Source organism: Enterobacter sp. QK-SA4 (genome assembly GCF_056856775.1).
In genome coordinates this window covers 1,312,898-1,369,490 of sequence record NZ_JBXFXH010000007.1, presented here as the reverse complement: position 1 = coordinate 1,369,490, position 56,593 = coordinate 1,312,898, and the positions used below count along the sequence as shown (strand labels likewise).

The 56,593-nt window shown below is 56.0% G+C and carries 52 protein-coding genes and 6 tRNA genes (2 of these 58 cut by a window edge); 28 read left to right on the top strand and 30 right to left on the bottom strand.

The genetic code is table 11. The features are described from left to right. Positions 1-359, bottom strand: partial view of an alanine transaminase gene (gene alaC, locus AC1VYI_RS08170; protein WP_023308710.1) — the start only. The gene continues 880 nt to the left of window position 1, outside the view; 359 of the gene's 1,239 nt are visible here — the first part of the coding sequence; it begins with the start codon at positions 357-359; the stop codon falls past the left edge of the window. 18 nt (positions 360-377) lie between these two features. Continuing rightward, positions 378-626, bottom strand: coding sequence for a hypothetical protein (locus tag AC1VYI_RS08165; RefSeq protein WP_100245663.1), 249 nt, complete (start codon positions 624-626; stop codon positions 378-380). Between the two features lie 119 nt (positions 627-745). Between AC1VYI_RS08165 and AC1VYI_RS08160 the strand changes: the two genes are divergently transcribed. Together AC1VYI_RS08160 and AC1VYI_RS08155 are read left to right on the top strand one after the other, a co-directional pair. Then, positions 746-2,452, top strand: a complete 1,707-nt coding sequence (locus AC1VYI_RS08160) for a sensor histidine kinase (RefSeq protein WP_023308711.1) — start codon at positions 746-748, stop codon at positions 2,450-2,452. 3 nt (positions 2,453-2,455) lie between these two features. Next, positions 2,456-3,181 carry a LytR/AlgR family response regulator transcription factor gene (locus tag AC1VYI_RS08155; RefSeq protein ID WP_023308712.1) on the top strand — a complete coding sequence of 242 codons (726 nt, stop codon included), beginning with the start codon at positions 2,456-2,458 and terminating at the stop codon, positions 3,179-3,181. Between the two features lie 35 nt (positions 3,182-3,216). Here AC1VYI_RS08155 and glk read toward each other — a convergent pair whose 3' ends face one another. Beyond that, entirely contained in the window at positions 3,217-4,182 is a 966-nt protein-coding gene (glk, locus tag AC1VYI_RS08150) for a glucokinase (RefSeq protein WP_226484147.1), read from the bottom strand. Positions 4,183-4,387: 205 nt separating this feature from the next. Here glk and AC1VYI_RS08145 point away from each other — a divergent pair, with 205 nt between their 5' ends. Beyond that, positions 4,388-5,623: an ion channel protein gene (locus tag AC1VYI_RS08145; RefSeq protein ID WP_059446255.1), complete on the top strand. Its 1,236-nt coding sequence runs from the start codon at positions 4,388-4,390 to the stop codon at positions 5,621-5,623. Here the strand turns inward: AC1VYI_RS08145 and ipdC are convergent, their stop codons facing one another. Further along, the gene (gene ipdC, locus AC1VYI_RS08140) at positions 5,624-7,282 is read right to left on the bottom strand and encodes an indolepyruvate decarboxylase (protein ID WP_134867301.1); all 1,659 of its coding nucleotides are present in this window, start codon (positions 7,280-7,282) and stop codon (positions 5,624-5,626) included. 184 nt (positions 7,283-7,466) lie between these two features. On the opposite strand from ipdC, the gene mgrA reads away from it, so the two are divergent. Both mgrA and AC1VYI_RS08130 read left to right on the top strand, forming a co-directional pair. After that, positions 7,467-8,465 carry an L-glyceraldehyde 3-phosphate reductase gene (gene mgrA, locus AC1VYI_RS08135; protein ID WP_134867300.1) on the top strand — a complete coding sequence of 333 codons (999 nt, stop codon included), beginning with the start codon at positions 7,467-7,469 and terminating at the stop codon, positions 8,463-8,465. Between the two features lie 127 nt (positions 8,466-8,592). Then, positions 8,593-8,946, top strand: a complete 354-nt coding sequence (locus AC1VYI_RS08130; RefSeq protein ID WP_023308717.1) for a DUF2502 domain-containing protein — start codon at positions 8,593-8,595, stop codon at positions 8,944-8,946. A 32-nt stretch (positions 8,947-8,978) separates the two neighbouring features. On the opposite strand, the gene AC1VYI_RS08125 is transcribed toward AC1VYI_RS08130, so the two are convergent. Further along, complete coding sequence (locus AC1VYI_RS08125) at positions 8,979-10,217, bottom strand: Nramp family divalent metal transporter (protein ID WP_023308718.1); 1,239 nt, start codon at positions 10,215-10,217, stop codon at positions 8,979-8,981. A gap of 348 nt (positions 10,218-10,565) precedes the next feature. On the opposite strand from AC1VYI_RS08125, the gene AC1VYI_RS08120 reads away from it, so the two are divergent. Then, positions 10,566-11,753 (top strand): NupC/NupG family nucleoside CNT transporter, encoded by a 1,188-nt coding sequence (locus AC1VYI_RS08120; RefSeq protein ID WP_008501591.1) that lies wholly within the window; start codon positions 10,566-10,568, stop codon positions 11,751-11,753. 44 nt (positions 11,754-11,797) lie between these two features. On the opposite strand, the gene AC1VYI_RS08115 is transcribed toward AC1VYI_RS08120, so the two are convergent. From AC1VYI_RS08115 to AC1VYI_RS08105, 3 genes are all read right to left on the bottom strand, one after another. Continuing rightward, a complete protein-coding gene (locus AC1VYI_RS08115; RefSeq protein WP_226484151.1) occupies positions 11,798-13,990 on the bottom strand; it encodes a sensor domain-containing phosphodiesterase in 2,193 nt (730 codons plus the stop codon). Between the two features lie 213 nt (positions 13,991-14,203). Next, positions 14,204-14,279: transfer RNA gene (locus tag AC1VYI_RS08110), tRNA-Ala, on the bottom strand. A 41-nt stretch (positions 14,280-14,320) separates the two neighbouring features. Next, positions 14,321-14,396: transfer RNA gene (locus AC1VYI_RS08105), tRNA-Ala, on the bottom strand. A 217-nt stretch (positions 14,397-14,613) separates the two neighbouring features. Between AC1VYI_RS08105 and AC1VYI_RS08100 the strand changes: the two genes are divergently transcribed. After that, complete coding sequence (locus AC1VYI_RS08100; protein WP_023308720.1) at positions 14,614-14,976, top strand: YfeC-like transcriptional regulator; 363 nt, start codon at positions 14,614-14,616, stop codon at positions 14,974-14,976. A 1-nt stretch (position 14,977) separates the two neighbouring features. Beyond that, positions 14,978-15,370 carry a YfeC-like transcriptional regulator gene (locus tag AC1VYI_RS08095; RefSeq protein ID WP_134867299.1) on the top strand — a complete coding sequence of 131 codons (393 nt, stop codon included), beginning with the start codon at positions 14,978-14,980 and terminating at the stop codon, positions 15,368-15,370. Positions 15,371-15,413: 43 nt separating this feature from the next. On the opposite strand, the gene gltX is transcribed toward AC1VYI_RS08095, so the two are convergent. Continuing rightward, positions 15,414-16,829, bottom strand: a complete 1,416-nt coding sequence (gltX, locus tag AC1VYI_RS08090) for a glutamate--tRNA ligase (protein WP_045354381.1) — start codon at positions 16,827-16,829, stop codon at positions 15,414-15,416. A gap of 258 nt (positions 16,830-17,087) precedes the next feature. On the opposite strand from gltX, the gene AC1VYI_RS08085 reads away from it, so the two are divergent. From AC1VYI_RS08085 to AC1VYI_RS08065, 5 genes are all read left to right on the top strand, one after another. Next, positions 17,088-17,163 (top strand) — tRNA-Val (locus AC1VYI_RS08085). Positions 17,164-17,204: 41 nt separating this feature from the next. Then, positions 17,205-17,280: transfer RNA gene (locus AC1VYI_RS08080), tRNA-Val, on the top strand. A gap of 29 nt (positions 17,281-17,309) precedes the next feature. Further along, positions 17,310-17,385: transfer RNA gene (locus AC1VYI_RS08075), tRNA-Val, on the top strand. Positions 17,386-17,389: 4 nt separating this feature from the next. Then, positions 17,390-17,465: transfer RNA gene (locus AC1VYI_RS08070), tRNA-Lys, on the top strand. A 188-nt stretch (positions 17,466-17,653) separates the two neighbouring features. Next, a complete protein-coding gene (locus tag AC1VYI_RS08065; RefSeq protein ID WP_023308723.1) occupies positions 17,654-17,992 on the top strand; it encodes a FlxA-like family protein in 339 nt (112 codons plus the stop codon). Here the strand turns inward: AC1VYI_RS08065 and AC1VYI_RS08060 are convergent. Then, complete coding sequence (locus AC1VYI_RS08060; protein WP_032668258.1) at positions 17,989-18,924, bottom strand: LysR family transcriptional regulator; 936 nt, start codon at positions 18,922-18,924, stop codon at positions 17,989-17,991. The genes AC1VYI_RS08065 and AC1VYI_RS08060 overlap by 4 nt on opposite strands. Positions 18,925-19,013: 89 nt before the next feature. Here AC1VYI_RS08060 and AC1VYI_RS08055 point away from each other — a divergent pair, with 89 nt between their 5' ends. Then, on the top strand, positions 19,014-20,009 hold the full coding sequence (locus AC1VYI_RS08055; protein WP_023308725.1) for a bile acid:sodium symporter family protein: 996 nt from the start codon (positions 19,014-19,016) through the stop codon (positions 20,007-20,009). Here AC1VYI_RS08055 and AC1VYI_RS08050 read toward each other — a convergent pair. From AC1VYI_RS08050 to zipA, 3 genes are all read right to left on the bottom strand, one after another. After that, complete coding sequence (locus AC1VYI_RS08050; RefSeq protein ID WP_003861328.1) at positions 20,006-20,221, bottom strand: DUF3820 family protein; 216 nt, start codon at positions 20,219-20,221, stop codon at positions 20,006-20,008. The genes AC1VYI_RS08055 and AC1VYI_RS08050 overlap by 4 nt on opposite strands. 1 nt (position 20,222) lies before the next feature. Next, on the bottom strand, positions 20,223-22,238 hold the full coding sequence (gene ligA / locus AC1VYI_RS08045; RefSeq protein ID WP_045399767.1) for an NAD-dependent DNA ligase LigA: 2,016 nt from the start codon (positions 22,236-22,238) through the stop codon (positions 20,223-20,225). A gap of 69 nt (positions 22,239-22,307) precedes the next feature. Next, positions 22,308-23,240: a cell division protein ZipA gene (gene zipA / locus AC1VYI_RS08040; RefSeq protein ID WP_134867298.1), complete on the bottom strand. Its 933-nt coding sequence runs from the start codon at positions 23,238-23,240 to the stop codon at positions 22,308-22,310. 230 nt (positions 23,241-23,470) lie between these two features. On the opposite strand from zipA, the gene cysZ reads away from it, so the two are divergent. The 5 genes from cysZ (at position 23,471) to crr (ending at position 28,264) form a co-directional block, all read left to right on the top strand. Further along, positions 23,471-24,232, top strand: a complete 762-nt coding sequence (gene cysZ / locus AC1VYI_RS08035) for a sulfate transporter CysZ (protein ID WP_023308728.1) — start codon at positions 23,471-23,473, stop codon at positions 24,230-24,232. Positions 24,233-24,395: 163 nt separating this feature from the next. Continuing rightward, on the top strand, positions 24,396-25,367 hold the full coding sequence (gene cysK, locus AC1VYI_RS08030; RefSeq protein ID WP_008501603.1) for a cysteine synthase A: 972 nt from the start codon (positions 24,396-24,398) through the stop codon (positions 25,365-25,367). A gap of 317 nt (positions 25,368-25,684) precedes the next feature. Continuing rightward, the gene (gene ptsH / locus AC1VYI_RS08025) at positions 25,685-25,942 is read left to right on the top strand and encodes a phosphocarrier protein Hpr (RefSeq protein ID WP_000487600.1); all 258 of its coding nucleotides are present in this window, start codon (positions 25,685-25,687) and stop codon (positions 25,940-25,942) included. Positions 25,943-25,986: 44 nt separating this feature from the next. Continuing rightward, a complete protein-coding gene (gene ptsI, locus AC1VYI_RS08020; RefSeq protein WP_023308729.1) occupies positions 25,987-27,714 on the top strand; it encodes a phosphoenolpyruvate-protein phosphotransferase PtsI in 1,728 nt (575 codons plus the stop codon). 40 nt (positions 27,715-27,754) lie between these two features. Next, positions 27,755-28,264 (top strand): PTS glucose transporter subunit IIA, encoded by a 510-nt coding sequence (crr, locus tag AC1VYI_RS08015; protein ID WP_003861316.1) that lies wholly within the window; start codon positions 27,755-27,757, stop codon positions 28,262-28,264. Between the two features lie 44 nt (positions 28,265-28,308). Here crr and pdxK read toward each other — a convergent pair whose 3' ends face one another. The 10 genes from pdxK to AC1VYI_RS07965 form a co-directional block, all read right to left on the bottom strand. Beyond that, entirely contained in the window at positions 28,309-29,145 is an 837-nt protein-coding gene (gene pdxK / locus AC1VYI_RS08010; protein ID WP_063408676.1) for a pyridoxine/pyridoxal/pyridoxamine kinase, read from the bottom strand. A 5-nt stretch (positions 29,146-29,150) separates the two neighbouring features. After that, the gene (gene cysM, locus AC1VYI_RS08005; protein ID WP_032643539.1) at positions 29,151-30,062 is read right to left on the bottom strand and encodes a cysteine synthase CysM; all 912 of its coding nucleotides are present in this window, start codon (positions 30,060-30,062) and stop codon (positions 29,151-29,153) included. Between the two features lie 118 nt (positions 30,063-30,180). Further along, complete coding sequence (gene cysA / locus AC1VYI_RS08000) at positions 30,181-31,275, bottom strand: sulfate/thiosulfate ABC transporter ATP-binding protein CysA (RefSeq protein ID WP_134867297.1); 1,095 nt, start codon at positions 31,273-31,275, stop codon at positions 30,181-30,183. After that, positions 31,265-32,140 carry a sulfate/thiosulfate ABC transporter permease CysW gene (cysW, locus tag AC1VYI_RS07995; protein ID WP_023308733.1) on the bottom strand — a complete coding sequence of 292 codons (876 nt, stop codon included), beginning with the start codon at positions 32,138-32,140 and terminating at the stop codon, positions 31,265-31,267. The genes cysA and cysW overlap by 11 nt, the downstream gene beginning before the upstream one ends. Then, the gene (gene cysT / locus AC1VYI_RS07990) at positions 32,140-32,973 is read right to left on the bottom strand and encodes a sulfate/thiosulfate ABC transporter permease CysT (RefSeq protein WP_004123378.1); all 834 of its coding nucleotides are present in this window, start codon (positions 32,971-32,973) and stop codon (positions 32,140-32,142) included. The genes cysW and cysT overlap by 1 nt, the downstream gene beginning before the upstream one ends. Continuing rightward, on the bottom strand, positions 32,973-33,986 hold the full coding sequence (locus AC1VYI_RS07985; protein ID WP_087823076.1) for a sulfate ABC transporter substrate-binding protein: 1,014 nt from the start codon (positions 33,984-33,986) through the stop codon (positions 32,973-32,975). The genes cysT and AC1VYI_RS07985 overlap by 1 nt, the downstream gene beginning before the upstream one ends. 172 nt (positions 33,987-34,158) lie before the next feature. Then, positions 34,159-35,058 carry a Dyp-type peroxidase gene (locus AC1VYI_RS07980; RefSeq protein ID WP_045355354.1) on the bottom strand — a complete coding sequence of 300 codons (900 nt, stop codon included), beginning with the start codon at positions 35,056-35,058 and terminating at the stop codon, positions 34,159-34,161. Between the two features lie 92 nt (positions 35,059-35,150). Beyond that, positions 35,151-35,726: an RpoE-regulated lipoprotein gene (locus AC1VYI_RS07975; protein ID WP_023308736.1), complete on the bottom strand. Its 576-nt coding sequence runs from the start codon at positions 35,724-35,726 to the stop codon at positions 35,151-35,153. 63 nt (positions 35,727-35,789) lie between these two features. Further along, complete coding sequence (locus AC1VYI_RS07970; RefSeq protein ID WP_226484153.1) at positions 35,790-36,239, bottom strand: DUF2919 domain-containing protein; 450 nt, start codon at positions 36,237-36,239, stop codon at positions 35,790-35,792. Next, a complete protein-coding gene (locus AC1VYI_RS07965; RefSeq protein WP_023308738.1) occupies positions 36,226-36,651 on the bottom strand; it encodes a GNAT family acetyltransferase in 426 nt (141 codons plus the stop codon). Before AC1VYI_RS07965 ends, AC1VYI_RS07970 begins: the two co-directional genes overlap by 14 nt. Before the next feature lie 212 nt (positions 36,652-36,863). Here AC1VYI_RS07965 and amiA point away from each other — a divergent pair, with 212 nt between their 5' ends. After that, the gene (gene amiA, locus AC1VYI_RS07960) at positions 36,864-37,739 is read left to right on the top strand and encodes an N-acetylmuramoyl-L-alanine amidase AmiA (RefSeq protein WP_023308739.1); all 876 of its coding nucleotides are present in this window, start codon (positions 36,864-36,866) and stop codon (positions 37,737-37,739) included. Next, positions 37,739-38,638, top strand: a complete 900-nt coding sequence (gene hemF / locus AC1VYI_RS07955; protein ID WP_023308740.1) for an oxygen-dependent coproporphyrinogen oxidase — start codon at positions 37,739-37,741, stop codon at positions 38,636-38,638. The genes amiA and hemF overlap by 1 nt, the downstream gene beginning before the upstream one ends. Positions 38,639-38,694: 56 nt before the next feature. Here hemF and maeB read toward each other — a convergent pair whose 3' ends face one another. After that, positions 38,695-40,974, bottom strand: a complete 2,280-nt coding sequence (maeB, locus tag AC1VYI_RS07950; protein ID WP_045355350.1) for an NADP-dependent oxaloacetate-decarboxylating malate dehydrogenase — start codon at positions 40,972-40,974, stop codon at positions 38,695-38,697. A gap of 289 nt (positions 40,975-41,263) precedes the next feature. On the opposite strand from maeB, the gene tal reads away from it, so the two are divergent. Together tal and tkt are read left to right on the top strand one after the other, a co-directional pair. Next, positions 41,264-42,214, top strand: coding sequence for a transaldolase (tal, locus tag AC1VYI_RS07945; protein WP_134867296.1), 951 nt, complete (start codon positions 41,264-41,266; stop codon positions 42,212-42,214). 19 nt (positions 42,215-42,233) lie between these two features. Continuing rightward, positions 42,234-44,222, top strand: a complete 1,989-nt coding sequence (tkt, locus tag AC1VYI_RS07940) for a transketolase (protein WP_045355349.1) — start codon at positions 42,234-42,236, stop codon at positions 44,220-44,222. 96 nt (positions 44,223-44,318) lie between these two features. On the opposite strand, the gene AC1VYI_RS07935 is transcribed toward tkt, so the two are convergent. The 3 genes from AC1VYI_RS07935 to aegA all read right to left on the bottom strand — a co-directional run bounded on the left by AC1VYI_RS07935 (position 44,319) and on the right by aegA (position 48,100). Then, complete coding sequence (locus tag AC1VYI_RS07935) at positions 44,319-45,362, bottom strand: DUF1176 domain-containing protein (RefSeq protein ID WP_134867295.1); 1,044 nt, start codon at positions 45,360-45,362, stop codon at positions 44,319-44,321. A 101-nt stretch (positions 45,363-45,463) separates the two neighbouring features. Further along, a complete protein-coding gene (gene nudK, locus AC1VYI_RS07930; RefSeq protein ID WP_023308745.1) occupies positions 45,464-46,057 on the bottom strand; it encodes a GDP-mannose pyrophosphatase NudK in 594 nt (197 codons plus the stop codon). Positions 46,058-46,123: 66 nt separating this feature from the next. Then, on the bottom strand, positions 46,124-48,100 hold the full coding sequence (gene aegA / locus AC1VYI_RS07925) for a formate-dependent uric acid utilization protein AegA (RefSeq protein WP_134867294.1): 1,977 nt from the start codon (positions 48,098-48,100) through the stop codon (positions 46,124-46,126). Between the two features lie 152 nt (positions 48,101-48,252). Between aegA and narQ the strand changes: the two genes are divergently transcribed. Beyond that, complete coding sequence (gene narQ / locus AC1VYI_RS07920; protein ID WP_134867433.1) at positions 48,253-49,947, top strand: nitrate/nitrite two-component system sensor histidine kinase NarQ; 1,695 nt, start codon at positions 48,253-48,255, stop codon at positions 49,945-49,947. A 142-nt stretch (positions 49,948-50,089) separates the two neighbouring features. Next, positions 50,090-53,203: a multidrug efflux RND transporter permease AcrD gene (acrD, locus tag AC1VYI_RS07915; RefSeq protein WP_023308748.1), complete on the top strand. Its 3,114-nt coding sequence runs from the start codon at positions 50,090-50,092 to the stop codon at positions 53,201-53,203. A gap of 109 nt (positions 53,204-53,312) precedes the next feature. Here acrD and ypfM read toward each other — a convergent pair whose 3' ends face one another. Then, a complete protein-coding gene (gene ypfM, locus AC1VYI_RS07910) occupies positions 53,313-53,372 on the bottom strand; it encodes a protein YpfM (protein ID WP_015572204.1) in 60 nt (19 codons plus the stop codon). Positions 53,373-53,759: 387 nt separating this feature from the next. Here ypfM and AC1VYI_RS07905 point away from each other — a divergent pair, with 387 nt between their 5' ends. The 3 genes from AC1VYI_RS07905 to AC1VYI_RS07895 are packed head-to-tail and all read left to right on the top strand — an operon-like array spanning position 53,760 to position 55,470. After that, positions 53,760-54,110 carry an ArsC family reductase gene (locus AC1VYI_RS07905; RefSeq protein WP_045355344.1) on the top strand — a complete coding sequence of 117 codons (351 nt, stop codon included), beginning with the start codon at positions 53,760-53,762 and terminating at the stop codon, positions 54,108-54,110. 10 nt (positions 54,111-54,120) lie between these two features. Beyond that, positions 54,121-55,248 (top strand): succinyl-diaminopimelate desuccinylase, encoded by a 1,128-nt coding sequence (dapE, locus tag AC1VYI_RS07900; protein WP_045355343.1) that lies wholly within the window; start codon positions 54,121-54,123, stop codon positions 55,246-55,248. 24 nt (positions 55,249-55,272) lie between these two features. Continuing rightward, positions 55,273-55,470, top strand: a complete 198-nt coding sequence (locus AC1VYI_RS07895) for a hypothetical protein (RefSeq protein WP_023308751.1) — start codon at positions 55,273-55,275, stop codon at positions 55,468-55,470. 38 nt (positions 55,471-55,508) lie between these two features. On the opposite strand, the gene ypfH is transcribed toward AC1VYI_RS07895, so the two are convergent. Further along, positions 55,509-56,204: an esterase gene (gene ypfH / locus AC1VYI_RS07890; RefSeq protein ID WP_023308752.1), complete on the bottom strand. Its 696-nt coding sequence runs from the start codon at positions 56,202-56,204 to the stop codon at positions 55,509-55,511. Between the two features lie 73 nt (positions 56,205-56,277). Then, positions 56,278-56,593, bottom strand: partial view of a tRNA(Met) cytidine acetyltransferase TmcA gene (locus tag AC1VYI_RS07885; protein WP_226484166.1) — the final stretch only. It continues 1,631 nt past the right edge of the window; the window shows 316 of its 1,947 coding nt (coding positions 1,632-1,947); its start codon lies beyond the right edge, outside the window; its stop codon occupies positions 56,278-56,280.

Below are 56,593 nucleotides of genomic sequence, written 5' to 3'. Positions count from 1 at the left end.
TCCAGCGTGGCCAGCATCAGGTGCGCCAGCCCCTCTTTCGAGCCGATGGTGACAATCGCTTCACTTTCAGGATCGATATCAACCTGATAGCGATCCTGATACCAGCGCGAGATCGCGCGACGTAACCTGGGAATACCGCGAGAGGTTGAGTAGCCGTGCGTATCCGGGCGCTGGGCAACCGTGCAGAGCTTTTCAACGATATGCGGTGGCGTTGGGCCATCTGGGTTACCCATGCTGAAATCGATAATATCTTCGCCACGCCGACGCGCAGCCATTTTCAGTTCAGCAGTGATATTGAAAACATAAGGGGGGAGACGATCGATACGCGTAAAACGGCGTTCAGGACTGAATTCAGCCATAGATTCCTCAGATTAACGTTAGCGCCCGGACCGTCCGAGCGACGCTGCCACCGATGTGGCATGTTTAGAAAATAACCTGAAAAAAATCATGCTGTCGAGAGGGAAATGAAAAAAAAGCGCTCGACTAAAAACCGGAACCCGGCTGCGCCTAAAAGCGGAAGCCCCTGTTTCGGGATCGGCTGTCTGATAGCTGTTATTTAACAGGATGATATCAAACCAGTTACCTGATGATGCGCCGTTCAGAAAAAAACAGGACGCCTCGGTCATCGCCAGATAATCCCCTTTGTAAATTATGGTTTTTCCTCATTTGATAAACCTGACGGATAGCTGGTCAATACGCGCCAGGTTTTTTATCATGGTTCTTTCCCGTTTTCCCAGGTCTACTCGTGCACGAAATATTCACTATGCTGCTGGCGGTTTTTGATCGTGCGGCATTAATGCTGATTTGCCTGTTCTTCCTGATTCGCATTCGCCTGTTTCGCGAGCTGTTGCACAAATCGGCCCACTCGCCAAAAGAGCTGCTGGCCGTTACCGCCATCTTTTCGCTGTTCGCCCTGTTCAGCACCTGGTCAGGCGTGCCGGTAGAGGGTTCGCTGGTAAACGTGCGCATTATCGCCGTCATGTCCGGCGGAATTTTGTTTGGTCCGTGGGTCGGCGTCATCACCGGCCTGATTGCCGGGACGCACCGCTACCTGATTGATATCGGTGGCGTAACGGCGGTGCCGTGCTTTATCACCAGCATTATCGCCGGGGTGCTTTCCGGCTGGATCAGCCGCAAAATACCGAAAAAACAGCGCTGGCGCGCCGGGATCGTCGCCGGCATGGTGTGCGAAACGCTGACCATGATCCTTGTCGTCGTCTGGGCTCCCACCACCGCGCTGGGGCTGGATATCGTATCGAAAATCGGTATTCCGATGATCCTGGGCAGCGTGTGCATCGGTTTTATCGTGCTGCTGGTGCAAAGCGTTGAAGGGGAAAAAGAGGCCAGTGCCGCCCGTCAGGCCAAGCTGGCGCTGGATATCGCCAACAAAACGCTGCCGCTTTTCCGCCACGTGAACGCGGAATCGTTGCGTCAGGTCTGCGAGATCATTCGCCACGACATCCACGCTGACGCCGTCGCCATCACCAATATTGATCACGTGCTGGCCTACGTTGGCGTCGGGGAGCACAACTATCGCGACAACGATGACACCATAAGCCCGACCACCAGACAGGCGATTAACTACGGTAAAATCATTATTAAAAACAATGATGAAGCCCACCGAACGCCGGAAATTCACTCGATGCTGGTCATCCCGCTGTGGGAGAAAGGCGTCGTGACGGGCACGCTGAAAATTTATTACTGCCACGCGCATCAGATCACCTCAACGCTGCAGGAGATGGCCATCGGCCTGTCGCAGATTATCTCCACCCAGCTTGAGGTTTCGCGGGCGGAACAGCTGCGCGAGATGGCAAATAAGGCAGAACTGCGCGCGCTGCAGAGTAAAATCAATCCCCATTTCCTGTTTAACGCGCTGAACGCTATCTCCTCGTCCATTCGCCTAAATCCGGACACCGCGCGCCAGCTGATTTTTAACCTGTCGCGCTATCTGCGCTACAACATCGAACTGAAAGATGACGAGCAGATCGACATCAAAAAAGAGCTTTATCAGATCAAGGACTACATCGCGATTGAGCAGGCCCGCTTTGGCGACAAGCTCACGGTCATTTACGATATTGATGAAGAGGTCAACTGCGTGATCCCAAGCCTGCTTATCCAGCCGCTGGTCGAAAACGCAATTGTTCACGGTATTCAGCCCTGTAAAGGCAAAGGCGTCGTCACCATCAGCGTTACCGAAAGCGGCAACCGGGTGCGGATTGCCGTGCGCGATACCGGCCACGGGATTGATCCAAAAGTCATTGAGCGCGTGGAGTCTAACGAGATGCCGGGGAATAAAATCGGTCTGCTGAACGTGCACCACCGGGTCAAGCTGCTTTACGGCGACGGGCTGCATATTCAACGTCTTGAGCCGGGCACCGAAATTGCTTTTTACGTCCCGAATGAGCGCTCTCGCGCGCATACGACGACATCACTATTGCCCCAGGTGGAGTAACCCATGAAAGTTATCATCGTAGAAGATGAATTCCTGGCTCAGCAGGAGCTCACCTGGCTTATCAAAACCCACAGCCAGATGGAGATTGTGGGTACGTTTGATGATGGTCTGGACGTGCTGAAATTTTTGCAGCATAACCGGGTAGACGCCATTTTCCTGGATATCAATATCCCGTCGCTGGATGGCGTATTGCTGGCGCAAAACATCAATCAGTTTGCCCATAAGCCATTTATCGTTTTCGTTACCGCCTGGAAAGAGCACGCCGTAGAGGCCTTCGAGCTGGAGGCTTTTGACTATATTCTTAAGCCTTATCAGGAGTCGCGGATTGTCAGCATGCTGCAAAAGCTGGAGGCCGCCTGGCAGCAGCAAACCGCCCCCGCCAGCCCGACGGTACGCGAAAACGACACCATAAATCTGGTCAAAGACGAGCGCATCATCGTGACCCCGGTCAACGATATCTACTACGCCGAAGCGCACGAAAAGATGACGTTTGTCTATACCCGGCGGGAATCGTACGTGATGGCGATGAACATTACCGAATTCTGCAGCAAGCTCCCGGCTGCCCACTTTTTCCGCTGCCACCGGTCGTTTTGCGTAAATTTAAATAAGATCCGCGAGATCGAACCTTGGTTTAACAACACCTACATTTTGCGTCTGAAAGATCTGGATTTTCAGGTGCCGGTAAGCCGCAGCAAGGTGAAAGAGTTTCGTCAGCTGATGCACCTGTAAAGAAAAGGCCCTCTCCTGCGGGAGAGGGCTCTACGTCAGAGGATTTGACCGAGAACCTGACGCAGGTGAGCACCCGAGCCCAGCAGACCAGGGTTATCATGCACGATCAGATAAACCGGAATGTCCTGCACGTAGCTTCTGAAGCGCCCTTTATCTTCAAACCCGCCGCGGAAGCCCGAGGCTTTAAAGAAGTCGAGGAAGCGCGGTACGATCCCGCCCGCGATATAGACCCCACCGAAGGTGCCCAGAGTCAGTGCCAGGTTGCCGCCGAAACGTCCCATGATCACGCAAAACAGCGACAGGGCACGACGACAGTCAATGCAGCTGTCCGCCAGCGCGCGTTCGGTGACGTCTTTTGGCTGCAGGTTTTCCGGCTGACGACCGTCTGATTTCACAATCGCGCGGTACAGATTCACCAGCCCCGGACCTGAAAGAACGCGCTCGGCGGAGACATGGCCGATCTCAGCACGTAACTCTTCGAGGATAATGCCCTCTTCTTCGCTGTTAGGCGCAAAGTCAACGTGGCCGCCTTCACCCGGCAGGCTTACCCAGCGCTGAGCAACATGCACAAGATGCGACACGCCGAGGCCGGTACCGGCTCCGTAAACCGCAATCGGCTTACCCTCGACCGGTTCAGCGCCGCCAAACTGGATCAGATGCTCTGGCTTCAGCATCGGGATCGCCATAGACACCGCGGTGAAGTCATTAATGATTTCAAGATGTGAAAAACCGAGGTTTTTTTTCATCTCGGCGATGGAGAATGCCCAGGTATGGTTGGTCATTGCGACCCAGTCGCCGGTTATCGGGCAGGCTATCGCGATGCAGCCGTCTTCAACGCTAACCTGATGCTCTTCCAGATAGACGCGGACAACGGCTTCAAGGCTTGGATAATCCAGCCCGGAATAGGTTTTCGCCCGGGAAATCTCACCGCTACTAACATCGCACAATGCGAGGCGCGCGTTCGTGCCGCCCACATCACCTACCAAAGCATACTTTGTCATTCTTCTACTGCTCCGCTAAAGTCAGAATAAATCTTTGGGACACTGTAAATTCAAGGCGTGATAACAACAACGGCCATAAGGTGAATGCCCATGGATTATCGATCTTCGTCACAGAATAACTTTACCGTTTCAGCACCTTTTGCACTATTGCCATAAAGCTTAATGTGCAAAGTAACGTAATGCCGTTTTGTACAAGGAAATAATCATGCTCCACCCGCGAGCCAGAACCATGCTGTTGCTGGCAATTCCGGCGCTAATTATTGGCGTGGCCTCAAGTCTGGTGCTCATTGTCGTGATGAAAGTCGCGTCGGTGCTGCAAGCCATGTTATGGACAGCGCTTCCGACAAAACTGGGCGTCACCGCTGATTCTCCAGCCTGGATCGTTGTGATGCTGACGTTAACCGGTATTGCGGTAGGCCTGACGATCCGCTTCAGTCCTGGCCATGCCGGCCCCGATCCGGCGCAGGAACCGCTGATTGGCGCCCCGGTTCCCCCTTCGGCACTGCCGGGGCTGATCGTTGCGTTGATTATCGGTCTGGCCGGCGGCGTCAGCCTGGGGCCGGAGCATCCAATTATGGCGGTGAATATTGGCCTGGCGGTTTTCCTCGGTTCACGCATTTTGCCCCGCGTCGGCGCGCTGGACTGGACCATCCTCGCCTCCGCAGGCACCATCGGGGCGCTTTTCGGCACGCCCGTCGCTGCCGCACTGATCTTTTCTCAGACGCTCAGCAGCAATAACGACGTCCCGCTGTGGGATAAGCTGTTTGCCCCACTGATGGCAGCAGCCGCTGGCGCGCTGACGACCAGCCTGTTTTTCCATCCCCACTTCTCACTCTCCCTCCCCCACTACGGCCAAATGCAGATAGCGGATATTTTCAGCGGCGCCATCGTCGTCGCCATCGCCATTGCGCTGGGAATGGTGGCGGTATGGTGTCTTCCTCGCCTGCACAGGCTGATGCATAAGCTCAAACACCCGGTGTTGATTCTGGGGGCCGGCGGTTTGATTCTCGGTATTTTAGGGGTAATCGGCGGGCCGGTGACGCTGTTTAAAGGTCTGGACGAGATGCAGCAGCTGGCCTTCAGCCAGGTGTTTAGCGTCTCCGACTATCTGCTGTTTGCCGTGATTAAGCTGGCCGCGCTGGTGGTGGCTGCAGCCTGCGGTTTCCGCGGTGGACGCATTTTCCCGGTGGTCTTTGTCGGCGTAGCGCTGGGGCTGATGCTGCACGAACACGTCGATGCTGTGCCTGCGGCCATTACCGTCTCCTGCTCTATTCTGGGGCTGGTTCTGGTTGTCACGCGCGACGCGTGGCTCAGCCTGTTTATGGCTGCGGTGGTGGTACCGGATTCAACGCTTTTCCCCCTGCTTTGTATCGTGATGTTGCCCGCCTGGCTCCTGCTGGCGGGCAAACCGATGATGATGGCCTGGCGAAACGACAAGTAATCAGGCGCTATTGCGCGCTTCCAGCGCTTTGGTGATCGCTCCCAGCAGCGGCGGGATATCCGCTTTCGGCAGCATCACCTCAATCAGCGAGAGCCGCTCGTGGTGCGCCACTTTCTCAAGGACGTCCGCCAGCTGCTCCGCTTCACTGACCCGCCAGCACTGGGCCTGAGGATCAAGGCTCAGAGCCTGCGGGATTTGCGTCCAGTTCCATAGCGCAATGTCGTTATATCGCTGTTCCGGCCCGTGGATCGCCCTTTCCACCGTGTATCCTTCGTTGTTAAGGACCAGAATGATGGGGTGTTGTTTATCCCGCAGCATCGAGCCAAGCTCCTGTATGGTGAGCTGCGCCGCGCCATCCCCCGTCAGCACAATCACGCGCCGGTTCGGGCAGGCGGTTTGCGCGCCAAACGCTGCGGCCAGGGTGTAGCCGATCGATCCCCACAGCGGCTGGACGATAAAATTCACATCAGCCGGAAGACGAAGGTCGATCGCGCCGAAGGCCGAGGTGCCCTGATCCGCAAGGATGATGTCTCCCGGGCGGATAAACGTCTGCAACGTTTTCCAGAAATTGTCCTGCGTCAGCGAGCCATCCGGCTGCGGATAGGCCATAGCGCTTTGAGACGACGGTGCCGGCGCATCGTGCACGTGCTGTTTACACAGCTCCACCAGCGTTTCGATTGCCTGAAGCATGGGGATGCCGGTAAACCAGACGTCACCAACGCGTGATGCATGAGGCTGAACTTCAATTGTTTGTGACGGGGTTAGCTGATGCGTGAAGCCGGCGGTCAGGGTATCGGTAAATCGCGTCCCGATGCACAGCACCGTGTCTGCCCCTTCAATCGCCTCTTTTACCGCCCCGGCGCTTGCCGAACCGCTATACGTGCCGTAAAACCCGGCGTGACGCTCGTCAAATATCCCTTTACCCATCAGCATAGTGGCGTGTGCCATCGGCACGTCCTTGACCCATTTCTGTAGGGCATGCTTCAGGCCGTGGCGCAGGACAAGGAAATCGGCCAGCAGCGCCGTACGCTTGCTCATGGCCAGCTTGTTCTCAGCGGCATCCCGAAACGCTTTCAGGCAGGCGCTATCGGCATGCGCATGCCTGAGAGTGAGAGCGTTTACAGGAGGCGTGGCGGCTTTTTTTGCCACATCCGCAGGCAGCATCAGATAGCCGGGACGACGCTCCCGGAGCATGGTAGTCAATACCCGGTCAATCTCGTAACAGGCGTTTTGTTCGGTCAGAATCGCCTGTGCAACGGTGATCGGTTCGCTCATATGGTAAAAATGACGAAACTCACCGTCGCCCAGCGTATGGTGCAGCAACTCTCCTCTTTGCTGTGACGCCGTACCCGGCGCGCCCACAATATGCAGCACCGGAACGTGCTCGGCGTAGCTGCCCGCAATGCCGTTCATGGCGCTTAACTCTCCTACACCAAATGTCGTCAGCAGCGCGGCAAAACCCTTACATCGGGCGTATCCGTCCGCGGCATAAGAGGCGTTTAACTCGTTGGCACAGCCCACCCAACAGATATCCGGGTTGTCTATCACATGGTCGAGAAACTGCAGGTTATAGTCGCCCGGCACGCCAAACAGATGATCGGCTCCACAATCTGTAAGACGGTCCAGCAGGTAATCGGCGACGCAGTATGGGGTACGCATGAACAGGTATCCTTCTAATGTTGACCTCACCTTGAGTATTAAATAAGCGTGATGACTGTCCAGAATTGGCGATAAGAAGAGCATGGAAAGAATGCTTTACAAAAAAGGCTGCGCTATGCTGCTTTTTTTCGCGTTAATGTAAACGCATACACTGATTTTTTCTTCAGCGCCAGAGGTCATGAGAATGGGTTATCAGCCGGACAAAAATCGTTATCGGACAATGGAATATCGCCGCTGCGGGCAAAGCGGACTCAGGTTGCCCGCCATCTCGCTTGGGCTGTGGCATAACTTTGGCGACACCACGCTTATCGAAAACAGCCGTCAACTTTTACAGCGCGCGTTCGATCTGGGCATTACGCATTTCGACCTTGCCAACAACTATGGCCCGCCGCCGGGATCGGCCGAACGTAATTTCGGCCGTATTTTGCAGGAGGATTTCCTGCCCTGGCGAGACGAGCTGATCGTCTCTACCAAAGCAGGTTATACCATGTGGGATGGCCCTTACGGCGACTGGGGGTCACGCAAATATCTGCTGGCAAGCCTCGATCAAAGCCTGAAGCGCATGGGGCTGGAGTATGTGGATATCTTCTATCATCACCGTCCTGACCCACAAACGCCGCTGCTGGAAACCATGAAAGCGCTTGACCATGCGGTGCGCCAGGGAAAAGCCCTGTATGTCGGGTTATCCAACTATCCTGCGGAACTGGCCCGCAAGGCGATTGATATCCTTGACGATCTCGGTACGCCCTGCCTGATCCACCAGCCGAAATACTCTCTTTTTGAACGTGCGCCGGAAGAGGAACTGCTGAACGTGTTGCAGGAAAAAGGGGTCGGCTGCATTCCCTTCTCGCCGCTGGCCGGTGGACAATTGACAAACCGCTATCTGAACGGCATTCCGGCAGACTCACGCGCGGCAAGCGGCAGTCAGTTCCTTAACCCTGACCAGATCACCGAAGAGAAGCTGGAGAAGGTAAGAAAGCTGAACGCCATGGCGGAAGAGCGCGGTCAGAAGTTGTCCCAGATGGCGCTGGCCTGGGTATTACGCCATGAGAACGTGACGTCAGTGCTGATTGGAGCAAGTAAAACGGCTCAGATTTATGACGCCGTGGGGATGCTGGAAAACCGCCATTTCACTGCTGAAGAACTGGTCCGTATTGATACAATCCTGAACAGCTCAAAATAGAATCACTTTTAGCAAAAAGTGCTCTCATTCAGCAATTCGGAGTTGAGGCGATGAAACGAGGCTTTACCAACTCGTAATATTGCGTTAACAGGCCCCACAAGGGCCCCGATCGTGAAGGAGAAAGAGTATGTTCAGGTCACTGATTCTTGCAGCGGTATTACTGGCTTCAGCCCCGCTGATCGCCAATGCGGGCGAAATCACCCTGTTGCCATCAGTAAAATTACAAATTGGCGATCGTGACGACTACGGCAGATACTGGGACGGTGGCTACTGGCGCGACCGTGACTACTGGAACCGTCACTATGAGTGGCGCGGAGACCGCTGGTGGAAACATGATAACGGCAGACACCGCGGCTGGTATAAAGACAACGCGTATGAGCGCGGCTACCGCGAAGGCTGGAACGATCGTGACGACCGTCGCGGCGGCTGGGATCGCGGCGGGAAAGGACGCGGCCACGGTCATGGCCACGGTCACCATTAATGCAAAAAGGAGCCTCCCGGCTCCTTTTTCTTTTAGAGACCCAACGCGGTGCCAACCAGCAGCCACAGGTTCAGCGCCACTACCACCACCACGATGGCCCACCCGGTCCGTTTCACCAGGGTCGAGTTGACCAGTTCGCCCATCAGGTTTTTGTTGCTGGTAAAGATCAGCAGCGGCACCAGCGCCAGCGCGATACCAAAACTCAGCAGCACCTGGCTCATGACCAGAATTCGCGTAGGATCGAGCCCCATCAGGATCACGATAAATGACGGTAGCATGGTGACGGAGCGACGAACCCACAGCGGAATATGGAAGCGGACAAACCCCTGCATCACCACCTGGCCTGCCAGCGTGCCCACCACCGTAGAAGAGAGACCGGCAGCCACCAGGCTGAGACCAAATATCGTGGCGGCAGCATGGCTCAGTAAGGGCTCCAGCGTGAGATAAGCCTGGTCGAGATCGGCAATACCGGTGTGGCCGTTAAAGTGGAAAGCGGCGGCAGCGGTAGCCATCATCGCCAGATTGACAAACCCCGCGATGGTCATGGCAATCGCCACGTCCCATTTGGTGGCGGAGTAACGCTCTTTGCGCGTCCCACCGTGGAGATGCTGAGTCAGCGAGGAGTGCAGGTAAATCACATGCGGCATGATAGTCGCCCCCAATACCCCGGCAGCCAGGAACACCGCTTCCGAGGTTGGCAGGCTTGGGATTGCCATACCTTTACCGAGCTGCACCAGATTCGGCTGTGAGAAAATCAGCTCCACGATATAGGCCGCCGCGACAAACAGCAGCAGACCGCCGATAACCTTCTCCAGCGGCTTTTGACCTCGACGCTGCAGCATCAGGATCAGGAAAGTGGCAATCCCGGTCAGTACCGCCCCCTGCAACAGCGACACGCCCAGAATCAGTTTAAACCCGATCGCTGCGCCAATAAATTCAGCGAGGTCAGTGGCCATGGCTATGATTTCCGCCTGAACCCAATAGAGCCAGACGGCCGGACGCGGATAATGGTCGCGAATTTGCTCTGCCAGGTTTTTACCTGTGGCAATCCCCAGCTTTGCGGAGAGCATCTGAATCAGCATCGCCATCAGGTTTGCCCAGACGACCACCCACAGCAGCTTATAGCCGAAGCTGGCCCCGGCCTGAATATTGGTCGCAAAGTTACCTGGATCGATATAGCCAATGGCAGCGATGAACGCAGGTCCCATTAATGCGAACCGCAACTTGCGCGCGGCTCTGCCACTGCTACCCTCTACGCGACTGTTTGTCATTTCTGCCTCTGAAATATAGCCTTTGCTATGTTTAATCCTATCAAAATGAGAATGATTATCAAGATCATTTATGCTGTTTACAGTGATTTCTCTGATAGCTTTGAACGATAGACGGGCGGGTAAGTGGGGCGATCTAACAGAAACTGAAATCGCGCGCGCTTTTGTGAAGACTAGCACACAAACTTAACTTTTCACTCATTTACCTAACATAACAAAAATGTATTGTGGATCACTATTTTTGAGACTCGTCACAGGATGTAACTATAGTGTGTCCTCGATCTCGTTTTCTTTTCGCTTGTTACATAGAATGTGCACGAAAATTAAACCTGCCTCATATTTGGAGCAAATATGGACCGCGTCCTTCATTTTGTCCTGGCACTTGTTGTCGTTACTGCACTTGCATTGCTGGTCAGCACAGACCGCAAAAAAATTCGTATCCGTTATGTTGTCCAGCTGCTGGTCATTGAAGTTTTACTTGCGTGGTTCTTCCTGAACTCCAACGTAGGCCTCGGCTTCGTGAAAGGCTTCTCCGAAATGTTTGAAAAACTGCTCGGATTCGCCAATGAAGGGACCAACTTTGTCTTCGGTAAAATGAACGACGAAGGCCTGGCGTTCTTCTTCCTGAAGGTTCTCTGTCCTATCGTCTTCATCTCCGCGCTGATCGGTATTCTGCAGCACATCCGCGTTCTGCCGTTCGTTATTCGTGGAATTGGTTTCCTGTTGTCCAAAGTGAACGGCATGGGCAAGCTGGAATCCTTCAACGCCGTCAGTTCCCTGATCCTCGGTCAGTCTGAGAACTTCATCGCGTATAAAGATATTCTCGGCAAAATGTCCCGCAACCGCATGTACACCATGGCGGCAACCGCAATGTCTACCGTTTCCATGTCTATCGTGGGCGCGTATATGACCATGCTGGAGCCAAAGTATGTTGTTGCGGCGCTGGTTCTGAACATGTTCAGCACCTTTATCGTTCTGTCGCTGATCAACCCGTACCGCGTTGATGCCAGCGAAGAGAACATCCAGATGTCTAACCTGCACGAAGGCCAGAGCTTCTTCGAAATGCTGGGTGAGTACATTCTGGCGGGCTTCAAAGTGGCGATTATCGTTGCCGCCATGCTGATCGGCTTCATTGCGCTGATTTCTGCGCTGAACGCCCTGTTCGCAGCGGTGCTGGGTATCTCCTTCCAGGGTATTCTGGGCTACATCTTCTACCCGGTTGCATGGGTGATGGGTGTGCCAGCTCACGAAGCGCTGCAGGTGGGCAGTATCATGGCAACCAAACTGGTTTCCAACGAATTCGTTGCGATGATGGATCTGCAGAAAATTGCCAGTACGCTTTCTCCGCGCGCGGAAGGCATTCTGTCCGTGTTCCTGGTCTCCTTCGCGAACTTCTCGTCCATCGGGATTATCGCGGGCGCGATTAAAGGTCTGAACGAAGAACAGGGCAACGTGGTTTCTCGCTTTGGCCTGAAGCTGGTTTACGGATCTACGCTGGTGAGCGTCCTGTCTGCTTCTATCGCGGCACTGGTGCTCTAACCTTTAGCGTTAAACAAAAACCGGGAGCCTGGCTCCCGGTTTTTTTATGCCCGCAATTCTTCCAGCGGCTGGGGTTTGCCTATCAGGTAGCCCTGCAGATAATCCACGCCGAAACGAAGCAGCATCTCCCGCTGCGCCGGTGTTTCGACGTATTCCGCTACGACGCACAGCGATTTCGTCTTCGCCAGATTACACATCGACTGCACGATCATCGCATCCATATCATCAGTACAAATGTCTTTAATAAAGCAGCCATCAATTTTAATGATGTCCGCCTGCAGGCGCCTGAGGCGCTCGTAGTTGGCGTAGCCGGTACCAAAATCATCAATGGCAATCCGGAAACCGTAATCCCGCAGCTGCTGAATATTGTGGATGCTGCAGCCTGAATTTGAGAAGGCCTGCTCTTCGGTAATCTCAATCACGACGGACTGAGGCGCAACGCCGTAGCGTTCAAAGAGCGCGCAAATATCGGTCGCCACCTCTTTTTGCATCAGCGTGAGCGGCATCAGATTAACGGAGAAACGGGCGCCAGCCTGCGTTGAAGGGTGATCGCGCAGCCACAGCAGTAATTTCTCCATGACGCACATATCAAACCGGTGGCTGAGGTTGAACTGGGCAATCAACGGAATAAAGCGGTCAGGAGTGAAGATCTCTCCCTCGCTCTCCATACGCGCCAGAATTTCGTAGTAGCCGCTCCCGTCCGCCTTCTGGATCGGTTGCGCGTACAAATGGAACTGGCCCGCCTCCAGGGCATGCTTAATCCGCGCAAGCATCAGAACTCGCTCTGTCGTTTGCCCTGATGCCGCCTCGAGGCTATTCGTGAGCGCAAGCACGTTGTTTGTTGTTCCGCAGGATTGCTCGGCCAGCCAGCTCAGTTGCCCCAGCGTGTGGTGCAACTTTTCGCCGTTTTCCACCATTCCCCAGGACGCGCCAAATTCAATATCCAGCCCGGTGTTGTTCCAGAAAATCTTACGGCTGTTCAGCCGATCAACCATATGCTGTAAGCGCTCAGCGGTTCCCGGGCCCAGTAATACCAGCACAAGCTCGCTTCCGGGGAGCTGGAAGAGCGTCTCATCTTTTTGCAGGAGAGGCTGCAGCGACGTGGCGATCGTGCGTTTGCAGTGGACCCGCATCAGGATCCCATAGTGGCGACTCAAAAATTCCAGGTTATCCATACGCAGAATGCTCACTTTTGCATCCGGGTGAATCTCAAGATAATCCTCCAGCGCACGAATATTGGGCAATCCGGTCAGCGGATCGGTGAGCGCCCTCCCCTGCCAGCCCCGCTTAAGCCACTCGCTGCGCTGGTAAATACGCGACATATAGAGTAGGCAGATCGCGAACGAGATAAGCACGGACAGAATAAAAGAGAGCGAATGGCCCGATTCCACCCCGTTAAGGAAGTTGTAGTTGTAGGTCAACAGCAGGAGCGCAGATACAGCCCAGAGCAGAGAAATCAACGCATAGGTCAGTCGGCTTATCGCTAAGGTAAAAAGAATAAAAATTAGCGGCATCAAATAGCCCGCAATGACGGGAGATTCAAAAGGACCACATAAAATGATGAGAATGAAACTTAAAAGCACCAGCCAGGCAAAAATATATAATGAATTCTTGTGAAAAAACACGGGCTTCACGCTTCGTCGCCAGAAACTCATTGCATAACGAGGATTAATTATCATTCTTAACGGGTAATAGAACATCATGGTAAAAATCAATGCCGCACATATCAGGCTTTGTATATCCACAACGTTATAAATTACCGTTCCTTCGCCGAAAAAGGTCGAAATTGTCACCGGAAAATCAAACAAATAGCCTGCCAAATACATTGACAGCTTAATCCCTATTGGCACCATAAAACCGAGCCAGAATATCCGTAATCCGATGTGCTTGTTAGGGATGCAGTAACGCCAACGCTTACCCAGCATGATACGCAGAAGGCCGCACGCCGCGAACAACGCAAAGGTCTGACAGAACAGTAATACTAAATATTGTAGCGGTGCTAAATTTACATAGAATAAATTAGTGACAGTAAAACCTAACAAAATGGGAAGAATAGCCCTGCGCCCAAATAGCAGGATTACCGCCAACATCACGCTTAAAGGTAACCATGCTAAATAAACGTCGTGACCATTAACAATTGCGCGGGGAGAAAGATAACGGGAGACAGGCACCGCAATCAGGCATAAAGCCAGAGCAATCATAAATATCTTTACATTATTGTAAGCTTTTCTATTCATTAACCGGGGCGTTATTTTCCGAGAGAATTATTGACCGGATGGATAATAGGTTTATTAATTGCGCGAATCAAGTTCAAGTCTATTTTTAGACTGGTTAATTGATGCCGATTGAGGTGAGGTATGGGAATACCTTCTTTTTGATAACAAAATGCGGGAGAGTGTGTTACAAACACATAAAAAAAACCCTCGTCTTTTGACGAGGGTTTACAATTTTGGTGGAGCTAAGCGGGATCGAACCGCTGACCTCTTGCATGCCATGCAAGCGCTCTCCCAGCTGAGCTATAGCCCCACATGTTACTTTACTGACCGCACTCTGTTGGGTTCAGAGTTTGGTGGAGCTAAGCGGGATCGAACCGCTGACCTCTTGCATGCCATGCAAGCGCTCTCCCAGCTGAGCTATAGCCCCATCGTAAAGCTGTCATGTTGACGGGCGGCATAATATGAATTCCGCCGCGGGGTGTCAACGGCAAAATCAATCCCAGCCATTCAATCGCCGAAAAATCATGCAAATGAATCACTTTGCGAGCCTGCTCGCAGCCAGGAGTTAAGCCTGTCACGTTTTCACGTAAAACGGTGCTATAAAATGAGCCGTTAATTAACCCTACTGATATTCAGGAAATTGCATGATCAAGGAACGAATGACGCCAGAAGAGTTAGCCCTTCTCACTGGCTATAGCCGCCAGACCATCAATAAATGGGTACGCAAAGAGGGTTGGATTACGTCACCAAAACCAGGCGTCCAGGGCGGGAAAGCGCGCCTGGTACATGTGAACGACAAAGTCCGTGACTTTATTCGCAGCGCACGTCGGGCAAGCGAAACATCCGAACTGCCTGGAGGCAGCAGTCATGATAGTTCGCTTCACACGCTGCTCCTGACGCTGGCCAATGAAATGACGCCGGAAGAGCAGAAGCAGATGACATCGCTGCTACTGCGGGAAGGGATTACCGGCTTGTTGCAACGTTTAGGGATTCGCGATCGGGACTGATATGAAAAAATTACGGAGCAAAATGACCACGGAAGAGCTGGCAGAGAGTTTGGGCGTTGCCAGACAAACGGTTAATCGCTGGATACGCCAGAAAAGGTGGAAAACCGAAGGACTCAACGGCGTGAAAGGCGGTCGCGCAAGGCTCATTCATGTTGATGCGCGCGTGAAAGAACATATTATGAGCCTCCCGGCGATCCGCAACCGTCAGGCGGTGTACCATCTCGCGGAGGCCACGTCTTCCTATACTGTCCCCTCTTCAAACCTGTGTCCGGGCATTATTGAGACGCTGGAGAGTATGACTAAGCCAGAGCAGAAGCGTCTGGATGCGTTATTGAAGCGCGAAGGGATACATGGATTTCTTAAGCGTTTGGGCATTGCCGAAGAAGATGCATAAAAAAACGGCAGGTTCCCCTGCCGTTTTTTTATCTGAAACGTTATTACTGCTGATTTTCACGTTCAGCGATGAAGTCCAGCGCCTTGTTAATACGCGCCACGCTGCGTGATTTGCCGATCGCGTGAACCGTCACATCCAGCGCCGGAGACTGCCCCGCCCCGGTCACCGCAACGCGCAGTGGCATGCCGACTTTACCCATACCGACTTCCAGCTCGTCTGCCGTCGCCTGAATCGCTTGATGCACATTCTCAGCGGTCCACTCGGAAAGGGCCGCCAGCTTGTCACGCACCACTTCCAGCGGCTGACGCGCAACCGGACGGAGGTGCTTCTTCGCGGCGTCCGCGTCGAACTCATCAAACTCTTCATAGAAGTAGCGGCAGCTTTCGGCAATCTCTTTCAGCGTTTTGCAGCGCTCGCCGAGGAGTTTCACCAGGTCAGCCAGCTCAGGGCCAGTGCGGGTATCAATATTTGCCTGCTCAATGTGCCACTGCAGATACGTCGCCACATATTCAGGCTGCATGGTGTTGATGTAGTGATGGTTCAGCCACAGGAGCTTGTCGGTATTAAATGCGCTCGCTGATTTGCTTACAGAGCTCAGAGAGAACAGTTCGATCATCTCTTCGCGGCTGAAGATCTCCTGGTCACCGTGGGCCCAGCCCAGACGCACCAGATAGTTCAGCAGCGCTTCCGGAAGATAGCCGTCATCGCGATATTGCATAACGCTTACCGCGCCGTGACGTTTAGACAGTTTTTTCCCGTCATCACCGTTGATCATGGAGACGTGCGCATAGACAGGCACAGGGGCGTTCAGCGCTTTCAGGATGTTGATCTGACGTGGCGTATTGTTGATATGGTCTTCACCACGGACAACGTGGGTAATTTCCATATCCCAGTCGTCAACCACGACGCAGAAGTTATAGGTTGGAGAACCGTCGGTACGACGGATGATCAGATCGTCCAGCTCCTGGTTGCTGAATTCAATGGGGCCACGGATCTGGTCGTCAAAGATCACCGAGCCCTCTTGCGGGTTAGCGAAACGCACCACGCAAGGCTCGTCAGCAGCATGCTCGCTATGGTCGTGGCGGCAGCGGCCGTCATAACGCGGCTTTTCACCGTTAGCCATCTGCGCTTCACGCAGTTCATCCAGACGCTCTTTAGAGCAGTAGCATTTATATGCCGTGCCCGCGACCAGCATCTCATCAATGACAGCGTTATAGCGGTCAAAGCGTTTGGTCTGGAAGTAAGGACCTTCATCCCATTCCAGATTTAGCCAGTTCATCCCATCCATAATGGCTTCAATTGCTTCTGGCGTGGAGCGCTCAAGATCGGTGTCTTCAATACGCAGCACGAACTCACCTTTGTTGTGGCGTGCGAAAAGCCAGGAATAGAGAGCGGTACGTGCACCACCGACGTGCAGATAGCCTGTCGGGCTCGGCGCGAAGCGAGTTTTGATTTTCATGAAATGGCCTTACGTTATAAAGATGCCGGCAATCGGCAAATCCTGGGGAAAAAACGATGGGCAATATTCTATCACTGTGGGGGGATTCCTCAATGTTGATCCCTTTATCGTGATCGAGTTTGCGATTTTTGTTTAGAAATCATGCGCCATTGCCCGTTTCGCGATCGTTTTGCTTAATTTTACGACGAACGAATAAAAACTTTAGAAAATGCGTTGACTCATTTTCAACTCTCCCTATAATGCGACTCCACACAGCGGGGGTGATTAGCTCAGTTGGTAGAGCATCTCCTTTACACGGAGGGGGTCGGCGGTTCGAGCCCGTCATCACCCACCATCTACTTCGGTAGACTCGCAGTGTAGATAAGAATTGAGATTGGGCGATTAGCTCAGTTGGTAGAGCATCTCCTTTACACGGAGGGGGTCGGCGGTTCGAGCCCGTCATCGCCCACCATTCTCACCTTATCGCAGTAGTTCCGAAATGGGCGATTAGCTCAGTTGGTAGAGCATCTCCTTTACACGGAGGGGGTCGGCGGTTCGAGCCCGTCATCGCCCACCATTTCGGGTCGTTAGCTCAGTTGGTAGAGCAGTTGACTTTTAATCAATTGGTCGCAGGTTCGAATCCTGCACGACCCACCAATGTAGAAAGGCGCCCTAAAGGCGCCTTTTTGCTATCTGCAGTTTGTCTACTTCCGCCTTGCAGTACACTTTCATCGCTTCATCAATACTTATTGTGTATCGATGTAACTCCCTGCCAGATATGGCAGTTTTGCTCAAGCTAATCCCGTTAGTGCCGATACCTCTGTTTTATAACGCGAGGAAAAAGTATGACGACCATTCAGGCTTCAACCCAACAGATTCAAACCAGCGGCGCGAGTGGAACTTCCAGCAGTAACGATATCGCTACGCAAATCACCCGCATTCTCGACAAGATCAAAAAGCTGACTCAGCAGTTAAAAGAGCTGGCGAACAGCACCGGCAGCGCTGATGAGAAGAAGAAGCAGCAGGAACTTATTCAGACCCAGATCAAAGTGCTTCAGGCGCAGCTCGCCTCACTGCAGCGCCAGCAGGCAGAAGAGGCCCAAAAGAAGCAGGATCAAAAGCTGGGCAAAGTGGAAGGTGTGAATAACCCTTCAGACAATAATCAGATTGATATCTACATCTAATCTTCTGATGCGTTAAACAGTGGGTCGCGTATGCGGGCTTCGGTTAATCGTTGTGCCTGGATACGCACCACTTCCCAGATAGCCTGCGCCGCCCCCGAGAGTGAGCGATTTTTTCGCCGCACCAGCATCAGCTTTCGCTCAACAACGGGCGCTAATCGCCTGACGGCCAGCCGGCTTCCCTGCGGCAGGGGAAGCGCCAGGGCGGGCAACACGCTGATGCCAATGCCGGCTTCCACCATGGGAAACAGCGTCGCCGGGTGACCAATCTCCTGCACGATCGTTGCTTTTACGCCCTGATTCACCAGCGCGGAATCAATCAGCGGACGACTGCCCGAGGCATAATCCTGTAAAACCAGGTTCGCGCCCGTCAGACACTGCCAGCTGACTTCCGGCAACGTGGCCAGCGGGTCGTCGTCACGGCAGAGCAGCAAGAATGGCTCGGAAAGTACGCTTTCACACGCCAGATCGCTCGCCTGGCCGGGATCGATCACAATACCAAAATCTACATCGCCCTGGCGGATGCTCTCCAGCACCCACTGCTGCGGCCTGTCATGCAGGACAAAATCAATATCCGGATAGCGGTGGCTTCCCTCGGCAATACACTGCGGGATAAGGTGCGCAGAGATTGTCTGGCTGGCCGCGACGCGCACGGTCCCCGAAAGCTGCTGCCCCAGCCTCCCCACGTCTCTGAGCGTGCTGTTTAGCTCATCCAGCAGCCGTTCAAGGCGCAGGGCCAGCTGCTGCCCCGCTTCGGTCAGCACTACTTCGCGCGTGGTGCGGTCAAGCAACTTCACCCCGGTCTGATTCTCCAGCTCTTTCACGCTGTGGCTGACCGCCGACTGGCTCAGGCCAATCTTCTCGCCTGCCCGGCTAAAGCTGCGGGCGTGAGCGACGGTGACGAAAATACGAAGCTGACGTAAGGAATAATTCATCTGTTTCATTCATGAATGGATGCAATAAATCAATTTTATTTCTCAAATAGAAAAAAGCACAATAGCGACATCTGATTTCAGGAGTCATTATGAAACTATTTCGTATTCTTGATCCGTTCACGCTTACCCTGGTGGTTACCGTTTTACTGGCCTCGTTTTTCCCCGCCCGCGGGGGCTTCGTCCCGTTTTTTGAAGGGCTGACGACGGCCGCCATCGCGCTGCTGTTCTTTATGCACGGTGCAAAACTCTCCCGCGAAGCCATTATTGCCGGCGGTAGCCACTGGCGGCTGCATCTCTGGGTGATGTGCAGCACGTTCATTCTGTTCCCAATCCTCGGAGTGCTGTTTGCCTGGTGGGCGCCGGTTAACGTCGACCCGGCGCTCTACACCGGTTTCCTGTATCTCTGTATTCTGCCGGCTACCGTGCAGTCCGCCATTGCCTTTACCTCTCTGGCGGGAGGGAACGTTGCGGCCGCGGTCTGCTCGGCATCGGCATCCAGCCTGTTAGGGATTTTCGTTTCCCCGCTGCTGGTGGGCCTGCTGATGAACATGCACGGCGCGGAAGGCAATCTCGAGCAGGTTGGAAAAATTTGCCTGCAGCTGCTGCTGCCGTTTGTCCTGGGACATTTATCCCGTCCATGGACCGGGGCGTTCGTGGCAAAGCACAAGAAATGGATCTCAAAAACCGACCAGTCGTCGATTCTGCTGGTGGTCTATTCCGCCTTCAGCGAAGCGGTCGTTAACGGGATCTGGCATAAGGTAGGCGCAGGCTCGCTGCTGTTTATCGTGGTGGTCAGCCTCGTCCTGCTGGCGATTGTGATTGCGGTAAACGTCTTTGTGGCACGCAGGTGCGGCTTCAGCAAAGCGGATGAAATCACCATTGTCTTCTGCGGTTCGAAGAAAAGCCTGGCTAACGGTATCCCGATGGCCAATATTCTGTTCCCGACCTCGGTGATTGGGATGATGGTGCTGCCGTTGATGATTTTCCACCAGATCCAGCTGATGGTCTGCGCGGTGCTGGCGCGTCGCTACAAGCGCCAGACTGAAAAGCTGGCGCAGAAAGAGACCCGCGCCGCGAAGGCTTAAGGACGTTTCAGGGGCTGAACCAGCTGGGTCAGCCCCTCGGTTTTGATCAGTAACGTGATAGCCATCAGCTCGCCCAGTCGCCCTGCCGGGAATTCATCCTTGCGGGCAAACCACAGCAGATACTCCTCCGGCAAATCAATCAGCCTGCGGCCCTTGTATTTACCGAACGGCATCTCCGTATTGGCAATCTCAACGAGCTGTTCTTTCTCCACGTTACTCTCCTAACAGACGCATCATTTCCGCTTCGTCGATAACTTCAATGCCGAGCTCCTGGGCTTTCGCCAGCTTCGAGCCCGCCGCTTCCCCGGCGATCACCAGGTCGGTTTTCTTCGACACGCTGCCCGCCACTTTGGCCCCCAGCGCCACCAGGCGCGCTTTCGCATCGTCGCGTGAAAGCTGGCTCAGGCTGCCGGTCAGGACTACCGTTTTACCGGCGAACGGGCTGTCGATCTCTTCGGCGTTAACCACTACCGGCGCGGGCCACTTAATGCCCTCTTCCAGCAGCTTGCCGATAACTTCACGGTTGCTCTCTTCGGCGAAGAAGTTAAAGACGTGCGTGGCGACCACAATGCCAACGTCAGGGACTTTCTGCAGCTCGTCGATGCTAGCCTTTTCCAGCGCCTCCAGCGTACCAAAGTACGCCGCCAGACCCGCCGCCGTCGCCTCACCCACTTCACGAATGCCCAGCGCGTAAAGGAAGCGGGCAAAGGTCGTTTCTTTTGCGGCTTCCAGCGCGTTAACCACATTCTGGGCAGACTTTGGTCCCATGCGGTCGAGACCGGTCAGTTTACCTGCCGTCAGCCTGAAGAGATCCGCTGGCGTATGGACATACTCTTTCTCAACCAGCTGATCGATAATCTTGTCGCCCATGCCGTCGACGTCCATCGCCCGACGGGAGACGAAGTGCTTCAGCGACTCTTTACGCTGCGCACCACAGATTAAGCCTCCCGTACAGCGCGCCACCGCTTCGCCTTCCACACGCTCAACGTCGGAGCCGCACACCGGGCAGTGGGTCGGGAAGACGATCTCGCGCGTATCGGCAGGACGCTCTGACTCCACGACGTTAACCACCTGCGGGATAACGTCGCCCGCGCGGCGAATCACCACTTTGTCACCAATGCGCAGGCCGAGGCGTTCGATTTCATCGGCGTTATGCAACGTGGCATTACTCACCAGCACGCCCGCGACCTGCACGGGCTCCAGACGTGCGACCGGGGTAATCGCCCCCGTACGGCCAACCTGGAACTCCACGTCGCGAACGAAGGTCATCTGCTCCTGAGCAGGGAATTTAAACGCCACCGCCCAGCGCGGAGCGCGCGCCACAAAGCCCAGCTGCTCCTGCAGCGCCAGTGAATTCACCTTGATGACGACGCCATCAATATCAAAACCGAGCGTCGGGCGGTCCTCTTCCACCTTGTGGTAGAACGCCAGCACCGCTTCCGGCGAGTCGCAGAGCTGAACGCGGTTGCTCACCGGCAGACCCCACGCTTTAAACTGCAGCAGACGTCCGAGGTGCGTATCCGGCAGCTCGCCGCCCTCCAGAATACCGACGCCGTAGCAGAAGAAAGTAAGCGGTCGCTTCGCGGTGATACGTGGATCAAGCTGGCGCAGAGAGCCTGCCGCCGCATTACGCGGGTTAGCAAACACCTTTCCGCCGGTGCGACGCGCCTCTTCGTTAATTTTCTCGAAGCCCGCCTGGGGCAGGAACACCTCGCCGCGCACTTCCAGACGTGCGGGAATGTTGTCACCCTGCAGCTTCAGCGGGATCGCGCGGATGGTACGCACGTTGGTGGTGATGTCTTCGCCCGTTGTACCGTCGCCACGCGTTGCGGCACGCACCAGCACGCCGTTTTCGTAGAGAAGGCTGACCGCCAGGCCATCCAGCTTGAGCTCGCAGCACCAGGTGAGGGAGTCGCTGCTTTTCAGGCGATCCTGCACGCGCTTGTTAAACGCGAGGAAGCTCTCTTCATCGAAGACGTTATCCAGCGACAGCATCGGCACCTCATGGCGCACCTGGCTGAAAGCGCCCAGCGGCTCAGCGCCGACGCGCTGGGTGGGGGAATCCGGCGTGATGAGCTCTGGATGCTGCGCCTCTAACTCGCGCAGCTCGCGCATCAGGCGGTCATATTCCGCATCCGGGACTTCCGGCGCGTCCATAACATGATAGAGGTATTCATGATGGCGAAGCGTGGTTCGCAGTTCAGTGAGTTGTTTTTCGATTGAGTCCATATCGCACCATCAATGAGAAAAAACCCCCGACAGGCGGGGGTTGAGGAGGAGTTGAAGTAAACGCGACGATTACGCGTTAGCTTCCTTAACTTCGCGGATGCGGTCCTGATACTCGCGCAGCTTCTGCGGGGTCATCATTCGACGCTGATCGTCAAGCACCACGCCACCGACTTCGTCAGCGATGTGCTGAGCGGACTGCAGCATCAGCTTAAAGTTTTGCAGTTCGTCGCCGTAAGAAGGTACCTGCATAAAGATAGTGACGCCCGGGGTCACGAAATCACCGGTCATTTCCGGATCAAAGGTACCAGGGTTAACCATGTTGGCCAGGCTGAACAGCGCCGGGCCGCTACCGTCAGGGCTCAGGTGGCGATGGAAAATGTTCATATCGCCAAACTTGAATCCTGCCTGTTGAATACTGTTGAGCAGCACGTCACCGTTGAGATGGCTGCCGTGATGCGCGGCCACGTTCATGATGATCACCGCTTCTTTACGCTGTGGTTTTTCAACAACCGGCTCTGGCTCTACAACGGGCTCAGGCTCAACGTGCGGGGCCGGAGCAGGCTGAGGCGGCTGTACGTGAACAGGCTGCTGCGGTTGTTGTACCGGCTGAGCAGGCTGTTGCTGCACGGGCTGCTGTTCAACCGGCTGTGGCGCAGCAGGCTGCTGATAAACATGCTGTTGCGGCGGCTGGCGCGGCTGTGCAGAAGCATACGGCGGTTGATACTGGTGCTGCGAAGGACGAGGCGCTTCATGCTCCCCATGGCCTGCGCCGGGCGCAGTATTGACCCGATGAACACGAACTTCACCCACGCCGTCGTCATCGCTGCCGTTGATGTCATCTTCACTGTCATCGTCGTCACGACTGGACTTCATGCGCTTCAGTGGGCGATCGCGAAACATCGAGGAACGCTCTTTACGGCTGGTCCAGAAACCATGTACCAGTAAAGCGATTATGGCGATCGCGCCAACAATGATTAATATCAGACGCAAATCCTGCATCATTATATTCTCTGTTGTTCTAACACCTTGCCACCACGGCAAACATTTACTCACTAAGAGTATTTGCCGTTTACGTCAAGTGCAAGTGTGTGCAGAGCATTCACAGCATAAAGATGAAGGAAATCGTGCTTTTTGCTGGTTTTTCGAACATTTCCGAACTGGTCATTGCTCCGTAAGTGGATAATATAGGCGGGCAATTCCACTGGTTGTGTAAAAAGGAGTACAGCCTGGCTATGGTTTCAACATCTTCTTCTCCCCCGCGCAGCGGCGTCTGGTATTTTTCTCAGGGCTGGAAACTGGTCTCCCTGCCGGGGATTCGACGCTTCGTGATTCTGCCGCTGTTGATCAACATTATTCTGATGGGCGGCGCGTTCTGGTGGCTGTTCACAAAGCTGGAAAGCTGGATCCCGTCGCTGATGAGTTACGTTCCGGACTGGCTGCAGTGGCTTAACTACCTGCTCTGGCCGGTGGCGGTAATCTCCGTGCTGCTGGTGTTTGGGTACTTCTTTTCGACGATTGCCAACTGGATAGCCGCACCGTTTAACGGTCTGCTGGCGGAACAGCTTGAAGCGCGGCTTACCGGCGCGACGCCGCCGGACACGGGCGTGCTGGGGATCATGAAAGACCTGCCACGCATCATGAAGCGCGAGTGGCAGAAGTTTGCCTGGTACCTGCCCCGCGCGATTGTGCTGCTTATCCTCTACTTTGTGCCAGGCATTGGCCAGACGGTGGCGCCGGTGCTGTGGTTTCTGTTCAGCGCCTGGATGCTGGCCATCCAGTACTGCGACTATCCGTTCGATAACCATAAGGTGCCGTTTAAAGAGATGCGCACTGCCCTGCGCAGTCAGAAGGTCGCCAATATGCAGTTTGGCGCGCTGACCAGCCTGTTCACCATGATTCCCTTCCTGAATCTGTTCATCATGCCCGTCGCCGTCTGCGGCGCGACGGCGATGTGGGTCGACTGCTACCGTGCTAAGCACGCGTTATGGAAATAATGCAAAAATGTGTAAAGCAGGGGTGGCTTATGCCGCCCCTTATTCCATACTGATCCCCATTATTTCCTTGCAGTATATAGATATGCGAATTCCTTACTTCCCCCTACCTGCTCAACAGGTATGCTGGGTCGGTATCCCAATTTCATACAGTTAAGGACAGGCCATGAGTAAGATTTATGAAGACAACTCGCTGACTATCGGTCATACGCCCCTGGTTCGACTGAACCGTATCGGTAATGGACGCATTCTGGCGAAGGTCGAATCACGTAACCCGAGCTTCAGCGTAAAATGCCGTATCGGTGCAAACATGATTTGGGATGCTGAAAAACGTGGCGTACTGAAGCCTGGCGTTGAGCTGGTGGAACCGACAAGCGGTAACACCGGTATTGCTCTGGCCTATGTTGCTGCCGCACGCGGCTACAAGCTGACGCTGACTATGCCAGAAACCATGAGCATCGAGCGTCGTAAGCTGCTTAAAGCGCTGGGCGCGAACCTGGTGCTGACCGAAGGCGCGAAGGGCATGAAGGGCGCCATTCAGAAAGCTGAAGAGATTGTGGCCAGCGATCCGGCGAAATATCTGCTGCTGCAGCAGTTCAGCAACCCGGCTAACCCGGAAATTCACGAGAAAACCACCGGTCCGGAAATCTGGGAAGATACCGACGGCCAGGTTGACGTATTTATTTCCGGCGTGGGTACCGGCGGTACGCTGACCGGCGTGTCACGCTATATTAAAGGCACAAAGGGTAAAAAAGAGCTGATCACCGTTGCCGTTGAGCCAACTGACTCACCGGTTATCACCCAGGCACTGGCGGGTGAAGAGCTTAAACCAGGCCCGCATAAAATTCAGGGTATTGGCGCAGGCTTCATTCCGGGCAACCTGGATCTGAAGCTGATCGATAAAGTGGTGACCATCACTAACGAAGAAGCCATTTCTACCGCGCGTCGCCTGATGGATGAAGAAGGCATTCTGGCGGGTATCTCTTCCGGTGCAGCCGTTGCGGCAGCACTCAAGCTTCAGGAAGATGAAGCCTTTACCAACAAGAATATTGTGGTTATCCTTCCTTCTTCGGGCGAGCGTTACCTGAGCACCGCACTGTTTGCCGATCTGTTTACCGAAAAAGAACTGCAACAGTAGTGCCAGCATGTTAATAACGCGTAAAAAAGCACCTTTTCAGGTGCTTTTTTGTGGCCTGCTTCAAACTTTTGCCCCTCCTGGCATTGCTTCACCCCGTTGGGTCTGGTATTTAAACCAGCAATTATTTTGATGCGTGAAATTAATCGGTGAATGAAATAGCCTTGCTGAATCGATTTTATGATTTGGTTCAAGTCTTGCTTTCGCTGCATAATGTTTAATGACGATCGAAACGTCAGCGCTAACAATACAGGCTAAAGTTCAGTCGCCAGGCTAGACTTTAGTTCCACAACACTAAACCTATAAGTTGGGGAAATACAATGTTCCAGCAAGAAGTTACCATTACCGCTCCGAACGGTCTGCACACCCGCCCTGCTGCTCAGTTTGTTAAAGAAGCAAAAGGCTTCACTTCTGAAATCACTGTGACTTCCAACGGCAAAAGCGCGAGCGCAAAAAGCCTGTTCAAACTGCAGACTCTGGGCCTGACTCAGGGCACCGTTGTCACCATCTCTGCAGAAGGTGAAGACGAGCAGAAAGCAGTTGAGCATCTGGTAAAACTGATGGCTGAGCTCGAGTAAGTTTCCGGGTTCTTTTAAATATCAGTCACAAGTAAGGTAGGGTTATGATTTCAGGCATTTTAGCATCCCCGGGTATCGCTTTCGGCAAAGCACTGCTGCTGAAAGAAGACGAGATCGTCATCGACCGGAAAAAAATTTCTGCCGACAAGGTTGATCAGGAAGTTGAACGTTTTCTGAGCGGTCGTGCCAAGGCATCTGCGCAACTGGAAGCAATCAAAACTAAAGCTGGCGAAACTTTCGGTGAAGAAAAAGAAGCCATCTTCGAAGGGCACATCATGCTGCTCGAAGATGAGGAGCTGGAGCAGGAAATCATAGCCCTGATTAAAGATAAAGGCATGACGGCCGACGCGGCTGCGCATGAAGTTATCGAAGGTCAGGCAACTGCCCTGGAAGAACTGGATGATGAATACCTGAAAGAGCGTGCGGCTGACGTACGTGACATCGGTAAGCGCCTGCTGCGCAACATCCTGGGTCTGGCCATCATCGACCTGAGCGCAATTCAGGATGAAGTCATCCTGGTTGCCGCTGACCTCACTCCGTCTGAAACCGCACAGCTGAACCTGAAAAAGGTCCTCGGTTTCATCACCGACGCGGGTGGCCGTACTTCCCACACCTCTATCATGGCGCGCTCTCTGGAACTGCCTGCCATCGTGGGTACCGGTAGCGTCACCTCTCAGGTGAAAAACGGCGACTATCTGATTCTGGATGCCGTAAACAATCTGGTTTACGTCAACCCAACTAATGAAGAGATCGATAAACTGCGCGCGGTTCAGGAGCAGGTTGCGACTGAAAAAGCGGAACTCGCTAAGCTGAAAGACCTGCCAGCCATCACCCTGGACGGCCATCAGGTAGAAGTGTGCGCAAACATCGGTACCGTCCGCGACGTTGATGGCGCTGAGCGCAACGGTGCGGAAGGCGTCGGTCTCTATCGTACAGAATTCCTGTTCATGGACCGCGACGCGCTGCCAACGGAAGAAGAGCAGTTTGCTGCTTATAAAGCCGTGGCTGAAGCGTGTGGCTCTCAGGCGGTTATCGTCCGTACCATGGACATCGGTGGCGACAAAGAGCTGCCGTACATGAACTTCCCGAAAGAAGAGAACCCGTTCCTGGGCTGGCGTGCAATCCGTATCGCGATGGATCGTAAAGAGATCCTGCGTGACCAGGTTCGCGCGATCCTGCGAGCCTCTGCTTTCGGTAAACTGCGCATCATGTTCCCGATGATCATCTCTGTTGAAGAAGTGCGTGCACTGAAGAAAGAGATCGAAATCTACAAACAGGAACTGCGCGAAGAAGGTAAAGCGTTTGACGAGTCAATCGAGATCGGCGTGATGGTGGAAACACCTGCGGCGGCGACCATTGCGCGTCATTTAGCCAAAGAAGTTGATTTCTTTAGTATCGGCACCAATGATTTAACGCAGTACACCCTGGCAGTTGACCGTGGTAATGATATGATTTCACATCTCTACCAGCCAATGTCACCGTCCGTACTGAACTTGATCAAGCAAGTTATTGATGCTTCTCATGCAGAAGGTAAATGGACTGGCATGTGTGGTGAGCTTGCAGGCGACGAACGTGCTACACTTCTGTTGCTGGGTATGGGTCTGGACGAATTCTCTATGAGCGCCATTTCCATCCCGCGCATTAAGAAGATTATCCGTAACACGAACTTCGAAGATGCGAAGGTGTTAGCAGAGCAGGCTCTTGCTCAACCGACAACGGACGAGTTAATGACGCTGGTTAACAAGTTCATTGAAGAAAAAACAATCTGCTAATCCACGAGATGCGGCCCAAATTACTGCTTAGGAGAAGATCATGGGTTTGTTCGATAAACTGAAATCTCTGGTTTCTGATGATAAGAAAGACTCCGGAACTATTGAGATTGTTGCTCCGCTCTCCGGCGAGATCGTCAACATCGAAGACGTGCCGGATGTAGTGTTTGCTGAGAAAATCGTTGGTGATGGCATTGCTATCAAACCAACTGGCAACAAAATGGTTGCTCCAGTTGACGGCACCATCGGTAAAATTTTTGAAACCAACCATGCGTTCTCTATCGAATCTGATAGCGGTATCGAACTGTTCGTTCACTTCGGTATCGACACCGTTGAACTGAAAGGCGAAGGCTTCAAACGTATCGCGGAAGAAGGCCAGCGTGTTAAAGTTGGCGACCCGGTAATTGAATTCGATCTGCCACTGTTGGAAGAAAAAGCCAAGTCTACCCTGACGCCGGTTGTTATCTCCAACATGGACGAAATCAAAGAACTGATCAAACTGTCTGGCAGCGTCACCGTGGGTGAAACCCCGGTTATCCGCATCAAGAAGTAATTCTTGCCGCACAGAAAAATGGCGCCTTCGGGCGCCATTTTTGTTTATGCCGGTAGGATAAGCTCGTCGTAGCCTTTCGACTGGGTATAGAGCATCACATCAGTCACCCGATCGCCGGCCATGCGAATGGCGTCGGCAACGGTTTTCCCCTCAACAATTCCGCTCACCAGCTCTGAACAGAACAGGTCGCCCGTCCCTTTCAGATCGGTTTCTACGCGCGGATGCGCGCTGACGGTCACGCCTTCATTCGTCACCAGCACTACGTGGATGTTTTCCGGGTCATCGGCCACCGGCGCGCTGGTGATCGCCACCCATTTCAGGCTGTCGGAGAGCAGTCCCTGCGCCGCAGAGATGGCGCTCTCAGGCGTACGGCACGGTTTGCCGCTTAACACTTCCAGCTCATAGACGTTTGGCGTGATCCCCTGCGCCAGCGGCAGCAGGTGTTCCCGATACGCCTGCGGGATCTCAGGCTTCACGTACATACCGCTGTCGATATCGCCGATAACCGGGTCGACCAGCACCAGCAGGTCAGGATGCTGCGCTTTGACCGCCTTCAGCCATTGAGCCAGCAGGACGATCTGGCTGGCGCTGCCCATATAGCCGGTGGTGACCGCTTTAAGCTCGCGCAGGATGTCGCGCTCTTCCAGTGCCTTAAGATAGCCGCTGAACCACTCGTCGGGGATCACCCCACCATAAAACGTGTCGTAGTGCGGCGTGTTGCTAAACAGTACCGTCGGCACGGCGGTAACGTTCAGCCTGTGGGTACGAATATTCGGTACCGCAATGCTGTTCCCCACGCTGCCGTAAACCACCTGCGACTGCACGGCGACAATGTCGGTTTGCTGCGCCCGGGTGTTATCCCGGAATAAAATCATCTCCATGACGCTTAAATCCCCGCCCCCTGCGAATAACTCTCTTCACCAAAGACGCCGGTAGACAGATAGCGATCGCCGCGATCGCAAATAATCGCCACCACTACGGCACCCGGGTTTGCCTGCGCTACCCGAATCGCACCCGCTACCGCGCCGCCCGAGCTGACGCCGCAGAAGATACCTTCGCGCACGGCCAGCTCACGCATGGTATTTTCCGCCTCGCGCTGGTGAAGATCCAGCACCTGATCCACCAGCTGCGCATTAAAGATGCCGGGCATATACTCCGCCGGCCAGCGGCGAATGCCCGGAATGCTGCTCCCCTCTTCCGGCTGGAGGCCAACGATGGTGACGGCTTTTTCCTGCTCGCGCAGAAAACGTGATACCCCGGTAATGGTGCCGGTGGTGCCCATGCTGGAGACAAAATGGGTGATACGCCCGTCGGTTTGCTGCCAGATTTCCGGGCCGGTGGTGGTGTAGTGCGCGTACGGGTTGTCCGGGTTGTTGAACTGATCCAGCAGTTTACCTTCGCCGCGCTCGGCCATTTCTAACGCCAGGTCGCGCGCACCTTCCATTCCCTGCTCTTTGGTAACCAGAATCAGCTCGGCCCCGTAGGCACGCATCGCGGCGCGGCGCTCCTGGCTCATATTGTCCGGCATCAGCAGCTTCATGCGGTAGCCTTTCAGCGCCGCAATCATCGCCAGGGCGATACCGGTGTTGCCGCTGGTGGCCTCTATGAGCACGTCGCCAGGCTTAATTTCTCCGCGTTTTTCGGCCTGGACAATCATCGACAGCGCCGCGCGGTCTTTCACCGACCCCGCCGGGTTATTGCCTTCGAGTTTGACCCAGATTTCACTGCCGTTGTCTGGCCCCATGCGCTGAAGCTTGACCAGAGGAGTGTTGCCGATGGTGTGTTCGAGTGTATTCACGATTTTTACTCAATAAAAAAGCCGGGGCGCGCGCAGCGATCCCGGCCTACAAGACGCAGTGATAACTGTAGGCCCGGTCAGCGCAGCGCCACCGGGCGATAAACATCCTAATAACCTATCAGGCTGACTCCGCCAGAGCAATATCCTCGCGCGTCTCGATGCGCTCCTTCCCGTGATAAATACGGGCGTGCTGCAGCCCGACAAACAGGCGCTCACCCCGGTGCGGCGGCACGTCGTCGCGCATGACCACGGTCAGCGGCTCGGTATACCAGCCCAGCGGCTGTACCACCAATTGGGTGTAGTGACCTTTAAGGCTAGCTTCCAGCACCTGCACCGGCAGCGGTGAATCCAGGCTGGTTCGGCGGCTCACGTCGACTTCCCACGGACGCAGGAACAGATCGACCGGCCCCTGATGCGCGGAGGTATAGCCCAAGGGCCAGCGGTGCGCGCCCACGTGGAACTGTCCACCGCGAATAGTACCCTGAAGACGGTTTACCTCGCCCATAAACTCCAGCACGAAGCGGGTCGCCGGTTCACGCCAGAGCTGCTCCGGCTCGTCAACCTGCTCAATGTTGCCCTGGCTCATGACCACCACGCGATCCGCAACTTCCATCGCCTCTTCCTGATCGTGGGTCACGAAGACGCTGGTGAATTTCAGCTCTTCATGCAGCTGACGCAGCCAGCGGCGCAGCTCTTTACGCACCTGCGCATCCAGCGCGCCGAAGGGTTCATCCAGCAGCAGAATTTGCGGCTCAACGGCCAGCGCGCGCGCCAGCGCCACGCGCTGTTTCTGCCCGCCGGACAGCTGGGCCGGGAAACGGTCCGCCAGGTGAGCCAGCTGCACCATCTCCAGCAGTTTGGTCACTTTGGCCTTAATGGTTGCCGTATCCGGACGTTCGCGACGCGGCAGCACGGTCAGGCCAAATGCGATGTTGTCGAACACGGTCATGTGGCGGAACAGCGCGTAATGCTGGAATACAAATCCTACTTTACGATCGCGGGCGTGCAGGCGGCTCACGTCGGTGCCGTGAAAGCGGATGTGCCCGCTGGTCTGATGCTCAAGCCCGGCGATAATACGCAGCAGCGTGGTTTTGCCCGAGCCGGACGGCCCCAGCAGCGCCACCATTTGTCCGGAAGGTATATCCAGCGAGATATCATTCAGCACCTGGGTGCGACCAAAAGACTTCTTAATATTGGCAATCTCAATGCTCATGATTTCCCTCCTGATGCTGACGTTTTTCCTGATTTTCTAAACGCCACTGCACCACACTCTTCAAAAACAGGGTCAAAATGGCCATCAGCGTCAGTAACGCTGCGGCAGTAAACGAGCCGATGGTATTGTAGTCCTGCTGCAGCAGCTCAATCTGGAGCGGCAGCGACAGGGTTTCACCGCGAATCGACCCGGAAACAACGGAAACGGCACCGAACTCGCCAATCGCGCGGGCGTTGGTCAGCACCACGCCGTAAAGCAGCGCCCAGCGAATGTTCGGCAGCGTCACGCGGCGGAACATCTGCCAGCCGGAAGCGCCCAGCAGCACCGCCGCTTCGTCTTCGTTGCTCCCCTGGCTTAACATCACCGGCACCAGCTCACGCACCACAAACGGACAGGTCACGAAGATGGTGACCAGCACCATGCCCGGCCAGGCGAACATGATCTGCAGGTTATGCTCGTCCAGCCAGCCGCCCAACGGACCGTTGGAGCCGTAAAAGAGCAGGTACACCAGACCCGCCACCACCGGCGATACGGCGAAAGGAATGTCCAGCAGGGTCAGCAGCAGCTGACGTCCCGGGAAGTTAAAGCGGGTTACCAGCCAGGCCAGCAGGGTCCCGAACACGAGGTTCACCGGCACGGTGATCAGCGCAATCAGCACCGTCAGCCAGATGGCATGCAGCATATCCGGGTTCGCCAGATTTTCCAGCGCGGGCATCAGCCCTTTGCTGAACGCCTGGACGAAGATATAAACCGTCGGCACGACGAGAATGAGGGCGGAAACCAGCACGCCCGCCCCAATCAGAAACCATTTACCCCAGTTGATGCGGGGTGCATCGTATCGCTTCAATTGCGTAACTTCCGCCATCAGTGACCTACCACACGTCGACCAAAGCGACTTTGCAGAGTGTTAATCGAGTACAGCAGCAGCAGCGAGGCCGCCAGGATCACCGAGGCAATCGCGCTCGCCGCCGGATAATCAAACTCCTGCAAACGGATAAAAATCATCAGCGAGGTGACTTCAGTTTTCCAGGCGATGTTCCCGGCGATAAAAATCACCGCGCCGAACTCACCGAGGCTGCGGGTAAACGACAGCGCAACGCCCGCCATCAGCGCCGGAGAGAGTTCCGGCAGAACCACCTTGCGGAAGCTCTGCCAGCGCGTGGCACCCAGCGTTTCCGCCGCTTCTTCGTATTCCGGACCCAACTCTTCCAGCACCGGCTGCACGGTACGGACCACAAACGGGATGCTGGTAAAGGCCATCGCCACCGCGATACCGAGCCAGGTGTAGGTCACTTTGATATCAAATTTCGCCAGCCACTCGCCGTACAGCCCGTTCACAGAGAAGAGCGACGCGAGGGTTAAGCCCGCCACCGCCGTCGGCAGCGCAAACGGCAGATCCATCAGGGCGTCAAGCAGCGTGCGGCCCGGGAAGCGATAGCGGGTTAAGATCCACGCCATCAGCAGGCCAAACACGCCGTTAAAAATAGAGGCAACAAACGCCGACAGCAGCGTCACCTTGTAGGCCGCCACCACCTGCGGGTTGGTGACCACGTCCCAGTACTGCGCCCAGCTCATCTGAGCAAGCTGCATCACCAGCGCGCTGAGCGGCAACAGCAGGATCAGGCAGACGAACAGCAGGCTTGTCCCGAGGCTCAAGGTAAAGCCCGGCAGCACGCGTTTTGTCGAAACTGCAAACATTACTTATGCCCCGCCGCCAGCAGTTTGTCTAACTCACCGCCGCTGGCAAAATGCGTTTTCATCACATCAGGCCAGGAGCCGAAACGATCTTCCACGCGGAACAAATCGGTCTGCGGGAACTTATCTTTCAGCTTGTTCATTACGTCCGGGTTGTTCACGCGGTAGTAGTAATCGGTAATGATGGTCTGCGCCTGCGGGCTGTACAGGTAGTTGAGATAGGCTTTTGCCGCTTTCTCGGTACCGTTTGCCTGCACGTTTTTATCCACCCACGCCACCGGGAACTCGGCCAGGATGTTGGTTTTCGGGATAACGACCTCGAAGCCCTGCGCTTCGTACTGTTTGCGGATGTTATTCACTTCCGATTCAAAGCTGATCAGCACGTCGCCGAGACCACGCTCCGCGAAAGTCGTGGTCGCCCCGCGGCCGCCGGTATCAAACACTTCGACGTTTTTCAGGAACTGGGTCATGAACTGCTCGGTTTTGGCTTTATCATTACCGTCAGCCTTGTCGGCCGCGCCCCACGCGGCTAAATAGGTGTAGCGAGCGTTACCGGAGGTTTTTGGGTTCGGGAAAATCAGCTTCACGTCGGAACGCACCAGGTCGCTCCAGTCGTGGATATTCTTCGGGTTGCCCTTACGCACCAGGAAGCCCATGGTGGAATAGAACGGGGAGCTGTTGTTCGGCAGACGACTCTGCCAGTCCGCCGGGATGAGCTTGCCTTTGTCATGCAGGATCTGCACGTCAGTCACCTGGTTGTAGGTCACCACATCCGCTTTCAGGCCCTGCAAAATCGCCAGCGCCTGCTTGGACGATCCGGCGTGGGACTGCTTGATGGTCAGCTTGTCGCCGTTATTGTCTTTCGCCCACTGCTGTTCAAACGGGGGATTAAGGGCGGCAAACAGCTCGCGGGAAACGTCATACGAACTGTTTAACAGTTCAGTCGCCTGCGCCTGTGCCACCAGCAGTAAACCTGCCAGCGCCAGAGTTCCTTTTTTCAGTACAGTAACGGCCATTGCGCACCCTTATAAATGTGATGACTATCTTATAGTCATAATATTTATAACGGGGATGAAAGGAGTAACGGTTTTATATACCGTTTGGTGATTTAGAAGCAGAAAAGGGAATAAGGGTGAGGCCTGATGCCTTCACCCCAGCCCTCTCCCGCAGGGAGAGGGAGAAAGGACATTACAGCGCCAGCAGACGCTCAACGGACGGCGCAAAGTAATAGCCGCCGGTCACCGGTTTGGTGAAGCGCAGCATGGCGTCGCGCTTGCCGTCGGTATCGCCGAACATGCTCAGCAGCTGCTGCTCAATGTTATACAGGCGCGCGCAGTACGCGCAGAAGTAGAGGCCGTGCGTGCCGCTTGCCGTGCCGTACGGCAGGCTCTGGCGGACAATCTTCAGCCCTTTGCCGTCTTCTTTGAGGTCAACGCGGGTCAGGTGAGAGGTTACTGGACGGTCGTCGCCGTCGATCTCTTCGTTGGCTTCTTTAGTGCGGCCAATCATCATCTCCTGATCGTGCACGCTCATGCGGTTAAGCTGCTTGAGGTTGTGCTCCCAGCGCTGCACGAACACGTAGCTGCCGCCCGCGTCCACGCCGTCTTTGATCACCGCCACGTCGCGACGCGTCTCTTCACCCGCCGGGTTTTCGGTGCCGTCGACGAAGCCGCTCAGATCGCGCTCTTCCACCCAGCGGAAGCCGTGAACCTCTTCCTGCACCTCAATGCTGTCGCCAAAAGCCGCTACTGCCGCCTGGGCAACGGAGAAATTCACGTCGTGACGCAAGGAGAGAATATGGATCAGCACGTCGTACTGAGTTGCCGGAGCCAGACCTTTGCCGTAAGGGATGAAGTCTTTCAGCTCTTCCGCCCCTTCGCCACCGCTCAGCTGACGCCAGACGTTATTGCCAAAGGCAACAACGGCGCCGAGGTGGGCTTCCGGGAATTTGGCCTGGAAGGTTGCCAGCTTATCAACAAACGCTTTACTGGCCGCACGCAGGGCATCCACGTCCCCTTTAACATTGGCTTCAATCCAAATCGCCGCGCGGCAATGTTCTGGCAAAATGCCACTCTGAACCTGAGACATCGCTCCTCCTGAAATAAAGATGCCACGTCAGCGTGGCATTGATGGCGGCTATTATACCCGGATTTCAGCGAGGCGGTTTGTTCAGGCGCAAATTACTGCTTCCAGAGTATTTTGCTCACTTTCCAGCTCTTGAGCGTGTCGTCAGACGGCATTAGTCCTTCCGGACCGCTCCAGGTTCCGGTGAAGACATAGCTGATGTGCTGGCTGCCTTCCGCCTTACATTCCACCGCGACTTTGTCGTCAGACGGCAGGCTGGTGCAGTTGCCAAAAGCCTGCTTATAAAGTTCGCTGAACGGCGTACCCACTTTTACACCGCTCGCCGTCGGAATATCTTCATCCATCACAGCGATACGGTTTACGGTGCCTTTGTCACCGTTGATCACCAGCGCAAGCTTGTCACCCTTCAGCGCTTCGTAATAGCGAACAATATTGCCATTCTCCGTTTTCATGCCGCTGCGCAGGCGGTAATCGCCGCTGAGCGCATCCTGAATAGCGTCCTGATCCAGCGCCGTCGCGGCGGTAATTTTCCCCACGCCCTGCTCGGTCACTTCCGTTGATGAGCCAAACCAGTTCCACGGATACGCGGCGGACCAGTTAATGGAGGAGAGCGTCGAACAGCCGGTCAACGCCAGCGGGAGAGCGCATAAAAATAAACGCAGCGATTTCATTGAAACGTCCTTTCTTGTTAAATCAACGCTTGTTGGAGTGCGACATCGGCAAAAAGTGCCGGATTAATCATCCTGATGCGCAAAACAGGCGCGAAGACGCGGGTTGGTCAGCAGCCACAGCAGGGCCACAATATCGGCAACCACCAGCGCAACGCCGGTGCCCGTCAGCGGTTCACCGTACCACCAGAGTACCGGCTGCCAGAAGAGCAGCGCAACCTGGGCGAGGACCAGCAGCCAGCGAAGCGCGCCCCAAAAACGGGGGATCGCATGCCGTCGTCCGCTGCATAAAAAAACGACCACCGCCGGTACGCCCGGCAGCAAGCCGAGCCAGAAGGCGTCATGATCGGGATAAAAGAGATTCAGCAGCGTGTCGCCCTGCCCGCGCGACGCGGCGGCCATCACAAACAGCACCCAGGTCCGGGCCTGGAGCAGCAGAACGCACCAGAATAAAAAAGGCAGCCTGACGCGGCCCTGCGCGTCATAGTCTGCCGGGTGGATCTCAGTACTCTTCATCTTCGATCAGACGCTTTCCTAAACTCAGCACGTCGGAATGCTCGTAGCCCAGGCGCTCATACATGCCCAGCACCACGTCGTTATCTTCCCGCACCATGATCTGGATTTTCGGGCAGCCACGGGCGATCAGCTTCTTCTCGAGCCGGTTCAGCAGCGCATTGGCAATGCCGCGGCCACGGTATTCGGGGTGGACGCCCAGATAATAGGCCGAGCCGCGGTGGCCGTCATAACCGCCCATGACCGTCCCCACAACCTCGCCGTTGACTTCCGCGACCAGAAACAGACTGACGTCGTGATTCACCTTACGTTCGATATCCATTTCCGGATCGTTCCACGGACGCAGCAGATCGCAGCGCTCCCAAAGGGTGATCACCTCTTCGAAATCTTCCTGGCGAAAAACGCGTATCTCCATGGTATTAACCGCCTTTTCGGGTTTAAAAACAGTGATTATGGCGCGAAGCTCGCCTTTCGCCAATAACCGGGGAAAATCTCGCCAAAATTTGGCATAATGTCACTTTGTCACGTATTGAAATGAAAAGTAAAACAATTATCAATATGGACTGTCGTAACGGGAAACACGATACGATATAACACCAGGACCCCATTTTTTAGTATTCAGGCCGCATGAGCACATTCAAACCATTAAAAGCACTCACATCGCGTCGTCAGGTTCTCAAAGCGGGGCTGGCGGCCTTAACGTTAACGGGCATCGCAAAGCAGGCTCAGGCAAAAGACGAGAGCACGCTCAAAACCAGTAACGGACACAGCAAACCGAAAACCAAAAAGCCGGGCGCGAAGCGCCTGGTGATGCTCGACCCGGGCCACGGCGGTATTGATACCGGCGCTATAGGCAAAAACGGGTCGAAAGAAAAACACGTCGTGCTGGCAATTGCAAAAAACGTGCGCGCAATTTTACGCAGCAACGGCATTGACGCCCGTCTGACGCGCTCTGGCGACACCTTTATTCCGCTGTATGACCGCGTTGAGATCGCCCACCAGCACGGTGCGGATCTGTTTATGTCGATCCACGCCGACGGCTTTACCAACCCTTCCGCGGCCGGAGCCTCGGTGTTTGCGCTTTCCAACCGTGGCGCCAGTAGCGCCATGGCAAAATACCTCTCCGACCGCGAAAACCGCGCGGATGAAGTCGCCGGGAAGAAAGCCACTGACAAAGACCACCTGCTACAGCAGGTGCTGTTCGACCTCGTGCAGACGGATACGATCAAAAACAGCCTGACGCTCGGCTCGCATATTCTGAAGAAGATTAAGCCGGTGCATCGTCTGCACAGCAAAGGCACCGAGCAGGCGGCGTTCGTGGTCCTGAAATCGCCGTCCATCCCGTCCGTGCTGGTGGAAACGTCCTTTATTACCAACCCGGAAGAAGAGCGGCTCCTCGGCACCACGGCGTTTCGTCAGAAGATCGCCAACGCCATCGCCTCCGGCATTATCAGTTACTTCAACTGGTTCGATAACCAAAAAGCGCACTCCAGGAAACGTTGATGAAACCCGATGCTCAACTGGTCAAAACCTTCCTGCTGCAGCTGCAGGATGAAATCTGCCAGAAACTCGCCGCCGCAGACGGCGGTGAATTTCAGGAAGATACCTGGCAGCGCGAGGCCGGTGGCGGCGGGCGCAGCCGGGTGCTGCGTAACGGCGGCATCTTCGAACAGGCGGGCGTGAATTTTTCCCACGTTCACGGCGACGCCATGCCCGCGTCTGCGACGGCGCATCGTCCTGAACTCGCGGGCCGCAGCTTCGAGGCGATGGGCGTCTCGCTCGTAGTGCACCCGCACAACCCGTTCGTGCCCACCAGCCATGCCAACGTGCGCTTTTTCATTGCGGAAAAACCGGGCGCCGACCCGGTCTGGTGGTTCGGCGGCGGTTTCGATTTAACGCCCTACTACGGCTTCGAAGAGGATGCCGTGCACTGGCACACCACCGCGCGGGACCTTTGCCTGCCGTTTGGCGAAGACGTCTACCCGAAATTCAAAAAGTGGTGCGATGACTACTTTTACCTGAAGCACCGCGACGAGCAGCGCGGCATCGGCGGGCTGTTCTTTGACGATCTCAACGCGCCTGATTTTGATACCGCGTTCAGCTTTATGCGCGCGGTAGGCGAAGGCTACACCGACGCCTATCTGCCGATTGTCGAGCGTCGTAAAAATACCGATTACGGCGTGCGCGAGCGCGAGTTCCAGCTTTACCGCCGCGGGCGCTACGTGGAGTTCAACCTGGTATGGGATCGCGGGACGCTGTTCGGCCTGCAGACCGGCGGGCGCACGGAGTCGATTCTGATGTCGATGCCGCCGCTGGTGCGCTGGGAGTACTGCTACGAACCAAAAGAAGGCAGCCCGGAGGCTGCCTTGCGTGAGTTTATTCAGGTTCGGGACTGGGTGTAACCCTCCCTTCACCCCGGCCCTCTCCCTTTGGGAGAGGGTTAGGGTGAGGGTAAAAATTACAGCGGCTGCGTCTGCGCCTCAACCACCGCCAGCGCCACCATATTCACGATACGGCGCACGGAGGCAATCGGCGTTAACACATGCACCGGTTTCGCTACGCCCATCAGTACCGGTCCTACGGTCACCCCTTCAGAGCTGGAGACGCGCAGCAGGTTATAGCTGATACGCGCCGCTTCCACGTTCGGCATAATCAGTATATTGGCCGATCCCTTCAGCGGGCTGTCCGGCATACGTTCGTTACGGATGCTTTCCACCAGCGCGGCATCGCCGTGCATTTCCCCGTCAATCATCAGCTCCGGCGCACGCTCGCGCACCAGGTCCAGCGTCTGACGCATTTTGCAGGCCGCCGCGGATTTAGACGAACCAAAGTTAGAGTGCGACAGCAGCGCCACCTTCGGCTCGATACCAAAGCGACGCACGGTCTCGGCGGCCATCACCGTGATTTCCGCCAGCTCGTCCGGGGTCGGATCGTCGTTAACGTAAGTATCCGCAATAAAGGTGTTGCCGCTTGGCAGCAGCAGCGCGTTCATCGCCCCGGCGGTATGGACGCCGTCGCGATAGCCGAAGATCTCCTGCACCACGCTAAAGTGCTCGTGGTAATCGCCGATTGTGCCGCAGATCAGCGCGTCCGCCTCGCCGCGATGCACCATGATCGCGCCGATCACCGTCGTGTTGCTGATCACCGCTTTCTGCGCCTGCTCCTGGGTGATCCCCCGGCGCTTCATGATCGCGTAGTATTCGCTCCAGTACTCTTTGAAGCGCGGATCGGATTCGTTGTTCACGATCTCGAAGTCGACGCCCGGCTTAATCTGCAGGCCCAGCTTCTGGATACGCATTTCAATCACGCTCGGACGACCAATCAGGATCGGTTTCGCCAGGCCTAAGGTGATCAGCTCCTGGGTGGCGTGCAGCACGCGCGCCTCTTCCCCTTCCGCCAGCACCACGCGCTTCGCGTCGGCGCGCGCCTGGGAGAAGATCGGCTTCATGAACAGATTCGTTTTATAGACGAACTCGGTGAGCTTATCGACGTACGCGTCGAAATCGTGAATCGGACGCGTCGCCACGCCGGAGTCCATCGCCGCTTTGGCAACGGCTGGCGCAATTTTAACAATCAGACGCGGGTCGAACGGTTTTGGAATGATGTAGTCCGGGCCGAAGCTCAGATCCTGATCGCCGTAGGCAGAGGCAACCACTTCGCTCTGCTCGGCGTGCGCCAGCTCCGCGATGGCGTGAACGGCGGCGAGCTTCATCTCTTCGTTGATCGCCGTTGCGCCGACGTCCAGCGCGCCGCGGAAGATGAACGGGAAGCAGAGCACGTTGTTGACCTGGTTCGGGTAGTCCGAACGGCCGGTACAAATGATGGCGTCTTCACGCACCGCTTTCGCCAGCGGCGGCAGGATTTCCGGCTCAGGGTTCGCCAGGGCCAGGATCATTGGCGCACGCGCCATCTTCTTCACCATCTCCTGGGTCAGTACTTTCGGACCGGAGCAGCCTAGGAAGATATCCGCGCCGTCAATCACGTCGTCCAGGGTGCGTTTACCGTCGTCGTCGACCGCGTACGCCGCTTTGGTTTCCGCCATGTTCGGCTCGCGGTCTTTATAGATAACGCCTTTGGAGTCGCAGACCACAATGTTGTGTTTCTGCATACCCAGCGCCACCAGCAGGTTCATACAGGCGATGGCCGCGGCGCCTGCGCCAGAGACCACCATGCGCACGTCGGAGAGATTTTTCTCTACCACGCGCAGGCCATTCAGAATCGCGGCGGTGCTGATAATCGCGGTCCCGTGCTGGTCATCGTGGAACACGGGAATGTTCATACGCTCGCGCAGCTTCTGCTCGATATAGAAACATTCCGGCGCTTTGATGTCTTCCAGGTTGATCCCGCCGAAGGTCGGCTCCAGCGCGGCCACCACGTTGATGAATTTGTCAGGATCGAGTTCGTCCACCTCGATATCGAACACGTCGATACCGGCGAATTTCTTGAACAGTACCCCCTTCCCTTCCATCACCGGCTTACCGGCCAGCGCGCCGATGTTGCCCAGACCCAGCACCGCCGTGCCGTTAGAGATCACGGCGACAAGGTTGCCACGCGCGGTGTATTTGTAGGCCGCCAGCGGGTCTTTTTCGATTTCCAGACACGGTGCAGCCACGCCCGGCGAATAGGCCAGCGCCAGATCGCGCTGGGTTGCCAGCGGCTTGGTTGGGGAGACCTGGATTTTCCCCGGGACAGGAAACTCGTGAAAATCGAGGGCACTCTGTTTCAACTGCTCATCCATCTTATTTTTCCTTTCACGTATCGGTCAAAAGGGTGACGTAAGCGATCCTGATGCACACCCTGGTGTGCCGCCTAGTATCGCCTCAGGCCGCCTCCTAAACTTTGAAGGCAGCCAAACTCTCACCATCACACATTAAAAATTGTTATCAATTTATAACAGCCATGTTACCCGTCTCAAAAGCAATGCCTCCCCCGTCTGCTATGCTTTTTTGTTAAGTCCATCATGATTTTTTCAGAAGTGTGAACTAACGCACTCATCTAACTCTTTTATTTCCAAGGAGTAATCATTTATGAACCAGCTAGACGGCATCAAAAAATTCACCACCGTGGTTGCAGACAGCGGCGATATCGAGTCGATTCGCCACTATCAGCCGGAGGACGCGACCACCAACCCTTCGCTACTGCTCAAAGCGGCCGGGCTTGCCCATTTTAGCCATCTGATTGATGACGCCATTGCCTACGGTAAACAGCGCGGGAAAACGCAGGAGCAGCAGGTCGCCGAAGCCAGCGATAAGCTGGCGGTTAATTTTGGTGCGGAAATTCTTAAAAGCATCCCGGGCCGCGTCTCGACCGAAGTGGACGCCCGCCTCTCGTTTGATAAAGAAAAAAGCACTAACAAAGCCCGCCGCCTAGTGGAACTGTACGAGGAGCAGGGGATCGATAAATCACGCATTCTGATCAAGCTGGCCTCCACCTGGGAAGGCATCCGCGCGGCAGAGGTGCTGGAGAAAGAAGGCATCCACTGCAACCTGACGCTGCTGTTCTCGTTTGCCCAGGCGCGCGCCTGCGCTGAGGCGGGTGTGTTCCTCGTCTCGCCGTTTGTCGGGCGCATCTACGACTGGTATCAGGCGAAACAGCCGATGGATCCGTACGTGGTGGATGAGGATCCGGGCGTGAAATCGGTCCGTAATATCTACGACTACTACAAACAGCACCGCTACGAAACCATCGTGATGGGGGCCAGCTTCCGCCGTACCGAGCAGATCCTCGCCCTGGCAGGCTGCGACCGTCTGACCATCTCCCCTAACCTGCTTCAGGAGCTACAGGACAAAGAAGAAACGGTGATCCGCAAGCTGGTGCCGACCTCCACCGTTCTGCCAAAACCAAAATCCATGACCGAAGCGGAGTTCCGCTGGGAGCACAATCAGGACGCCATGGCCGTGGAAAAACTGGCGGACGGCATCCGCCAGTTCGCCGTCGACCAGCGCAAACTTGAAGATCTTCTCGCCGCCAAACTTTAACCTTGCCACGGAGTGAACTATGTCCCGTAAAGAGCTAGCCAATGCCATTCGCGCCCTCAGCATGGATGCCGTGCAAAAAGCCAATTCCGGCCACCCCGGCGCGCCGATGGGCATGGCTGATATTGCCGAAGTACTGTGGAACGACTTTCTGAAGCACAACCCCAATGACCCGACCTGGTACGATCGCGATCGCTTTATTCTCTCCAACGGTCACGCCTCAATGCTTCTCTACAGCCTGCTGCACCTTTCCGGCTACGATCTGCCGCTTGAGGAGCTGAAAAACTTCCGCCAGCTGCACTCCAAAACGCCGGGGCACCCTGAGATTGGCTATACGCCAGGGGTGGAGACCACCACCGGGCCGCTCGGTCAGGGGCTGGCCAATGCGGTTGGGCTGGCAATTGCCGAACGCACGCTGGCGGCGCAGTTTAACCAGCCGGACCACGAAATTGTCGACCACTATACCTACGTGTTTATGGGTGACGGCTGCCTGATGGAGGGGATTTCCCATGAGGTCTGCTCCCTGGCGGGCACGCTGGGGCTCGGCAAGCTGATTGGCTTCTACGATCACAACGGCATCTCCATCGACGGGGAGACCGAAGGCTGGTTTACCGACGACACGGCAAAACGCTTTGAAGCCTATCACTGGCACGTTGTGCACGAGATCGACGGCCATGACCCTGAAGCGGTGAAAAAAGCGATTCAGGAAGCGCAGAGCGTGAAGGACAAACCGTCCCTGATTATCTGCCGCACGGTCATCGGCTTCGGCTCGCCGAACAAGGCGGGCAAAGAGGAGGCGCACGGCGCGGCGCTGGGCGAGGAGGAAGTCGCGCTGACCCGGCAAAAGCTGGGCTGGAAACATCCACCGTTTGAGATCCCGAAAGAGATCTACAGAGCCTGGGATGCCCGTGAGGCGGGTGAAAAGGCCCAGCAGGCCTGGAACGAGAAGTTTACCGCCTACAAAAAAGCGCACCCGGATCTCGCTGCCGAGTTTTCCCGCCGCATGAGCGGCGGCCTGCCGGAGGACTGGGACGATAAAACCCAGGCGCTGATTGAAAACCTGCAGTCCAACCCGGCGAAAATCGCCACCCGCAAGGCGTCGCAAAATACCCTGAACGCAATCGGCCCTCTTCTGCCCGAACTGCTCGGCGGCTCGGCGGACCTGGCACCGAGTAACCTGACCATCTGGTCGGGCTCAAAATCGCTTAAAGAGGACATTGCCGGGAACTACATCCACTACGGCGTGCGCGAGTTCGGGATGACCGCCATTGCCAACGGCATCGCCCATCACGGCGGGTTTGTGCCGTATACCGCCACCTTCCTGATGTTCGTCGAGTACGCCCGCAACGCGGCGCGCATGGCGGCACTGATGAAGGCGCGGCAGATTATGGTCTACACCCATGACTCCATCGGGCTGGGGGAAGACGGGCCTACGCACCAGGCGGTTGAACAGCTGGCAAGCCTGCGTCTGACGCCGAACTTCAGCACCTGGCGTCCGTGCGATCAGGTCGAAGCGGCGGTGGGCTGGAAGCTGGCGGTAGAACGCCACAACGGCCCAACGGCACTGATTCTGTCACGCCAGAACCTGGCGCAGATTGAGCGAACCCCGGAGCAGGTGAAGAACATCGCCCGCGGCGGCTACATCCTGAAGGACAGCGGCGGCAAGCCGGACGTGATCCTGATTGCGACCGGCTCCGAGGTGGAAATTACGGTGAAAGCGGCGGAGAAACTGACTGCCGAAGGACACGCGGTGCGCGTGGTGTCCCTGCCCTCAACGGATATTTTTGATGCCCAGGACGAGGCGTACCGTGAATCGGTCCTGCCGTCCAGCGTCGCGGCTCGCGTAGCGGTGGAAGCCGGTATTGCCGACTACTGGTACAAGTATGTCGGGCTCAAAGGGGCGATTGTCGGCATGCGGGGTTACGGTGAATCCGCCCCTGCCGATAAGCTGTTCCCGTACTTCGGCTTTACCGTTGAGAACGTGGTGGAGAAGGCGCTGAGCGTGATTTAGTGCGGTCTGCGTTGCCGGGTGGCGGCTACGCCTTACCCGGCCTACAAAACCGCCAAACCGTAGGCCGGGTAAGCAACAGCGCCACCCGGCATAAAACTAGCGCGTGATCCATAGCGTGGGCCAGGCATCTGGCCCGTTCCAGTTGTCGCAGCTGGGCTCCTCGGCGTAGCGCACCAGGCGGAAACGCTGGCCGTCAAAACGCCAGCGCGTCTGGATCCCGCAATCGCCCAAACCGCGCCCCAGCGTGAGCGTTGTCAGCTCGCGCGTCTTTTCATCGAAGCTGGCGTTCATCAACTCCATTTCGCTCCCGTCGCCTGACGGCGTAAACGGCAGACGCAGCCTGACGCTGCGTGCGGTGAACGGTTTTTTACGCGATACCAGCCACGCCAGATCGACCGTGTTATAGGCCCCCGCCTCGCAGCTAACGATCAGCAGCGCTTTGTCATCGGTTAACGCGGTGACGCGTACTTCCCGACGGTTAGGATCCAGCGAGCACTGGCTGGCGTTCATCCGCCCGGTGCCATAGTCCAGCAGGTCGTTCAGTTCGGCGTGGGAGAGCGGCGTCGGGGTCGGGTTGACGACCGCCACCTTTTTAAGGGCAGGAGCAGGCGGAACGCTTAACGGCGGATCGTCACCTTTCTTGATCCACGCGGTTTCGCTGCCGACGCGCTTTTGCTGCGCATCAATGAACAGCAGCGCGGCTTTCAGACCGCTCAGTGAAATAACCTGCTTACCGTCGCGCAGGGTCAGGGCCTTCCCTTCCTGGATGTTTTTCAGAAAGGCGGTGATGGTGGCCGCATCGTCCGTTTTCAGATGCCAGGGCGTGAGCTGCCAGCGCTGTTTGTCCAGCTTCAGGGGAACGTTATCCAGCAGCAGCCGGGGGGCAATCTCTGGCTCTTTGACCGAGGGCGCATCAAGACCGCCGAGATCGATACGCAGCGTGGCGTCCGTTTTCGCCCCGGCGCTACGGGTGAGCGTCATGACCAGACCACGGTGTTCACCGGTATTGCGTGCGAGGCAAAAATTCTGGTTATTGCAGGTTACCTGCCAGTCGGAGAAGGCTTGCTGGGCAGGTGCAGCCCGCACCTGCGGCGCGAGGAGCACACAAAACAGGTAAAACAAAAAGACGCTGTAGCGCATGAATGACACAATCCCGGAACGAAAACGCTTAACTGGGCAGTATCTTCGTGTTCCCGCCGGGGCTGCTCAATCGGATTTATCAGATATACCCGAAAAACAGGCTATATCCGTTCGAAAGTGGTGTTCATCAGCCCGGTTGTCTGTAAATACTGCAGTAATATCACCGCTTTACCATCCCTGATTTCGCCTGAACGCATCATCTCCAGCGCCCGGGCAAAAGGAAGCTCCAGCACTTCGATATCTTCATCCTCCACGCCACCGCCGCGGTGAGTGCGCTGCGCGTCGCTGTATTCCGCGATGAAGAAATGCACAATTTCCGTTACGCCGCCCGGCGACATAAACAGCTCGAAGACCTTTTTGACCTCGCCCACTTCGAAGCCGGTTTCCTCCACGGCCTCTTTGCGGATACAAACTTCCGGCTCATCATCATCGAGCAGGCCCGCGCAGGTTTCAATCAGACGTCCGTCAGGGTTGCCATTAACCCATGTCGCCACCCTGAACTGACGGATCAGCACCACGCTCTGCTTTTCACGGTTATAGAGCAGAATGGTTGCCCCGTTGCCGCGGTCGTAGACCTCGCGTTTGTGGCGGATCACCTCACCGTTGTTACGCGTAAGGTCATAGGTGATGTTACGCAGGACAAAGTAGTTTTCAGAGAGAATTTTGTCTTTGATAACGTCAATTTTCAGGGTCATACGGGCTCCACAACACAATGAGTCGTCCTATACTACGCCGTGAATCCCGCTTTGTCGCCCGCCGGTTTAATGATGTTTTGGCGCGTTAACTCCAAGCCAGTCGAGTATCCCCTGCGCCGCATGACGTCCTTCCGCCATTGCGGTCACCACAAGATCCGCACCGCGTACCGCATCGCCTCCGGCGAAGATCTGTGGGTTAGTCGTCTGATAACGGTAGCGGCTCTCAACCGAAGCAACGATCCGCCCCCGGTCATCCGTTTCGACACCCTGCGCCTGCAGCCACGGCATCGCGTGCGGGTTAAAACCAAACGCCATGATGACCGCATCTGCCGCCATCACGAACTCGCTGCCCGCTACCGGAACGGGCCGACGCCGTCCCTGCGCGTCCGGTTCACCGAGCTCGGTACGCAGCATCCGGATACCGTTGACCTTACCGTTCGGATCCAGCGTCAGCTCAACCGGCTGAACGTTAAATTCAAACGCCGCGCCCTCTTCTCGGGCGTTCTTCACCTCTTTCTTCGAGCCCGGCATGTTGGCCTCATCCCGACGATAGGCGCAGGTTACCTTCGCCGCGCCGTGGCGTAACGCGGTGCGGACGCAGTCCATCGCGGTATCGCCGCCGCCAAGCACCACCACGTTTAAGCCATGGGTGTCGATGAACGGTTCGCTGGCCGTCGCCTCCAGCCCCATAACGTGTCGCGTGTTGCCCACCAGGAAAGGCAGCGCGTCATAGACCCCAGGCGCGTCCTCGTGCGGGATACCCGCCTTCATCGAGCGGTAGGTTCCCACGCCAATAAACAGGGCGTCGTAATCCTGCTTTAACTGCGACATCGACACGTCCTGGCCCACCTCGCAGTTCAGCTCGAAGCGGATCCCCATCGCGGTAAATATCTCTCTGCGCCGCGCGAGCAGCGATTTGTCCAGCTTGAATGCCGGGATGCCAAAGGTCAGCAATCCGCCAATTTCCGGATGCCGGTCATAGACCGTCACACTCGCTCCGCGGCGCGCCAGCACGTCGGCGCACGCCAACCCGGCGGGCCCGGCGCCGACGATCGCGACTCGTTTACCTGACGGCGTGACGGCGGACATATCCGGTCGCCAGCCCATCGCCAGCGCGCGATCGGAGATATAGCGCTCGATGTTACCGATGGTCACGGATCCCGCCTCTTCACGTATTGTGCAGGCACCCTCGCATAATCGGTCCTGCGGACAGACGCGACCGGTAATTTCAGGTAAACAGTTGGTCTGATGAGAAAGCTCGACCGCGCCGGCGATATCCCCCGCGTTGAGGCGCTCGATCCACTGCGGGATGTGGTTATGCAGCGGGCAGGTCCATTCGCAAATGCTGTGCTCGCCGCATTTCAGGCAGCGCGACGCCTCGCGGGCGGCCTGTTCGGCCCGAAACGGCAGGTAAATTTCGTTAAAATGGCCCACGCGCTCTGCGGCAGAGAGTTTATCGGGCTCGCCGCGTGGCGGGGTTGTTTGCATCTGCTGCAGTTTGGTGCGCGAAGCGTCTTCTCTGACGGCCTCCGCATGCCAGGGCTGCGCTTCCAGGCAGGCCGTGCGCTGGCGGCGCGATTTTGCCAGATTATCAAGGACAGCAGGCGTCGCGAGGGAGAGAACGTCTGCCGGGCAATTTACGATACAGGCCGGGCCGCGTGGCCGCGTCAGACAGAGATCGCATTTATTCGCCGAGGCCTTCACGCCGCCGCTGTCGAGCGGGGTGACGATAATCTCCATCGTGCCAAACGGGCAGGCCACCGCGCAGGCCTTACAGCCGATGCATTTTTGTTGATTCACCTGTACGCTGTCATCGCATTTGCTGATGGCGCCGTTCGGACAGCTTTGCGCGCAGGGCGCCTTTTCACATTGATGGCAGGTGACGGGGCTACTCTTCTCGCCGGACCTCAGGACCGTAATGCGGGGGTGAAAATGGCGCTCGCTCAGGACGTGCTGCTCATCGTTGTGCGCCATCACGCAGGCCACTTCGCAGGCGCGACACCCGATGCACTGCTGGCTGTTAGCCATAATAAAACGATTCATAACCACACCTGTTTTTGGTTCAATAACCTTATTCTTTATATGAATATGGTATTTACGCATCACGGCGCGATCGGGCAATGTTCAAATGCCCGGAATGCCGAATTATTTACAGTGAACCTGTAGCAGATCAATTTTATTCAGAGAGCCGTTCTGTGACCGTCAAACGACCCGTTTCCGGAAGCCTTGCCTGGGCTTTCTTTTCGATAATTGCCTTATCCGTGCTGACCAGCACCGTCGCGCTGCTGACGCTTGCCAGCAGCCAGCGTGACGCCGAAGCCATTAATATCGCGGGTTCGCTGCGCATGCAGAGCTATCGTCTGGGCTACGAGATGCAGCGCAACAGCCCTTCCCTTGTCGCGCATCGCGACAGCTGGCAACGGACGCTGAACGCGCCTGCCCTGCAGAAGCTGAACCGCTGGTACGTCCCGGACGATGTAAAAGCGCGCTACCAGCAGCTGCAAGTGGCGTGGCTGGAAATGGATGCGCGCATCGCCCGCGGCGACAGCGCGTGGTATCAAACCCACATTGAGGATTTTGTTGGCCGCATTGATGCCTTTGTGCTCGCCCTTCAGCACTACACCGAACATAAAATTCAGACGGTGACCCTGCTCTCGCTGGCGGGCGCTCTCGGGATCCTGCTGCTGACGCTGTTTACCCTGCGACGCATCCGTCGCCAGGTGGTATTGCCGCTTAACAATCTGGTGGCGGCCAGCGAACGGGTTGAGCGTGGCGAATTTACAACCCCGGCGCCGGATACCGCCCTGCCGAACGAGCTGGGCCAACTCTCCCGCGCCTTCAACCACATGTCCGCCGAACTGGCTACGCTCTACCGTTCGCTCGAAGCCTCGGTCGCGGAAAAGACGCGGCATTTGCATGAAGCCCACCAGCAGCTCGACATGCTGTTCAAATGCTCTCAGGCGCTGAATACCGGCCAGATAGACATCCACTGCTTTCGGCATATCCTGCAGATTGTCCATGACTATACGCAGATGAATTATCTCGAACTGCGCACCAGCGACGACTGGCGGCTGTCTGAAGGGACGGAGTCACATGGCATTCCTCTGCAGCACCTGCCGGTACTGATGCAGGACACCCTTTATGGCGAGCTGCGCTGGCAAAGCGAGACGGACAGCGTTCCCCTTCCGCTGATGAGAAGCGTGGCGACCATGCTCGGGCGCGGGCTGTACTTTAACCAGGCGCAAAAGCATTACCAGCAGCTGCTGCTGATGGAAGAGCGCGCCACCATTGCCCGCGAGCTGCACGATTCGCTGGCGCAGGTCCTGTCGTATCTGCGCATTCAGCTTGCGCTGCTCAAACGCGCAGTGCCCGAGGAAAATATCCCGGCGCAGACCATCATCACCGACTTCTCCCGCGAGCTGAACAATGCCTGGCAGCAGCTGCGCGAGCTGCTCACCACCTTCCGCCTGACGCTGAACCACGCGAACTTACCCGCGGCGCTGCAGGAGTCTCTCGACGTCCTTCAGAGCCAGACGCAGGCGAAGCTGCATCTCGACTGCCGTCTCTCCTCGCTGGCGCTGGACGTGCAAAAGCAGGTGCATTTGCTGCAGATCGTGCGTGAGGCCGTGCTGAACGCCATTAAGCACGCGCAGGCCAGCGAGATCACCGTCAGCTGCGTGACCGCCATGGACGGTACGCACAGCGTCAGCATTCGTGACAACGGCATCGGGATTGGCGAAGCCAGCGAGCCGCCGGGACACTACGGCCTGAACATTATGCGCGAACGCGCGCAGCGGCTCGGCGGGATGCTGCACTTCTCGCAGCCGCAAAACGGCGGCACGCTGGTCAGCGTGACGTTCCCGGCGCCCACGCCGTTAACGGGTAAATAACGGTAAAGAGGGAAGCGCAGGGAAAAGCGCATGATAATTTACATTATCTCCTTTATTTCTCCACGTTTGGCCTGGGCCTTACCGCTAAAGTTATGCGGGCAATAAACAATAATGACGTGCAGCAAAACGAGGTCACTCTTTCATGGCGAATTTTTTCATCGATCGCCCCATTTTTGCCTGGGTGCTTGCCATCCTGCTGTGTCTGACAGGTGTCCTGGCGATTACTTCACTGCCTGTTGAGCAATACCCCGATCTGGCACCGCCTAACGTGCGCGTAACGGCAAACTACCCCGGCGCTTCCGCACAAACGCTGGAAAACACCGTGACGCAGGTTATCGAGCAGAACATGACGGGTCTGGATAACCTGATGTACATGTCCTCGCAAAGTAGCGCCACGGGCCAGGCGACTGTGACCCTGAGCTTTAAGGCGGGCACGGACCCGGACGAAGCGGTGCAGCAGGTGCAAAACCAGCTGCAGTCGGCCATGCGCAAGCTGCCCCAGGCGGTGCAGAATCAGGGCGTGACCGTGCGTAAAACTGGTGATACCAACATTTTGACCATCGCGTTTGTCTCGACAGATGGCTCGATGGATAAACAGGACATTGCCGACTACGTCGCCAGTAATATTCAGGATCCCATCAGCCGTATCAACGGCGTAGGGGATATCGACGCCTATGGCTCACAATACTCCATGCGCATCTGGCTCGACCCCAACAAGCTGAACAGCGTCCAGATGACGGCAACCGACGTGACGAATGCCATCAAGGCCCAGAACGCCCAGATTGCGGTGGGGCAGCTGGGGGGAACGCCGTCCGTCGATAAACAGGCCCTGAACGCCACCATTAATTCACAATCTCTGCTGCAGACGCCGGACCAGTTCCGCAACATTACCCTGCGCGTGAATCAGGACGGGTCGGAAGTGCGTCTCGGCGATGTCGCCACGGTGGAAATGGGGGCGGAGAAATACGACTACCTGAGCCGCTTTAATGGCAATCAGGCCTCCGGTCTGGGGATAAAGCTTGCCTCCGGCGCGAACGAAATGGCCACGGCGAAACTGGTGCTGGACCGTCTGGACGAGCTTTCACAGTATTTCCCGCACGGGCTGGAGTATAAAGTCGCCTATGAAACAACCTCCTTCGTTAAAGCGTCGATCGAGGACGTGGTGAAGACCCTGCTGGAAGCCATCGCGCTGGTGTTCCTGGTGATGTACCTGTTCCTGCAAAATTTCCGTGCGACGCTGATCCCAACCATTGCCGTCCCCGTGGTGCTGCTGGGGACTTTTGCGGTGCTTTACGCGTTCGGGTACAGCATTAACACCCTGACGATGTTTGCGATGGTGCTGGCGATTGGCCTTCTGGTGGATGATGCCATCGTGGTGGTTGAAAACGTCGAGCGCATCATGAGCGAAGAAGGACTCTCGCCGCGCCAGGCGACGCGCAAATCCATGGGACAAATTCAGGGGGCGCTGGTCGGTATTGCGATGGTGCTGTCGGCGGTCTTTATCCCGATGGCCTTCTTTGGCGGCACAACCGGGGCGATCTACCGCCAGTTCTCGATAACCATCGTCTCGGCAATGGTGCTCTCCGTGCTGGTCGCATTGATCCTCACCCCCGCGCTCTGCGCCACAATCCTGAAGCCGCTGCACAAAGGGGAGCATCACGGCCAAAAAGGGTTCTTCGGCTGGTTTAACCGGATGTTCAACCGCAATGCCGCGCGATATGAATCTGCCGTCGGGCGAGTGCTTCACCGCAGCCTGCGCTGGATGATGATTTATGTTGTGCTGCTGGGCGGCATGGTCTGGCTGTTTATGCATCTCCCCACCTCGTTCCTGCCGATGGAAGACCGGGGTATGTTCACCACCTCGGTGCAGCTTCCGAGCGGCGCAACGCAGCAGCAGACGCTGAAAGTGGTCCAGAAAGTGGAGCAGTACTTCTTCACTAAAGAGAAAGATAACGTTGTGTCGGTCTTCTCCACCGTGGGCTCTGGCCCGGGCGGAAACGGGCAGAACGTCGCCCGCATGTTCGTCCGTCTGAAGGACTGGGACGAGCGCGATACCAAAACCGGAACGTCATTCGCCATCATTGAACGTGCGACAAAAGCCTTTGCGCATATTAAAGAGGCGCGCGTCTTCGCCAGCAGCCCGCCGGCGATAAGCGGTCTGGGCAGTTCTGCCGGGTTTGACATGGAGCTGCAGGATCACGCCGGTGCGGGCCACACGGCGCTGATGGCGGCACGCGATAAGCTGTTAGCGCTGGCGGGCAACGATCCTGACCTGACCCGCGTTCGCCACAACGGTCTTGACGACAGCCCGCAGCTGCAGGTGGATATCGATCAGCGTAAGGCGCAGGCGCTGGGCGTCTCGATCAACGATATCAACGACACCCTGCAAACGGCGTGGGGCTCGAGCTATGTGAATGACTTTATGGATCGCGGCCGCGTGAAAAAAGTGTATGTCCAGTCCGCCGCGCCGTTCCGCATGCTGCCGGACGATATTAACCGCTGGTTTGTCAGGAATAACGCTGGCGGCATGGTGCCGTTCTCTGCCTTTGCGACCTCGCACTGGGAGAGCGGTTCGCCGCGTCTGGAGCGCTATAACGGCTACTCTGCGGTTGAAATCGTCGGGGAAGCCGCGCCGGGCGTCAGTACCGGTACCGCCATGGATACCATGGAAAAACTGGTGCAGCAGCTGCCCGCCGGTTTTGGTCTGGAGTGGACGGCCATGTCCTACCAGGAGCGTCTCTCCGGAGCACAGGCTCCTGCACTTTACGCACTCTCTCTGCTGGTGGTCTTCCTCTGCCTTGCCGCACTGTATGAAAGCTGGTCAGTCCCGTTCTCGGTCATGCTGGTCGTGCCGCTTGGGGTTATCGGTGCGCTGCTGGCGACCTGGATGCGCGGCCTCGAGAACGACGTTTATTTCCAGGTGGGTCTGCTCACCGTAATTGGGCTATCGGCGAAAAACGCCATTCTGATCGTTGAATTTGCCAACGAGATGAATGCCAAAGGCCATGAGCTGATGGCCGCCACGCTGCACGCCTGCCGTCAGCGCCTGCGTCCGATCCTGATGACGTCGCTGGCGTTCATCTTTGGCGTACTGCCGATGGCAACCAGTACGGGCGCAGGCTCCAGCAGCCAGCATGCCGTCGGGACGGGGGTGATGGGCGGCATGATTTCGGCAACCATTCTGGCCATTTACTTCGTGCCGTTGTTCTTTGTGCTGGTGCGTCGTCGCTTCCCGCTAAAGGAACGCGCTGAGTAAGTGATTGAAATAAAAAAAGGCGGCATTATCGGCCGCCTTTTTATTGTGTGATTAATTCACACTATGGTTATTTTACTTATTTTAGTGCTCTTGCAATTCTTACTGAATGTCATTTACGAAGCATGCCTTCGATAAAATCTTTCCAGTTCCCCAGTTCACGTTCAATCATAACAACCTCTCTTATTATTATGCGCATTCTACAAAAACGGACCATCATTGTGAAGACTATTTAACCAATTGCTGTGATTGTACCCCACGTCCTGCGGGGATTTATGATAAATATGAACGGAGAGGCCTCAATTTTTTGTGACGGCTGGCAATATTTTGAAATAACCCTCCAAACGGGTGAGTTTTATTTTACCCGCTGAGTTTATTCGAAATTTAAACTTTATGGACATCTATGCTTAAAGGGTGAAAGAATATTCAGCGTACAGATGTGAGTTGAATTAAGAAGAAGTGTAAATCCAGACGATTCCTGAATGTGTTATATTCCACTTAAGGATATATCTTCGAATTTACTGAACATTTAATCATCATTAGGTCAAAAGGATTCACCATGATTGTGATGTACGGCATTAAAAATTGCGACACCATCAAAAAAGCCCGCCGCTGGCTGGAAGCAAACGGCGTGGAGTATCGCTTCCACGATTACCGTGCCGACGGGCTTGATGCAGAATTTCTGCATAGCGCGATCGGCGAACTGGGGTGGGAAGCACTGCTGAACACGCGCGGCACCACCTGGCGTAAGCTGGACGAATCTCTGCGCGCCAGCATCAACGACGCCGACAGCGCGGCAAAACTGATGCTCGAGATGCCGGCAATTATCAAACGCCCATTGCTCTGCGCGCCAGGGCAGCCTATGCTGCTGGGTTTCAGTGAAACCCATTATTCCGACTTTTTTCGTTGAGGTGTAGTTTATGTCATGCCCGGTCATTGAGCTGACTCAGCAGCTTATTCGCCGTCCTTCCCTTAGCCCGGACGACGCAGGTTGTCAGGCACTTATGATTGAGCGCCTGCGTGCCATCGGTTTTACCGTTGAACGCATGGATTTTGGCGATACCCAGAACTTCTGGGCGTGGCGCGGCCAGGGTGAAACGCTGGCCTTTGCCGGGCATACTGACGTCGTTCCCGCCGGTGACGCGGATCGCTGGATCAACCCGCCGTTTGAGCCGACTATCCGCGACGGCATGCTGTTTGGTCGCGGCGCGGCAGACATGAAAGGCTCGCTGGCGGCGATGGTCGTGGCGGCAGAACGCTTTGTGGCTCAGCATCCAAACCACAAAAACCGTCTGGCGTTTTTAATCACCTCCGACGAAGAAGCCAGCGCCCATAACGGTACCGTGAAGGTCGTTGAAGCGCTGATGGCGCGTAACGAGCGTCTCGACTACTGTCTGGTTGGTGAGCCGTCCAGTACCGAAGTGGTGGGCGATGTCGTCAAAAACGGGCGCCGCGGCTCGCTGACCTGTAACCTGACCATTCACGGCGTTCAGGGGCACGTTGCTTATCCGCATCTGGCCGATAACCCGGTTCATCGCGCTGCGCCGATGCTGAGCGAGCTGGTGGGCATCGAGTGGGATAAAGGCAACGAATTCTTCCCGCCGACCAGCATGCAGATCGCGAACGTCAAGGCCGGGACCGGCAGCAACAACGTGATCCCGGGTGATTACTTCGTCCAGTTTAACTTCCGCTTCAGCACCGAACTGACCGATGAGACGATCAAGGCGCGCGTCGTCGCCCTGCTGGAAAAATATCACCTGCGCTACACCGTGGAGTGGTGGCTTTCCGGCCAGCCGTTCCTGACGCAGCGTGGCAAACTGGTGGATGCGGTGGTGAACGCCATCGAGCACTATAATGAAATTAAGCCACAGCTGCTGACAACGGGTGGCACCTCAGACGGACGCTTTATCGCCCGTATGGGCGCCCAGGTTGTCGAACTGGGTCCAGTGAACGCAACCATTCATAAAATCAATGAGTGTGTCAATGCGGCAGATTTGCAACTGCTGGCCCGTATGTATCAACGTATTATGGAGCAACTCGTCGCCTGACGAACGCTCTGAGAGGAATAGCGAATGGATTGGCTTTCAAAGTACTGGTGGATTCTGGTGTTAGTTTTTCTGGTTGGCGTACTGCTGAACGTGATTAAAGATCTTAAGCGCGTTGACCATAAAAAATTTCTCGCCAACAAACCGGATCTTCCCCCGCACCGTGATTTTAACGACAAGTGGGACGATGACGACGACTGGCCGAACAAGGACCAGAAGAAGTAATCGTTAAGTTCCCCCTCTCCCCGGGAGAGGGGGAAACCTCACATAAACTCTACAATATCATCGTTATCCGGCTTACCGCCGCTGAGCGCTTCATCAAAGTAGTGCTTCGGTACGGTATAGCGCAAACGATCGAGCGCGAACTGCATGCTACGGTCGTCAATCGCGTGGCCCAGATCGTCCACGATATCCAGCGTCACGTCCCCGCCTTCGCGAATCAGCGCTTCCTGGGCGGCAACCGCATGCGAGAGCTCAATCACCCGGTCTTCACCACCGTGGATCAGGTGGATCGTGGTCTGCGTGGTCGCGCTTGTCGGTAACGTCGCAAAGCGGCCGTTAAACGCAATGACGCGTGACGCCAGACCCGGCTTCGCTTTTACGCTTTCCAGCGACATGATTGACCCCTGCGAGAAGCCAATCAGCGCGGTCGCGTCAGCACCCACGCCGCTCTGCTGCTGCCAGTAGCGGACGATGTCGATAAAGGTCGGCATGATGGCGTCGATGCGAGCCTGACGATTCTCTTCCGTTACGCCCTGAACAGAGAACCACTGGCGTCCGTTCGGACCACATGGCTCTACGCCACCGATGCTGACAATCAATGCCTCCGGAAAAACGGGCGCAAACCAGCTGCCAATCTGACCCATATTGACGGCATTATCGCCAACGCCATGAAACAGAAGCAGTAACTGTTTAGCCGGTTTGTCAGGGCTTTGAACAACAAAATGGTCGTGTTTCATGGTGGTCTCCTTAATAGATGACCTGGATTCTACGCCTCCCGACGTGAATGACCATGCCACTTTACTGAAGAAGTCATTGAAAAAATTGCCATTGCAAAATGTCTTCTTTCAACTGCTGGCAGCGCGGATAATCTAGGCTTTCAAGCGCTTGCGCGGTTTCACTCCGCAACGTTGCCAGCAACGCTTTTCGCCCGACGTCTTCCACTTTCCCTTCCATTTTCCCACGCAGGGCCGGAAGCGGCATGTCCACGGTTAACAACAGCCGCGTCAGTGCGGCAACCGAGGTTGAAAACGCCCGATGCGCAAAAGCAAACCCCGCCAGCTCCAGCCAGTCGTCATTATTAAGGGTAGCTTCCCAGCCGTCTTCCACGGGGATCTTTTCACCGTTC

Excerpts from the sequence above, each read along its gene's own strand:
- AC1VYI_RS08115 (WP_226484151.1), bottom strand. The coding sequence starts at position 13,990 with ATGAATAGAAAAGCTTACAATAATGTAAAGATATTTATGATTGCTCTG.
- pdxK (WP_063408676.1), bottom strand. The coding sequence starts at position 29,145 with ATGGAGATGATTTTATTCCGGGATAACACCCGGGCGCAGCAAACCGAC.
- AC1VYI_RS08165 (WP_100245663.1), bottom strand. The coding sequence starts at position 626 with ATGACCGAGGCGTCCTGTTTTTTTCTGAACGGCGCATCATCAGGTAAC.
- AC1VYI_RS07970 (WP_226484153.1), bottom strand. The coding sequence starts at position 36,239 with ATGAAGAGTACTGAGATCCACCCGGCAGACTATGACGCGCAGGGCCGC.
- cysA (WP_134867297.1), bottom strand. The coding sequence starts at position 31,275 with ATGAGCATTGAGATTGCCAATATTAAGAAGTCTTTTGGTCGCACCCAG.
- AC1VYI_RS07975 (WP_023308736.1), bottom strand. The coding sequence starts at position 35,726 with ATGAAATCGCTGCGTTTATTTTTATGCGCTCTCCCGCTGGCGTTGACC.
- tkt (WP_045355349.1), top strand. The coding sequence starts at position 42,234 with ATGTCCCGTAAAGAGCTAGCCAATGCCATTCGCGCCCTCAGCATGGAT.
- AC1VYI_RS08155 (WP_023308712.1), top strand. The coding sequence starts at position 2,456 with ATGAAAGTTATCATCGTAGAAGATGAATTCCTGGCTCAGCAGGAGCTC.
- cysZ (WP_023308728.1), top strand. The coding sequence starts at position 23,471 with ATGGTTTCAACATCTTCTTCTCCCCCGCGCAGCGGCGTCTGGTATTTT.
- glk (WP_226484147.1), bottom strand. The coding sequence starts at position 4,182 with ATGACAAAGTATGCTTTGGTAGGTGATGTGGGCGGCACGAACGCGCGC.
- AC1VYI_RS08100 (WP_023308720.1), top strand. The coding sequence starts at position 14,614 with ATGATCAAGGAACGAATGACGCCAGAAGAGTTAGCCCTTCTCACTGGC.
- AC1VYI_RS07895 (WP_023308751.1), top strand. The coding sequence starts at position 55,273 with ATGGATTGGCTTTCAAAGTACTGGTGGATTCTGGTGTTAGTTTTTCTG.
- AC1VYI_RS08145 (WP_059446255.1), top strand. The coding sequence starts at position 4,388 with ATGCTCCACCCGCGAGCCAGAACCATGCTGTTGCTGGCAATTCCGGCG.
- ypfH (WP_023308752.1), bottom strand. The coding sequence starts at position 56,204 with ATGAAACACGACCATTTTGTTGTTCAAAGCCCTGACAAACCGGCTAAA.
- cysK (WP_008501603.1), top strand. The coding sequence starts at position 24,396 with ATGAGTAAGATTTATGAAGACAACTCGCTGACTATCGGTCATACGCCC.
- AC1VYI_RS08130 (WP_023308717.1), top strand. The coding sequence starts at position 8,593 with ATGTTCAGGTCACTGATTCTTGCAGCGGTATTACTGGCTTCAGCCCCG.
- cysW (WP_023308733.1), bottom strand. The coding sequence starts at position 32,140 with ATGGCGGAAGTTACGCAATTGAAGCGATACGATGCACCCCGCATCAAC.
- maeB (WP_045355350.1), bottom strand. The coding sequence starts at position 40,974 with ATGGATGAGCAGTTGAAACAGAGTGCCCTCGATTTTCACGAGTTTCCT.
- ligA (WP_045399767.1), bottom strand. The coding sequence starts at position 22,238 with ATGGACTCAATCGAAAAACAACTCACTGAACTGCGAACCACGCTTCGC.
- AC1VYI_RS08065 (WP_023308723.1), top strand. The coding sequence starts at position 17,654 with ATGACGACCATTCAGGCTTCAACCCAACAGATTCAAACCAGCGGCGCG.
- gltX (WP_045354381.1), bottom strand. The coding sequence starts at position 16,829 with ATGAAAATCAAAACTCGCTTCGCGCCGAGCCCGACAGGCTATCTGCAC.
- aegA (WP_134867294.1), bottom strand. The coding sequence starts at position 48,100 with ATGAATCGTTTTATTATGGCTAACAGCCAGCAGTGCATCGGGTGTCGC.
- AC1VYI_RS08060 (WP_032668258.1), bottom strand. The coding sequence starts at position 18,924 with ATGAATTATTCCTTACGTCAGCTTCGTATTTTCGTCACCGTCGCTCAC.
- nudK (WP_023308745.1), bottom strand. The coding sequence starts at position 46,057 with ATGACCCTGAAAATTGACGTTATCAAAGACAAAATTCTCTCTGAAAAC.
- AC1VYI_RS08055 (WP_023308725.1), top strand. The coding sequence starts at position 19,014 with ATGAAACTATTTCGTATTCTTGATCCGTTCACGCTTACCCTGGTGGTT.
- AC1VYI_RS07935 (WP_134867295.1), bottom strand. The coding sequence starts at position 45,362 with ATGCGCTACAGCGTCTTTTTGTTTTACCTGTTTTGTGTGCTCCTCGCG.
- ptsI (WP_023308729.1), top strand. The coding sequence starts at position 25,987 with ATGATTTCAGGCATTTTAGCATCCCCGGGTATCGCTTTCGGCAAAGCA.
- acrD (WP_023308748.1), top strand. The coding sequence starts at position 50,090 with ATGGCGAATTTTTTCATCGATCGCCCCATTTTTGCCTGGGTGCTTGCC.
- mgrA (WP_134867300.1), top strand. The coding sequence starts at position 7,467 with ATGGGTTATCAGCCGGACAAAAATCGTTATCGGACAATGGAATATCGC.
- cysT (WP_004123378.1), bottom strand. The coding sequence starts at position 32,973 with ATGTTTGCAGTTTCGACAAAACGCGTGCTGCCGGGCTTTACCTTGAGC.
- ipdC (WP_134867301.1), bottom strand. The coding sequence starts at position 7,282 with ATGCGTACCCCATACTGCGTCGCCGATTACCTGCTGGACCGTCTTACA.
- AC1VYI_RS08125 (WP_023308718.1), bottom strand. The coding sequence starts at position 10,217 with ATGACAAACAGTCGCGTAGAGGGTAGCAGTGGCAGAGCCGCGCGCAAG.
- ptsH (WP_000487600.1), top strand. The coding sequence starts at position 25,685 with ATGTTCCAGCAAGAAGTTACCATTACCGCTCCGAACGGTCTGCACACC.
- AC1VYI_RS07980 (WP_045355354.1), bottom strand. The coding sequence starts at position 35,058 with ATGTCTCAGGTTCAGAGTGGCATTTTGCCAGAACATTGCCGCGCGGCG.
- dapE (WP_045355343.1), top strand. The coding sequence starts at position 54,121 with ATGTCATGCCCGGTCATTGAGCTGACTCAGCAGCTTATTCGCCGTCCT.
- AC1VYI_RS08095 (WP_134867299.1), top strand. The coding sequence starts at position 14,978 with ATGAAAAAATTACGGAGCAAAATGACCACGGAAGAGCTGGCAGAGAGT.
- crr (WP_003861316.1), top strand. The coding sequence starts at position 27,755 with ATGGGTTTGTTCGATAAACTGAAATCTCTGGTTTCTGATGATAAGAAA.
- AC1VYI_RS07965 (WP_023308738.1), bottom strand. The coding sequence starts at position 36,651 with ATGGAGATACGCGTTTTTCGCCAGGAAGATTTCGAAGAGGTGATCACC.
- AC1VYI_RS08120 (WP_008501591.1), top strand. The coding sequence starts at position 10,566 with ATGGACCGCGTCCTTCATTTTGTCCTGGCACTTGTTGTCGTTACTGCA.
- tal (WP_134867296.1), top strand. The coding sequence starts at position 41,264 with ATGAACCAGCTAGACGGCATCAAAAAATTCACCACCGTGGTTGCAGAC.
- AC1VYI_RS07905 (WP_045355344.1), top strand. The coding sequence starts at position 53,760 with ATGATTGTGATGTACGGCATTAAAAATTGCGACACCATCAAAAAAGCC.
- zipA (WP_134867298.1), bottom strand. The coding sequence starts at position 23,240 with ATGATGCAGGATTTGCGTCTGATATTAATCATTGTTGGCGCGATCGCC.
- AC1VYI_RS07985 (WP_087823076.1), bottom strand. The coding sequence starts at position 33,986 with ATGGCCGTTACTGTACTGAAAAAAGGAACTCTGGCGCTGGCAGGTTTA.
- amiA (WP_023308739.1), top strand. The coding sequence starts at position 36,864 with ATGAGCACATTCAAACCATTAAAAGCACTCACATCGCGTCGTCAGGTT.
- hemF (WP_023308740.1), top strand. The coding sequence starts at position 37,739 with ATGAAACCCGATGCTCAACTGGTCAAAACCTTCCTGCTGCAGCTGCAG.